General features: G+C 50.3%; 45 protein-coding genes and 2 pseudogenes (1 of these 47 running past the window's edge). 21 read left to right on the forward strand and 26 right to left on the reverse strand.

The window, feature by feature from the left end; translation table 11 throughout:
* The 3 genes from hemW to C2M34_RS01975 form a co-directional block, all read left to right on the forward strand.
* A protein-coding gene (gene hemW, locus C2M34_RS01965) for a radical SAM family heme chaperone HemW (RefSeq protein WP_105257935.1) crosses the window boundary here: on the forward strand, window positions 1-515 show its end. 622 nt of this gene lie to the left of the window's left edge; the window shows 515 of its 1,137 coding nt (coding positions 623-1,137); its start codon lies off the left edge, out of view; its stop codon occupies window positions 513-515.
* Window positions 516-538: 23 nt separating this feature from the next.
* Window positions 539-1,063, forward strand: a complete 525-nt coding sequence (locus C2M34_RS01970; RefSeq protein WP_105257936.1) for a DsrE family protein — start codon at window positions 539-541, stop codon at window positions 1,061-1,063.
* A gap of 99 nt (window positions 1,064-1,162) precedes the next feature.
* Window positions 1,163-3,004 carry a DUF885 domain-containing protein gene (locus C2M34_RS01975; protein WP_105257937.1) on the forward strand — a complete coding sequence of 614 codons (1,842 nt, stop codon included), beginning with the start codon at window positions 1,163-1,165 and terminating at the stop codon, window positions 3,002-3,004.
* Window positions 3,005-3,054: 50 nt separating this feature from the next.
* Here C2M34_RS01975 and C2M34_RS01980 read toward each other — a convergent pair whose 3' ends face one another.
* Entirely contained in the window at window positions 3,055-4,110 is a 1,056-nt protein-coding gene (locus C2M34_RS01980; RefSeq protein ID WP_105257938.1) for a PepSY-associated TM helix domain-containing protein, read from the reverse strand.
* A gap of 232 nt (window positions 4,111-4,342) precedes the next feature.
* A complete protein-coding gene (locus C2M34_RS01985) occupies window positions 4,343-4,894 on the reverse strand; it encodes a cytochrome P460 family protein (protein WP_105213281.1) in 552 nt (183 codons plus the stop codon).
* 357 nt (window positions 4,895-5,251) lie between these two features.
* Between C2M34_RS01985 and C2M34_RS01990 the strand changes: the two genes are divergently transcribed.
* A complete protein-coding gene (locus C2M34_RS01990) occupies window positions 5,252-5,602 on the forward strand; it encodes a hypothetical protein (RefSeq protein ID WP_105199600.1) in 351 nt (116 codons plus the stop codon).
* Window positions 5,603-5,764: 162 nt separating this feature from the next.
* A complete protein-coding gene (locus C2M34_RS01995) occupies window positions 5,765-6,004 on the forward strand; it encodes a hypothetical protein (RefSeq protein WP_105257939.1) in 240 nt (79 codons plus the stop codon).
* 407 nt (window positions 6,005-6,411) lie between these two features.
* Here C2M34_RS01995 and C2M34_RS02000 read toward each other — a convergent pair whose 3' ends face one another.
* A complete protein-coding gene (locus C2M34_RS02000; protein ID WP_105213283.1) occupies window positions 6,412-7,128 on the reverse strand; it encodes an SIMPL domain-containing protein in 717 nt (238 codons plus the stop codon).
* Window positions 7,129-7,196: 68 nt separating this feature from the next.
* Between C2M34_RS02000 and C2M34_RS02005 the strand changes: the two are divergent.
* Both C2M34_RS02005 and C2M34_RS02010 read left to right on the forward strand, forming a co-directional pair.
* Window positions 7,197-9,883, forward strand: a pseudogene (locus C2M34_RS02005) (bifunctional acetate--CoA ligase family protein/GNAT family N-acetyltransferase).
* Window positions 9,876-10,829, forward strand: coding sequence for an ion transporter (locus C2M34_RS02010; RefSeq protein ID WP_199775991.1), 954 nt, complete (start codon window positions 9,876-9,878; stop codon window positions 10,827-10,829). The pseudogene C2M34_RS02005 and the gene C2M34_RS02010 overlap by 8 nt, the downstream one beginning before the upstream one ends.
* Here C2M34_RS02010 and C2M34_RS02015 read toward each other — a convergent pair.
* The 3 genes and pseudogenes from C2M34_RS02015 to C2M34_RS02025 form a co-directional block, all read right to left on the reverse strand.
* The gene (locus tag C2M34_RS02015; RefSeq protein ID WP_158681378.1) at window positions 10,789-15,297 is read right to left on the reverse strand and encodes an EAL domain-containing protein; all 4,509 of its coding nucleotides are present in this window, start codon (window positions 15,295-15,297) and stop codon (window positions 10,789-10,791) included. The two genes, C2M34_RS02010 and C2M34_RS02015, sit on opposite strands and share 41 nt — an antisense overlap.
* Window positions 15,290-15,706 carry a GNAT family N-acetyltransferase gene (locus C2M34_RS02020; protein ID WP_158681379.1) on the reverse strand — a complete coding sequence of 139 codons (417 nt, stop codon included), beginning with the start codon at window positions 15,704-15,706 and terminating at the stop codon, window positions 15,290-15,292. Before C2M34_RS02020 ends, C2M34_RS02015 begins: the two co-directional genes overlap by 8 nt.
* Window positions 15,707-15,729: 23 nt before the next feature.
* Window positions 15,730-15,924: pseudogene (locus tag C2M34_RS02025) on the reverse strand (DUF3283 family protein); the annotation flags it as partial.
* A 228-nt stretch (window positions 15,925-16,152) separates the two neighbouring features.
* On the opposite strand from C2M34_RS02025, the gene C2M34_RS02030 reads away from it, so the two are divergent.
* Window positions 16,153-16,863 carry a substrate-binding periplasmic protein gene (locus C2M34_RS02030; RefSeq protein WP_105199593.1) on the forward strand — a complete coding sequence of 237 codons (711 nt, stop codon included), beginning with the start codon at window positions 16,153-16,155 and terminating at the stop codon, window positions 16,861-16,863.
* Here C2M34_RS02030 and C2M34_RS02035 read toward each other — a convergent pair.
* From C2M34_RS02035 to zntR, 4 genes are all read right to left on the reverse strand, one after another.
* Window positions 16,858-17,103, reverse strand: coding sequence for a DUF1289 domain-containing protein (locus C2M34_RS02035; protein WP_105199592.1), 246 nt, complete (start codon window positions 17,101-17,103; stop codon window positions 16,858-16,860). The genes C2M34_RS02030 and C2M34_RS02035 overlap by 6 nt on opposite strands.
* Window positions 17,104-17,169: 66 nt before the next feature.
* Window positions 17,170-18,288 (reverse strand): 1-acyl-sn-glycerol-3-phosphate acyltransferase, encoded by a 1,119-nt coding sequence (locus C2M34_RS02040; protein ID WP_105199591.1) that lies wholly within the window; start codon window positions 18,286-18,288, stop codon window positions 17,170-17,172.
* Window positions 18,289-18,387: 99 nt separating this feature from the next.
* On the reverse strand, window positions 18,388-19,563 hold the full coding sequence (locus C2M34_RS02045; RefSeq protein WP_105257943.1) for an SO_0444 family Cu/Zn efflux transporter: 1,176 nt from the start codon (window positions 19,561-19,563) through the stop codon (window positions 18,388-18,390).
* Complete coding sequence (zntR, locus tag C2M34_RS02050; RefSeq protein ID WP_105257944.1) at window positions 19,547-19,960, reverse strand: Zn(2+)-responsive transcriptional regulator; 414 nt, start codon at window positions 19,958-19,960, stop codon at window positions 19,547-19,549. Before zntR ends, C2M34_RS02045 begins: the two co-directional genes overlap by 17 nt.
* 136 nt (window positions 19,961-20,096) lie before the next feature.
* Between zntR and C2M34_RS02055 the strand changes: the two genes are divergently transcribed.
* Window positions 20,097-21,041 carry a D-2-hydroxyacid dehydrogenase gene (locus C2M34_RS02055; protein ID WP_105257945.1) on the forward strand — a complete coding sequence of 315 codons (945 nt, stop codon included), beginning with the start codon at window positions 20,097-20,099 and terminating at the stop codon, window positions 21,039-21,041.
* Window positions 21,042-21,177: 136 nt separating this feature from the next.
* The gene (locus C2M34_RS02060; RefSeq protein ID WP_105199587.1) at window positions 21,178-21,555 is read left to right on the forward strand and encodes a DUF3192 domain-containing protein; all 378 of its coding nucleotides are present in this window, start codon (window positions 21,178-21,180) and stop codon (window positions 21,553-21,555) included.
* Between the two features lie 41 nt (window positions 21,556-21,596).
* Here the strand turns inward: C2M34_RS02060 and C2M34_RS02065 are convergent, their stop codons facing one another.
* The 3 genes from C2M34_RS02065 to C2M34_RS15685 form a co-directional block, all read right to left on the reverse strand.
* Window positions 21,597-22,499 (reverse strand): diguanylate cyclase, encoded by a 903-nt coding sequence (locus tag C2M34_RS02065; protein WP_105199586.1) that lies wholly within the window; start codon window positions 22,497-22,499, stop codon window positions 21,597-21,599.
* A gap of 288 nt (window positions 22,500-22,787) precedes the next feature.
* Window positions 22,788-24,188: a PhoH family protein gene (locus C2M34_RS02070; protein ID WP_105199585.1), complete on the reverse strand. Its 1,401-nt coding sequence runs from the start codon at window positions 24,186-24,188 to the stop codon at window positions 22,788-22,790.
* A 113-nt stretch (window positions 24,189-24,301) separates the two neighbouring features.
* Entirely contained in the window at window positions 24,302-24,469 is a 168-nt protein-coding gene (locus tag C2M34_RS15685) for a hypothetical protein (RefSeq protein WP_158677920.1), read from the reverse strand.
* Between the two features lie 41 nt (window positions 24,470-24,510).
* On the opposite strand from C2M34_RS15685, the gene rapA reads away from it, so the two are divergent.
* Together rapA and rluA are read left to right on the forward strand one after the other, a co-directional pair.
* On the forward strand, window positions 24,511-27,402 hold the full coding sequence (gene rapA / locus C2M34_RS02075) for an RNA polymerase-associated protein RapA (RefSeq protein WP_105257946.1): 2,892 nt from the start codon (window positions 24,511-24,513) through the stop codon (window positions 27,400-27,402).
* A gap of 42 nt (window positions 27,403-27,444) precedes the next feature.
* The gene (rluA, locus tag C2M34_RS02080) at window positions 27,445-28,098 is read left to right on the forward strand and encodes a bifunctional tRNA pseudouridine(32) synthase/23S rRNA pseudouridine(746) synthase RluA (RefSeq protein WP_105199764.1); all 654 of its coding nucleotides are present in this window, start codon (window positions 27,445-27,447) and stop codon (window positions 28,096-28,098) included.
* 63 nt (window positions 28,099-28,161) lie between these two features.
* Here the strand turns inward: rluA and djlA are convergent, their stop codons facing one another.
* Window positions 28,162-28,998 (reverse strand): co-chaperone DjlA, encoded by an 837-nt coding sequence (djlA, locus tag C2M34_RS02085; protein WP_105199583.1) that lies wholly within the window; start codon window positions 28,996-28,998, stop codon window positions 28,162-28,164.
* A 207-nt stretch (window positions 28,999-29,205) separates the two neighbouring features.
* Here djlA and lptD point away from each other — a divergent pair, with 207 nt between their 5' ends.
* From lptD to C2M34_RS02125, 8 genes are all read left to right on the forward strand, one after another.
* Window positions 29,206-31,524, forward strand: coding sequence for an LPS assembly protein LptD (lptD, locus tag C2M34_RS02090; protein ID WP_234398754.1), 2,319 nt, complete (start codon window positions 29,206-29,208; stop codon window positions 31,522-31,524).
* A gap of 13 nt (window positions 31,525-31,537) precedes the next feature.
* Window positions 31,538-32,830: a peptidylprolyl isomerase SurA gene (gene surA, locus C2M34_RS02095; RefSeq protein WP_105257947.1), complete on the forward strand. Its 1,293-nt coding sequence runs from the start codon at window positions 31,538-31,540 to the stop codon at window positions 32,828-32,830.
* Window positions 32,831-32,835: 5 nt separating this feature from the next.
* A complete protein-coding gene (pdxA, locus tag C2M34_RS02100) occupies window positions 32,836-33,828 on the forward strand; it encodes a 4-hydroxythreonine-4-phosphate dehydrogenase PdxA (RefSeq protein ID WP_105199581.1) in 993 nt (330 codons plus the stop codon).
* Window positions 33,825-34,631 (forward strand): 16S rRNA (adenine(1518)-N(6)/adenine(1519)-N(6))-dimethyltransferase RsmA, encoded by an 807-nt coding sequence (rsmA, locus tag C2M34_RS02105; protein ID WP_105199580.1) that lies wholly within the window; start codon window positions 33,825-33,827, stop codon window positions 34,629-34,631. Before pdxA ends, rsmA begins: the two co-directional genes overlap by 4 nt.
* Complete coding sequence (apaG, locus tag C2M34_RS02110; RefSeq protein ID WP_105199579.1) at window positions 34,615-35,004, forward strand: Co2+/Mg2+ efflux protein ApaG; 390 nt, start codon at window positions 34,615-34,617, stop codon at window positions 35,002-35,004. Before rsmA ends, apaG begins: the two co-directional genes overlap by 17 nt.
* A 3-nt stretch (window positions 35,005-35,007) precedes the next feature.
* On the forward strand, window positions 35,008-35,817 hold the full coding sequence (locus tag C2M34_RS02115; RefSeq protein ID WP_105199578.1) for a symmetrical bis(5'-nucleosyl)-tetraphosphatase: 810 nt from the start codon (window positions 35,008-35,010) through the stop codon (window positions 35,815-35,817).
* A 107-nt stretch (window positions 35,818-35,924) separates the two neighbouring features.
* Entirely contained in the window at window positions 35,925-37,574 is a 1,650-nt protein-coding gene (locus C2M34_RS02120) for an amidohydrolase (RefSeq protein WP_105257948.1), read from the forward strand.
* Between the two features lie 337 nt (window positions 37,575-37,911).
* Window positions 37,912-38,562, forward strand: a complete 651-nt coding sequence (locus C2M34_RS02125) for a Crp/Fnr family transcriptional regulator (protein WP_105199576.1) — start codon at window positions 37,912-37,914, stop codon at window positions 38,560-38,562.
* Between the two features lie 117 nt (window positions 38,563-38,679).
* Here the strand turns inward: C2M34_RS02125 and C2M34_RS02130 are convergent, their stop codons facing one another.
* From C2M34_RS02130 to rplU, 8 genes are all read right to left on the reverse strand, one after another.
* Window positions 38,680-39,240 (reverse strand): phosphoribosyltransferase, encoded by a 561-nt coding sequence (locus tag C2M34_RS02130; RefSeq protein WP_105213299.1) that lies wholly within the window; start codon window positions 39,238-39,240, stop codon window positions 38,680-38,682.
* Window positions 39,241-39,359: 119 nt separating this feature from the next.
* Window positions 39,360-40,640, reverse strand: a complete 1,281-nt coding sequence (locus C2M34_RS02135) for a uracil-xanthine permease family protein (protein WP_105257949.1) — start codon at window positions 40,638-40,640, stop codon at window positions 39,360-39,362.
* Complete coding sequence (upp, locus tag C2M34_RS02140; protein WP_105199574.1) at window positions 40,609-41,238, reverse strand: uracil phosphoribosyltransferase; 630 nt, start codon at window positions 41,236-41,238, stop codon at window positions 40,609-40,611. Before upp ends, C2M34_RS02135 begins: the two co-directional genes overlap by 32 nt.
* Before the next feature lie 154 nt (window positions 41,239-41,392).
* Window positions 41,393-41,740, reverse strand: a complete 348-nt coding sequence (locus C2M34_RS02145; RefSeq protein WP_105213503.1) for a DUF3718 domain-containing protein — start codon at window positions 41,738-41,740, stop codon at window positions 41,393-41,395.
* Window positions 41,741-41,843: 103 nt separating this feature from the next.
* Window positions 41,844-42,335, reverse strand: a complete 492-nt coding sequence (gene folA / locus C2M34_RS02150; protein WP_442792777.1) for a type 3 dihydrofolate reductase — start codon at window positions 42,333-42,335, stop codon at window positions 41,844-41,846.
* A gap of 57 nt (window positions 42,336-42,392) precedes the next feature.
* Window positions 42,393-43,565 carry an Obg family GTPase CgtA gene (gene cgtA / locus C2M34_RS02155; RefSeq protein WP_105199573.1) on the reverse strand — a complete coding sequence of 391 codons (1,173 nt, stop codon included), beginning with the start codon at window positions 43,563-43,565 and terminating at the stop codon, window positions 42,393-42,395.
* Window positions 43,566-43,728: 163 nt separating this feature from the next.
* Window positions 43,729-43,986: a 50S ribosomal protein L27 gene (gene rpmA / locus C2M34_RS02160; RefSeq protein ID WP_105199572.1), complete on the reverse strand. Its 258-nt coding sequence runs from the start codon at window positions 43,984-43,986 to the stop codon at window positions 43,729-43,731.
* 17 nt (window positions 43,987-44,003) lie between these two features.
* Entirely contained in the window at window positions 44,004-44,315 is a 312-nt protein-coding gene (rplU, locus tag C2M34_RS02165) for a 50S ribosomal protein L21 (RefSeq protein ID WP_105199571.1), read from the reverse strand.
* Window positions 44,316-44,658: 343 nt separating this feature from the next.
* Between rplU and ispB the strand changes: the two genes are divergently transcribed.
* The gene (ispB, locus tag C2M34_RS02170) at window positions 44,659-45,630 is read left to right on the forward strand and encodes an octaprenyl diphosphate synthase (protein WP_105257950.1); all 972 of its coding nucleotides are present in this window, start codon (window positions 44,659-44,661) and stop codon (window positions 45,628-45,630) included.
* A gap of 75 nt (window positions 45,631-45,705) precedes the next feature.
* Here the strand turns inward: ispB and rpoH are convergent, their stop codons facing one another.
* From rpoH to ftsY, 4 genes are all read right to left on the reverse strand, one after another.
* Window positions 45,706-46,569: an RNA polymerase sigma factor RpoH gene (gene rpoH, locus C2M34_RS02175; protein ID WP_105199569.1), complete on the reverse strand. Its 864-nt coding sequence runs from the start codon at window positions 46,567-46,569 to the stop codon at window positions 45,706-45,708.
* A 294-nt stretch (window positions 46,570-46,863) separates the two neighbouring features.
* Entirely contained in the window at window positions 46,864-47,850 is a 987-nt protein-coding gene (gene ftsX, locus C2M34_RS02180) for a permease-like cell division protein FtsX (protein WP_105257951.1), read from the reverse strand.
* Entirely contained in the window at window positions 47,847-48,527 is a 681-nt protein-coding gene (ftsE, locus tag C2M34_RS02185; protein WP_105199567.1) for a cell division ATP-binding protein FtsE, read from the reverse strand. Before ftsE ends, ftsX begins: the two co-directional genes overlap by 4 nt.
* Window positions 48,528-48,569: 42 nt before the next feature.
* The coding region (gene ftsY / locus C2M34_RS02190; RefSeq protein WP_234398755.1) for a signal recognition particle-docking protein FtsY at window positions 48,570-49,993 on the reverse strand (1,424 nt) is incomplete at its 5' end.

The raw sequence follows: 49,993 nt of genomic DNA on the forward strand, positions 1-49,993 counted from the left end.
CGCCGACCCTGCCCGAAGACGACACCCTGTGGCAGATACAGGAGTTGGGCCAGGACCTGTTGCGCGAGGCTGGTTATCAGCAGTATGAAATATCTGGTTACGCAAAACCCGGCCATCAATGCCAACACAACTTGAATTATTGGCGGTTTGGCGATTATATAGGCATAGGTTGTGGCGCCCATGGCAAAATAACCACACCCGATGGCGACATAGTGCGCACCGAGAAGGTGAAGCACCCGCGCGGTTATATGGATCTTACCAAGCCCTATTTATATAAGCAGTGGTCCGTTACCGACGACGAGCGACCCTTTGAGTTTATGATGAACCGTTTGCGTTTAGCTGAGCCCTGCCCCCTTGCAGAGTTCCAACAATACACGGGGTTAGATCTGAGCCAGATTGAAACTCAGTTACAAGCGGCGCAGCAGCAAGGCTTGCTCAGTCGTGACAGCACCCATATTCGGGTGACCGAGCGCGGCCATAGGTATCTCAATGAGCTGCTGGAAATGTTCGTTTAATAACAATAACTAGGATTTGGACAATGAAATTAACAGGTTTGCTTTTAGCTATTTTTTTATTGAGCCCTTGGGCTTACGGTGAACAAGCAAACCCTGTTATTCAAGACTTTGGTTACTTTTATCAGGTACCAGAGCATGCCACCATAGCTGCGGATACCCGCTTTAAAATCGCCTTCGATGTGGCCCCTGCGGCCAAGGCCGGCGAGCAAAATAACCATATCAATTCCCTGGCGCGCTTTATTAATATGCATGTGGCGCACGGGGTTAAACCAGAAAATATTGAATTAGCCCTGGTTGTTCATGGTGGCGCCTCGGTCGATGTGCTGAGCAATAAATTCTATAAAGAGCGATTAGGGGTGGATAACAAAAATCAGGCCCTGATCAGACAATTACTGGATAACAACACCCAGGTCTATGTGTGCGGTCAGTCTGCAACCCATTATAAAATCAGTGCCGAGCAGTTGATCCCCGGTGTACAAATGGCGCTTTCCGCCATGACCGCCCATGCGCAACTGCAGCAGCAAGGCTACACATTAAATCCATTTTAAAACCGCTCCCATCGGAGCCTTAAAACAACAAGATTATTTTAACTTTCGCGGGGCATCTGCCTTCGCACAACAACAAGTGAAAGGATAGGTAAAATAACTATGCGCAAGCTAACACTTATCGCCGCAGCCATCAGCGCCACACTGCTGGCCGGTTGCCAAAACACACAAAACACCAGCACACCGGCCGCAACGCCAGCGCCGGTACAAGAGATTGCTCAAAGCGAAGTCGAAAAAGCCAACGCTTTTTTTGAAGAAGTCTTTAACCGCAACATCATGCGCAGCCCTACATTCCAAACTTATATGGGTATTAAAAAAGACTATGATAAGTGGGATGACGAAAGCGAAGAGCGCGCCCTAGAAGACCTGGCTCTGGCCAAGGCAGATCTGGAAATGCTGAAAACCATCGACCGCAGCAAGCTCGACGCCACTACACAGGTGAGCTACGACCTGATGCAGCAAAACCTTGAGGAAGGCATTAATGATTTCCAATGGCGCTACCACACCTACCCGGTAAACCAGATGTATGGTACCCACTCCATGGTGGCAGCGTTTTTAATTAATCAGCACAGCATTGCCAATGTAGAAGAAGCAAAGGCGTATATCGCCCGTTTAAACGGCGTGCCTAAGCTGTTTGCCCAGTTGGAAGAAAACCTGGAAACCCGTGCCAGCAAGGGTATTATTGCGCCTAAGTTCGTGTTCCCTCATGTGATTGAAGCGAGCCAAAACATCATTACCGGCGCGCCGTTTGGTGGCGAGCAGGACTCAACCCTGCTGGCCGACTTTAAACGCAAAATCGAAAAGCTAGAGATCGATACAGAGCAAAAGCAAGCCCTTATCGCCGAGGCCACCGAAGCCCTTAAGGTCTCGGTTAAGCCGGCCTACGCCAGCCTTATCGGTTACTTGCAGCAGCTTGAAAAGCGTGCCGATGAGCGCGACGGCGCCTGGAAGTTCCCTGACGGTAAAACCTTCTATAACACCATGCTTGAGCGCACCACCACCACCGACCTAACGGCGGATGAAATTCATGCCATCGGTCTTGCCGAGGTGCAGCGTATCCATGATGAAATGCGTGCGATCAAGGAAAAGGTGGGTTTCGAGGGCGATCTCAAAGCCTTTATGGAATTTATGAAAACCGACAAGCAGTTCTACTACCCAGATACCCAAGAAGGCCGCGATGCTTACTTGGCCGAAGCGGTACGCGTAATCGATGATATGAAGAGTCGTTTAGACGAGCTGTTTATCGTGAAGCCTAAGGCAGATTTAACCGTGAAGGCGGTAGAAGCTTTCCGTGAAAAGTCTGCGGGTAAAGCCTTCTATCAGCAGCCTGCGCCGGATGGCTCACGCCCGGGCGTTTACTATGCCAACCTGTACGATATGGAAGCCATGCCGACCTATCAATTGGAAGCCCTGGCGTATCACGAAGGGATCCCAGGTCACCATATGCAAATCGCCATTGCCCAAGAGCTTGAAGGCGTACCTAGTTTCCGTAAGTTTGGCCGCTTCACCGCCTACACCGAGGGCTGGGGACTGTACTCTGAGCTACTGCCAAAAGAAATGGGCCTATACCAAGACCCTTACTCGGACTTTGGTCGCCTGGCCATGGAACTATGGCGCGCCTGTCGCCTGGTTGTTGATACAGGTATCCACGCCAAACGTTGGACGCGTCAGCAAGGCATCGATTTCTACGTAAACAACACACCGAATGCCACCTCGGATGCGGTGAAAATGGTTGAGCGTCATATCGTAATGCCATCACAAGCCACAGCCTACAAGGTCGGCATGCTGAAGATCGTTGAGCTGCGTGAAGAAGCGAAAAAGGCTCTGGGTGACAAGTTTGATATTCGTCAATTCCACGACGTGGTATTGAAAAACGGCCCGGTACCGTTAAACCTGCTTGAAGAAATGGTGGACGAATGGGTTGCTAAGAAGCAAGCCGCCTAATCTTACTATTGAGATTGGAATGAAAAAACGCCGGTCAGTGACCGGCGTTTTTATTTTCGTCCTCGCCACATCACCAGCCCGGAAACCACAAAGAATACCGGCAATAGGCTCAGCAACAACCAGAGCACCTGCACTATGGGCCCGGCAAAATCACCGATATGAAACTTGTATTTAAAATTCCATACCTGAGTAGGCAGATTGGCGGCGGCGCCATCGAAACTATTAATCACTTGCGCGCTGTAAGGATTCACCCAGACCCAGGAATAGGCATGGCTTTCTCCGGGTTGTTTGAGGCGCAGCGCCAAAGGCTTTTCCGCGCTTTTGGGGAAATAAATGCGAAACAAGGCAGCCTCCGGAAACACGGCCAAACCCTTTTCAAACGCCTCTTGGAAGTGCGTTTGCGCCATGGGGGTAATGTCATCAACCTGAGGGCGGGATTCAACCTGCCCCGGCAGCACGGCGTTGACCACGGCCTGTGTCGGCGCCTTCCAGTTAAAGGCAATGCCGGAAAAGGCGATAAGTAGCAAGGGCAAGCAGGTATACACGCCGAGCACATGGTGCACCTGGCGGTTGATCACCCGGGCCTTGGCGCGTCGGTTTATCTTCAGACGTTTTAAGCGTTGCTTGGGCTTGGCCCAGAGATAAAAACCGACCAAGAGCACCAGCATAAAGCCCAGCGCCATGGTTGACACCCAGTTGCGCAGCGGCATTTTGCCCTCACCGTCGCGCCATAATAACCAGCGATGCAGACCCATGGTAAAGCCGTACAAGGTGTCGTAATAATCGTAGCTATGCAGTACCTCTCCCGTGCTTGGCTCCAGGCTCGCATAACTGCCATCGGCCAGCCTTGCCTGCCAGGCCCAGCGGCTATCTTCTTCTATACTGATAAACTCTATCTTTTGCCCGCTCTGCTCCTGTACTTTTTGATACAGGGTATCCAGATCCAAGGGCGCCTCAGATGTGGCGCGCTGCCACAGCTCAGGATTCACCGCCAGTTGGATATCCTTGGCATAGATCAAAAGCGCCCCGGTGAGTGACATCAGCACTAAAAAAACGCTGATCACCAGCGCCAGGGTCAAATGAATTTTTCGTGCTACGCGTTTCAAACTGCAATTCCATTGGCTAACAACCCGGTCATTTTAAATGATAATAGGTATCATTACCATAGGAGTTTATTCTGCCTCCGGCCCTGATGCGAAAACGAATAGGTTTGACCTTAAAAGCTAGTAAGGATTCGGCACAGAGGCTTGAGTTAGGGTGAAGACCAGATCAACAATGGCTTGTTCCGAAACCATAGCAATTTTCGGTTCAAGCCATTACTTGGGCGTTAGCACATAACTACTTTTTCAATACGGGATAGCCTTGGGTATACACCCAGTCAGTATCCTTGGCTGGCATATGACAACTTAAGCAGTCATTTTTGTAGTTGGTGGCTACATTTTTCGTCGGATTATCAGGTTTAAATAATGCCCACCCCCAACCGTCTCCCCACAAGGGGTTGTCCGCAAACCTGTTTTTACCGTCCTTGACCATCACAAACCATTGTTTGATCTGTCCACTCTCGTAACTGACGCCTTGGCCGGTCGTAAAATCACCGCTCTCGGCCACCCTTAACTCTTTAATAATCACCGCCCCGTCGGGAAACTCGCCGGTGTTGCGATAGTGCTCTAACGTGCCCTCGCTGGCATAAACGCCGTGAAAGCCGCTGGCATCACCGCTGGGTACCAACCAGGAGCCAAGGTGGGTGGTTGAGGTTCGAAAATCGGTCGCTAAGGTAATATTTCCTTCTTTATCAACAAATTCTTTAGGTAGATCCTTTGCTAAAGCGCCATAGGGCAGGCCTGCGATAAGCCCACTCAACAATATTATTTTCACTTGGTTAAGTTTCATATTGCTCTCCTATTGTTAATCTCTAAGGATAGTTAAAGGTTAAAATATAACCATGCAATATCATTCATACAGGCCTGTTTGAAAGCTTGCATTAGACCTTCTCGAAAAGCTTGCTTCAAAGGTTAGATCTGGTCGGTTCACCGACGTCAAGACAGAGGAAACACAAGGCTTTCGGCTAATCCTCGCCATCTTTAAAGTACGCTTATGAAAAAGTCTTAGCTGGCAAAAACTTGAACGATTTGTTATCAATATATGTGGAAACGAACGGGGAAAGGTGCATGCTGACTAATGCCGGCGTTGCCACTACCAAATTATGACAAGCTGTTTTTTACCTCACACTAGGATAGGGAAATTAAAATGAAAATTAACACGAGTTTGTTAGCGCTTTCTCTATTGGCTTCTGCCTCGGGCTTCGCTGCTGAGACTTACCAAGTCACTACTTCAGTCTATACAAATGGTGAATTGGTTGCTTCGCCTGTTGTGCTAGTGGAAGCGGACAAAGCGACTTCAATGACCATTGGCGAGAACTTTAGCTACAATTTGACGGTAAAGCCGAACCAAGATGAAACGGCAGATGTTATTACGGCACTTACCCTTGAGAATGACACCCTCACCCCATCGTTCACGGTTGCCTATGGCAAAGAAGCCAGTATAGAAATTGGCACTCAAAAACTGACAATCTTGGTGAGTAGAGTTGACAACCAATAGCCGTCACCAAAAACGCGCCGGCTGGGCGCCCAACCCAGGATAAGTGGCAACAATAGGTACTAAATTGGGGAATGGTCAACCTAAAACAGAAAGGTTTCTGGCCATTAGTGGTTCAAAAATTAACTAGGCACATTAATACTTTAAAAAACATGGAATAAAAATATGGAAATTATGGCATTTATCGGAATTGTAATATTTCTCATAGGTGGAATAGGTTTTCTAATAGCTGCGTTTAAAACCAATATCCTTTGGGGATTGGCGTGTCTATTTATCTCACCCGTTTCGATAATATATTTAATTTTGCACTGGTCAGAAGCTAAGAGCCCATTCTTTCTTCAGCTTGCTGGACTTGCAGTCGTTCTTTTTTCTGGCTCTATGGGAGCGGATATAGCGTTAAATTAGAACTTCCCCGTTAATTTACTCCAAGCTCACAGGTATCGAACCTCCCGTTTAGATTCGCGCTTTCGATCTCAGATTTTGTTGTGGAGTGTGTCATTAAGAGTGAGGCACGATGCCGAGCTAGATTTATCAGCACAGGGATGTGCTGTTAAATCGCCTCAATGACTAAACGAAACGTTTAACAAAACGCTGAGTTCGCAAGCATAAGCGAATCACGGGCGCCTTGGGGTTCCAAGGGGCGGTTGGCGCAAACCGCCCTTTGGTTGCCGTCGCCAACGCGACAAGATCATCAATTACCACCGCAGTCAGCTGACCGACACGATAGACCAGATCAAGCCGCTGTCGGCGCTAAGCACCGAACTACAACAATCAAAAAGAAAAGCGATTGTCCGCGCCCGAACTCAAAAATATTAGTCCACCAAATAATACTCAACCGTACTCACTACCCTCACCTTCTTCAGGTGCGGCGAGCTTGAATCTCGGTCGCTGATACTAAACTGTCCCTGACGCGCCGATTTAATTTTGCCGAGCGTCGAGTCCGAGTCGCGGGCAAATTTAACCGCCACTTCGCGGGCGTTGCGGGTGGCCTGCTCTATCATCTGCGGCTTAATATCGTTTAAGCCAGTAAACAGGTATTCAATACGGTTGGTGTAACGGTCACCGCCTATGGCGATACCTTGCTTAGCCAGTTCGCTGATCTGACTGCTGGCATGGCGTACCTTGTTAGGATCTTGGCTGTACACCGACATATTGGCGCTAACCAGGTAGCGTAGGCCGACCTGCTCGGGTCCGTATTGCTGCGCTTTTTTATCAACTACTGTGACCTGCCCCAGGGAGATTTCCTCGTCACTAAAACCGTGCAGCTTTAAAAATGCCACCACGGCGTTTTGTTTTTGCTCCACCGCACCGGTAACCTGCTCTAGTTGCTCACCGGCTTCGGTGAAAACTATGGGCCAAATGGCAGTGTCCGCCTGTACCTGCTGCTCGGCTAATCCCTTCACCACCACGGTGCGATCCATAGCCTTAAACTCTATGATGGCATTGCTGAGCAAGATGCCGATAGAGGCCAACCCCAAGGCTAGAAGAAAAGCAGGTAAAATATTGATGTGCGTTATACTTTTGTGCATTGATGCTTCCTTTTTGCAACAAGTATGAGACTATATTTCGGTATCCAGTGTACCAAAATGAGTAAGCTATGAGCGTAAAACGCATTAGTCAGTTCTTCAACCCTAAATCCATAGCTGTTGTCGGCGCCTCGAACAATCCCATGCGCCCGGGCTACATTGTGATGCGCAACCTGCTGCAAGGCGGCTTTAACGGTCCAATAATGCCGGTCACACCAAAATACGAGGCGGTACACGGGGTGCTGGCCTATGCCGATATTGCATCGCTGCCTCAACCACCCGATATTGCCATCATTTGTACCAATAAAGCCACCTTATTACCACTTATCAGCGATCTCGCCAAACAGGGCTGTCGTAATGTTATCGTGGTCGCGGCGGGCCTCAGTGACGAGCAAAAAACCGAATTACAACAACATTGTAAAGCTCAGCATGTGAATTTAATGGGGCCCAATTGTTTGGGTTTGATGATCCCCCATCTTGGCGTCAATGCCAGTTTTTCCCATACAGTGACCCGCCCCGGCAAGGTTGCCTTTATTTCACAATCGGCGGCGGTGTGCTCAACCATTTTGGACTGGGCACAACATAAGGATATTGGCTTTTCTTACTTTATTTCCGTGGGCGACTGCCTGGATATCGACTTTGGCGAACTACTGGACTTTCTCGGCCGCGACGCCCGCACCAAGGCTGTGCTCTTATACATAGATAATCTCAAAGATATTCGCGCTTCATTTCCGCAGCCCGAGCCGCCGCCTTTAGTAAACCCGTGATCGTGATTAAAACCGGACGCACCGATGCCGGTGCCCTGGCCGCATCTGCGCACACCGGCGGGGCCAGCGGCTGCGATGCGGTCTATGATGCCCTGATCCAGCGCGCCGGTATGCTTAGGGTAAATGATTTACGCGAGCTCTTTGCGGCGACGCAAACACTGGCGCTGCATCCAAAATTACTCAAGGTAGAACCCCTGTGCATACTTACCAATGGCGGCGGTCCGGCAGTAATGGCAGTCGACAGCCTGGTACAAAGCTCCGGTAAGCTCTGTGAGCTTAGCGAGGCCACCTTAGAGGCATTAAACAAGGTGATCCCCCAGGCGGACAGTACTCACAATCCGGTGGATATATTTGGTGACTCAGACCCAATGCGTTATCAGCAGGCGCTGAAGATTCTGCTCGAAGCCAAGGAAGTGGAAAACCTGCTGATTATTCACACCCCGTCGGCGTTAGCGCCAAGCGCCGATTATGCCCGTATTATAGTCGACACCTTGGCGCAAATAGACGCTCGCAAGCGCCCCTTTGTGATGACCAATTTTATGGGTGAAGACGCCGCCTATGAGGCCAGGCGCATTTGTGCCCAAGGTGGCATTCCCACCTATCGCACCCCAGAAGGTGCGGTTGGTGCCTATATGCATTTGATCAATTACCGCCGTAACCAAAAACACCTGACGCAAACCCCAGAGTCCATTGTTGATGAGCTGGATATTCAGGTCGAAGAAGCCCAGGCAGAGATCAGCGCCCATCTGGACCGCAACGTGCACTATCTCAGCACCCATCAGGCGGCGCCGCTGCTGGCTTATTACGGCATAGACACAGTGACTACCCACATTGCCACCACACCCAGTGAGGCTGCGGAAGTCGCCGCTGAATGCGGTTTCCCCGTGGTGCTTAAACTGATAAGCCCGGATATCGCCAGTAAATCCGAGGTCGGCGGTGTTGTGCTTAATCTCAGCGATGAGCATGAGGTCGAGCAAGCGGCGTTTGCCATTTTACTGCGCATTAATCAGGTCTACCCCGAGGCCCGTATCGACGGCTTTGCCATTCAGCCCATGGCGCCACGTGCCGGGGCCCATGAGCTGCGTATCGCCATCAAAACCGACCCACAATTTGGCCCGGTGATCTTACTTGGCGAGGCCGGCAGTGCCCTTGATTATTCCCAGGCTGCGGTGGCCCTGCCGCCGCTGAATATGAATCTGGCCAAGTACTTAATTGCCAATGCCCTGGATAAGGGCGTGCTTAAAGAGCGCACCTTGCCGGAGAAGGTCGACAAGTATCGCTTATGCGCCCTGCTCACCCGGGTTTCGCAGTTAATCGTCGATCAGCCGGATATCCACAGCCTGGAGCTGAACCCCTTGCTGGCCACCCAGAGTCAATTTTTAGTGCTCGATGCAAGCATAGGTATCAGCCGTTATAAGCGTCTTGCCCATCGTAAGCGCCTGGCCATTCGTCCCTATCCCAAGGAGCTGGAACGCTGGGTCACCCTAAAAGACGGCTCCGAGGCGCTGTTGCGTCCCATTCGTCCCGAGGATGAGCAGGCTCACCGCCGTTTCGACGAGTCACTTACTAAAGAAGACAGATACCGGCGCTTTTTTGGCGAAATGCCGCACTTTAGCCATGAGCAATTGGCCAAGATGACGCAGATCGACTATGACAGAGAAATGGCCTTTATCGTCACCCGTAAACAGCGCGGTGAAAATGTCACCTTAGGCGTGTCCCGGGTGCTAATGGACCCGGACAACCTGGTCGGGGAATTTGCCATAGTCGTTGGCTCACAAGCCCAAGGGCTGGGTTTGGGGCGCATTCTCCTTGGTGCCGCCGTAGACTATTGCCAGCAACAGGGCGTTGGTAGTATCGAGGGCATGACCCTGTGGGAGAACACGGGTATGATAGAGTTAGCGCGTAAGTTAGGGTTTACTATCAGTCGTGACTTTGAAGAAGGCACTATTCATATGCGCCGCGAACTCAATAAAAGAATAGAAGATGATTAAAAAAATAAGAACCACGCTGGCCGATGTGTTTGAAGCACGCGGCAAATCGAAGCGCTATGGTTATGCCTTCGATGCCTTTTTAATGACCTTAATTTTTGCCAATGTGCTCGCCATAGTGATGGAGTCTGTGCCCAGCATGGCACACGAACATACGCGCTTTTTTTTCTACTTTGAATTGATATCGGTACTTATTTTCACCGTTGAATACCTGGCTCGGGTGTGGGCCAGCGTCGATTTAAACCGTTTTGCCGACAGCTCACTAAGCCCAACAAAAAGGCGCCTGCGCTATCTCATATCGCCCATGGCGGTGATCGACCTAATCGCTATTTTGCCCTCATTATTAATGTTCCTGGTGCCTTTCGATCTGCGTTTCTTAAGGGTGCTGAGGTTATTGCGAATTTTCAAACTCACCCGTTATTCCCGCGCCATGCAGCTGATGCTGAACACCATACAGGAAGAGGCCAGCTCGTTACTGGCGGCATTCTTTATTATGACGGTGATCCTGATTATTGCCGCCAGCGGCATTTATTTGCTCGAACACGATGTGCAACCGGATAAATTCGGCTCCATTCCCGCCGCCATGTGGTGGGCTATTATCACTTTAACCACAGTGGGTTACGGCGATACCGTACCTGTCACCCTGATGGGGAAAATCTTCGGCGGCATTATTACCATCCTCAGTATGGGCATGGTTGCCATCCCTACCGGTATTCTGGCTTCAAGCTTTTCCGAGCAGTTGCGCAAGCGCCGTAGAGCCTACAGTGAAATGGTGCATCAGCTGATGGAAGACGGCATTATCTGCCATCCAGAGCGGGTAAAACTGAATGAATTGCGCCTTGAGCTCGGCTTAAGCGTGCAAGAAGCGGCGCACCTGGAAGAGCAAGTGCGCGATCAGCACCCCTTGCTTAAGCGCTTTTGTCCCCAGTGTGGCCATCATTTGGAATAATACAGGCCTTAGCGAGTAAATCGGCCACCCCATCACCATGACAGGGCTGCGCTAACGCGTCGCCCTGCATCAGGGTGCAACCCAGGTTTAACAACTGACGCTGCTGTTTATCATCGGCCACGCCCATGGCGAGCACCTCAATGTTCATGGCGGCGAAAATAGGCATATAACGGCTGACCTTGTTATAGGCTTTATAGTCCACACACAACAAGGCGCTGAGCTCGGCGCCCAACTTCACCTGTTGAAATAACTCGTCTCCCAGCTCGGGCACGCAAAATTCGTCCACCGTCTTAATATGCAAAGACAAACACATGCCTGATATCACCAGCTTTTGCAGCACTTGCCTGGCATCGGCGTCGAGGCGCTGCCAGTCATGCACCGAAATCTCTAATACCAAACAGCTAATGGGGAAATCATAGCTGTGCAGCAAGTGAACAATATCGCCCATGCTACCGGGTTGGCTGAATTCACGTCCCTTGATAGCTAAAGACAAGTGCAGCAGTGGTTGTTGTCTATGCCAGAGGCGACATTCAAGCACCGCCCGCTCTAAGGTTTGCAATAGGAGTTTTGACCACAACCGGGTTTGGCGTATATGAGGGTAATATTCCTGCGGTGCCAATAGCTGCTCATCATGTTGCCAGTAGGGCAAGACCTCAAAGCCTTGTAATTCGGCATCCTGCATGGCGTAAATGCCCTGATAGTGATTTATAAACTGGCACTGATCGGCGGCAATCATTAAGGCTTGCTCTGTGGCCAGACTACGCTGCACCTGAGCATTAATGTCTGGCTGGAAGAAGTGAAACTGGTTGCGACCGCTGCGTTTGGCCTGATACAGCGCCAATTCGGCGCCTTTAAGCAAAGCTTCGCCCTGCTGTCCATCTTCGGGGAAGAGCGCCACACCTATACTGGCGTTGGCGGCGCCGAGTGTGCCATGACAGGGGCGCATCAGCACCTCCTGTACCTTACGACACACCGCCAGCACCTGCTCCAGCGCATCTATATCTTCAAGTAACAGAGCAAATTGCTCAGCCTCGATGCGCCCTAAACTGTCTTGCGAGCGCACTGCCCTTTGCAGGCGATAAACCAGACTCAGCAGTTGCTGCTCAGCCGCTTGCTCCTCGAAACCAACCACAACCGGCAAGGGCACATTGATCAGCAGCAATGCACAGCCGCGGTTATCCCGTTGTGCTTGCTCCAGTGCGTGTTCAACCCTATCCATAAACAAGGGACGATTAGGAAAGCCGGTAAGGCTGTCGTAGTGCGCCTGCTGTTGTTGGGTCTCCAAGCTATGCTTGGCTTCACTGATATCTGTGAGCATCACTATATAGCTGGTGCTGTGCTGCTCGCTGTCGGCGACCGCACTCATCTTCAGCAGCACGGGAACCTGCTCACCGGTTTTAAGCACTACCTGCTCTTCGCATTGGTAATGCTCCCCCACACGTAAGCCTTTCAAAATACGCAGATAGTTAATGCGCACATTTTTCGACAGCCCCAGATTCAGACGTCGTGAGGATGGGCTACTGGTGGGGTAATCAAAATTTTCCCGCAACGCCTGATTGGTGGCAACGATGCGCAGCTTGGAGTCAAAAATAATTAGCCAGTCGCTGGCCTGCTCAAAGGCGGCACCAAACATGCGTGCATTTTCTTCTAACACCAGCTCCCGAGTCATATTGGTATAGGTGCCCGCTACCTGCACCGGATGGGTACCTTCCCATTGCATCACCTTGCCAAAGTCTTTATACCAACGCCATTGCCCACTGCTGTGGCGCAGGCGATAGACGCAGTTAAAGTAACCCTTGTCGGTGGATAAAAATTCCAGCCATTCGATACGGAATTTTTGTCTTTCATTCGGGTGAATCAACGCCAGATATTGATCCAGCTGACAATGCTCATAGCTATAGCCCAGCTCCTCACGCAACCGTGGTTGATAAATTTTGCTCTCATGCTGATGCCAGTCCCATACCCCGGAGTGACTGCCTTCGAGCGCCAATTTCAGGCGCGCCGCCGACTCTTTGCTTTGTTTATGCGCCGCCATCAGCATCTTTTGAATGCGATTGCGACGATACATCCACATGGCTATCAGGCTGGCGATAATAATCACATACAGGGTGATAAAACTAGGCGAGCTCCACGGCGGGTAGGCAACGCTAATACTCAAGCGTGCTGGCTCGGTCGACTCGCCGGTAAAGGGGTCCCGCGCCCACACCTGAAGCAGATGCTCCCCAGGGTTTAGCTTGGGGAAGACCACGCGATTATTATCCCGGGTAAAGCTTTTCTGGCTGCCATCGAGCTGATACTCGAAAATAACCCTGTCCTGATAATTAAAGGCCATGGCGCTGAAGGTGATCTCTAAGCCGACATCATCATGGTCAAGGTGAACCTGGGTTAAAGGCCCCATGGTTGGCAGCTCAAGCGCGCGGTACATCAGCTCTGCCGAGGTAAAATTAACCCCTTGCAGCAAGGCCCGTTGCGGTATATTGCGCTGCGGATAAAACAAGGTCGCGCCTTTAACCGAACCAAATGCCAGGCGACCGTCGTCACGACGACTGACCGAGCCCAGGTTAAATTCATTGGTGGCTAGGCCTTCCAGATTAGTGAACTGAAAAAAGTGCTCATTTTGTGGGTTAAAGCGCCATAAGCCCTTATGACTACTCATCCACACCATACCCATATCATCGAGCACCAGATCATACATAAGGTTACCCGGACCGCGGCGCTGTAAATCTATGTGTTTAATAAAATTAAAGTTGCTGGCGTTTAAGGCCACCAGACCATGATTGGAAAACGACAGCCACAGGATATTATTGTTATCCACCACATAACCATTAAGGTTGATGGCCAAACTGCCATGAGATTGCGGCACCCGATAAAGCATTTGCAGGGTTTGCGTTTGGGCATTGAAACGCAGCAGCTGACCGCCGGAGAAAAACAAGGGTTGCAGAGGGTTATCCGCTAACGGAGCGCTGAACCCCAAGGCCAAAAACGGATCATGCTTGTCCAGGTCACCACCCAAAGGATGCACCTGCTGTGATCCCAGATCAAAATAGAAGAACCCCTGATTCTGATTGACTCCGTATAACCGGCCATCCTGGGTCAAATACAGGCCATGTAAATAGCCCTCAAGGTAGGCCTGATCTTCTTGCTTCCTGGCCTGCAGCTTAGTTAACTCCTCGGTGTCCTGGTTATAGCTAAATAAACCACGGGTGGTATTCATCAGCAACTGCCGACGATAAGGGATCAGGGTGTAAATGCTAAAGACATTGTCGAGTTCATCGCTGAGGTAACTTTTAAACTTCACCTCACTTTGCATTGTCGCCAGGTTGACCTGGGTTAAACCGTTATGAGTGCCTAAATACAGGGTGTCGCCACTTTGTACCGAGCTCCAGATATTATGATGGGACAAACCATCACCACCGAGATTATCGGCTGTGATATTTTGAAACTCAAAGCGCTTGTTGGGAAGAAAAAAGGCGCCATCGCTTTTGGTGCCCAGCCACAGATCGCCCAGCTCTGTTTCCACTATTTTGATCACACTGGGGTCGGAAAGACTGTAAGGGCTGTCGCTCAGCCTTTGGTGCTTGCGCAAGCGGTTAGCCTGCCACTCATACTCAAACAAGCCCTTATCCGTGGCCAACATCAGCATCCCCCCGCCAAGGGGTTTTATTTGCCAGATATTCAACTCCGACAAAAGCGTCGTACTTTGAAATGGCCGCTGCGGCTGGGCAAACAGGGCATCTAAATCGCTGATATCGGTGACATACAAGCCCTTTACCGTGCCTATCAATAACTTGCTCTGCTCGACCAGGGCGAATGATTTTACATTGTCTCTGTGTATACCACTGCTGCCCGGCGGCAAATGTTGCAGCGGGCGCACCTGCTGGCTCTTGAGATCATAAACAAAGGCACCGTGCGTGGTGCCGATAAACACATAGTGCTGGTATTGAAAAAACACCCGCACCAGAGCGTTGTTTTCGCCGCTGCCCACCTTAAATAAGCTGGTAATGGCACCGCTTTGCGGGTCGAGCATGGCAACATCGCCGCCACGGCCAAGCAGCATCTTATTATCGTCGAGGGAATGCATGGAAAACACTGCGGTGGCAAAGTCGGGGTCTAATTCCTTCGGCGGTGCCACTACCCTTTCCAGCACCCCTTTGCCGTTATGATAACGATAAAGGCCATTAAGAATGGATGAAGTCCAAATTTGCCCTTGTTTATCCATATGCAGGGCATCGATCATGGCGTCGTCAAGCTCGCCCTTTTCATCGCTGATAATTTTTACTTGATAGCCGTCGTATTTATTTAAACCGCTTTCGGTGGCCAGCCACAGGTAGCCCTGGTGATCGATAAGCATATTACCGACATAGCTTTGCGACAGCCCCTCACTGGGCGACAAACGCTGCACCTTGGCGCTGACGCTCGCGGTGACGACCAAAAACAAGCTCAATAATACCAACCAGTAATTACGCATCTGCCACTCCCTGATAGCAATAGGCCAACACATCACGACCCTGATTACGATAACTTTGCAAGCGCGACGCCAGGTGTTCGGGCAAAGTAGCAACCGCGGCGAAACCCAGCTGTTCATAAAAGGGGCGCAGATGCTGATAGATAAAACTATAGATGGGACCAGGTAATTCGGCACAGACCTGACGTATTAAAGTGGCGGCCAAACCTTGACGACGATAATCTGCCTCTACAAACACGCCACATAAAAAATGTTGTTGTTCAAGAACACTGACTCTGGCTGCCGCCACTATGTCATTGTCGCAACGCACCACCCAAATTTGGTCTTGCTTATTGGCACGACCTCGGGCGCCGACCCTATCATAAAATTTGTTCACCAAGGGGGTGGCGAGGGCGGGTACGCGTTGCGCCACTGGGGGGTCATCGGCGATGCGCTCATCATCGCTAAGAAATGTTCAAACTGCTGCTTTAAGTAGCCTTGCTCCGAAATCGGACGCATATTGATGGCTTCATAAACCTTATCCCGGGCATTTTTGCCACGGATAATTTGATACGCCCAAAACGAGGCTTCATAGTCCAATTGAATTCGGTACTTCTCTTCTCGCGGAAGACGGCAAAGATTGACACTCATCGCTGCAACACTATTTAATAACTGACGGAGCCTATACTATAACAGATAGCACCCAGGGTGTATGGGGCGGCCGCTAAGCTAGGGCTAGTATTTCTACTCCAGGTTACCTAAAATAGAAAAAATCATCACATAAATTTAACAATGTGATTAATAAAATAATGATACTCACTGCTTCCTGATCCCGCTAATTTTTTCTTCAAGGTCGTAGTGTTACGCCAGCAGGTATTTATGCAAAACATCTTTGCCTTGGTGCTGCCGCGATTGCTGCTAGTGGCTCTATTTTGCGCCCTAGGCAATGCCCATGGGGCAAACAACAGCACTAAGATGACCTTTAACAGACCGATGGACACCGCCCAGGCGCGCTTTGTCATCGAACTGATGTCACAGGCTTATAGTCAGCTCGGCTATGAGCTGGAGATCATTGACTTCGATCACCCTCAGGCCTTGGCCGCTGCAGATGAGGGGGAGCTAGACGGTCAGCTAGGACGCATCGCCAATATAGAAACCCGCTATGAGAACCTGGTGCGGGTAAACTTCCCCTTGTTTAAGTTTGAGCTTTTTATGCTCACCCGTTGTCATTACTGCAGCCTACAGGAGCTCGCTCGGGTTGCCATCCGCAATGGTTACCCGGTCACCGAGCAATACCTGCATAGCAATAATTTCAATGGCCAAATTATTAAATTGGAAAGCGTGGCGGCGCAGCTGAACCTCTTGGCCCAGCGACAGGTTGAAGCCGTGGTGCTGCTTGATTTCCACCTCAAGCAAGGCTACCGAAATCGCGCCGAGCAACCCTTTACCCGCCATCATCTGCAAAACTACTACAGTTATCATTACCTGCATAAGCGCCATGAGGATAAAATTCCCAAGCTTTTAGCGGTATTGCAGGAGTTAGAGGCAAGTGGGGTGGTGGCGCAGCTGCGCAAAAAGCACGGCTTATAAGTCGAGCTCGCCCTGCTCCATGGATGGCGGTTGCTGGCCTTGTTCCTGTTGGCGCGCTAAGAAACGCTTATAACGCTGTTGACACAGCAAATTGACATGACGCTTTTGCTCATCGCTGAGCTGATTCCAATGAAACCGCTCTTCTCGCGACCGATAACAACCAAGACAATAGCCGCGACTATTGACCTGGCAGATCCCCTTACAGGGGCTATCGATGGAGAATATTTCAAGCTGTTGCATAGGCACTTCAAAGCATAAACCCTATTTCTAACGTTAATGCCTGAGGCGTCTAATTACCAGTGAAAGTTAGCCAAGGTTATCCATTTCTTCTTTGCGTAAAACCGGCTTGGCGTAAATGGCGGTAACCAGGTCGCGCAAATGCTCTGGGATGGCTTCCATACGCTGGGCAAAGGCCTTCACATCTTCGGATTCTGAGTCAACCACGGCATTGGCATGTTTGGCGGCAATGTAGTTGCCCGGGTGCAAATAGAAAGACTCGACAATCTGCTTATCTATGGTTTTCGCCAAATCTTCCGGGGTGCTGCAGTCGTTGCTAATGGGCTGACCAAAGGCCAGATGCACATGACCCTTATCGCTGGTAAAGCCCTCGACTATGCTTTCGATGTCTTCACCTGCCGACTTTACATACTCACCATGGTGCTTTTTATGATACAGCTCCTTGGCCTTCGACAGGGCGCAGGGTTCGTACTGATACGAGATAGAAACCGGCACGATTTTTAGCTCGCGCACATATTCGGCAAAATCTTTCTTTTGCTTGCGGCCATTAAGCTGCAGCATTTTCAACAGTGCCGGATCGGTTTGGTCGAAACCGTCTTTGGTGCGCCCTTCACGCTGGGCAATCCAAATGCTGTGCCCCTCGGTCAAGGAGTCGTAAATATAGGCCGACAGCTGAGTCAGCGCCTTAAGCATTTCTTTCGGTGCCTTGGCCGAACGCTTGACGATAAAGCTCTTGTTCAAGCGCATTAGTTCAGTGATATAAGGAATTTGCAGCAGGTTATCGCCAATGGCGATACGCACCGTATTCATATCGTGCTGGTGCAAGCCAAAGTTCACCAAGGCTGGATCAAGAACAATATCGCGGTGGTTGGAGATAAACAAATAGGCCTGATTTTTATCCAGCTTATCAAGGCCGGAGAAGGTCACCTTGGACGTGGTGTTATTTACTATCTGCTCAAGATAGTGCACCACTTCAAGCTGCACTTGCTGCACCGAGTTAACCTGTCCCCATTTACGCTGTAGCTGCTGGCGCACCAGAGGCCGCGAAATAAGACGTATTGATGCCAACCAAGCAGGCAAATTATGCTTAGCAATAAGGTCGACAAAGGCATTATCGGCCACCAGCCGAGCCACGGACGCCGCCACTTCATCATCGTTGTAAGGTCTTATATCTGCATACTTATCCACGGTGCTCACCTTTTAACTGCAGGCAAAAAAACGGCGCTCATTGTATCGCGCCCTTTATTTATTCGCTAAGTTTATCAACTCTTACCAGTGAGAGATAGCCTACCTACGGCTGAATTTTAGCCACAGCAAGCGCATTAGCAACAGCGCCAGAATAACCGCCGAGCCTTGCTCCAACCAAGGCGGTAACACCTCATGATGCTGGCCACCGAGCGGCGTGACATTAAATCCGAATTCACCAACCAGGTAATCGGTGAGCACGCCAAACAGCAAGGCCACACCTATTACCCCGGTTAGATAGGCAGCAACCGCGCGGCGCCCCAGCTCCTTGCCCACTACACCTAGGGTAGCAATATTGGTCGCTGGTCCCGCCAGCATAAAGACCAGTACAGCCCCGGGTGACACTCCGGCCAATAACAAGCCGGCGGCAATGGGGGTAGAGGCAGTGGCACAGATATACATGGGGATGCTGACAAGCACCATCACAGTCATGGCCAAAATACCACTGCCCCATTGGCTTAAATAGGAGGTAGGTACATAGGTTTGCACCACAGCCGCAAAAAACAGACCTATCATCAACCATAAGGCGGTATCGCTTAAAAGCTTGGTGGCACTAAAGTGCAGCGCTTGCTGTAACTTGCTAAGAGCGGATGGCTGAGCTTGCGGTGTTGACTGCGACGCCTTTTTATCGGTACTACAGCAACTGGATGTTGCCTGTATGACCTGAGTTTGTGGGGTGCAACAACCGCCGCTTTGCTTATCGAGCTGAACCTCGGAGGCACAACAACTCGATGGGCCCTCAACTGCAGGCACCTTATCATTAGAGCCGCAGCACGCACCTTGCTTGGGTGTAGAGCTTGCAGTGACGCTTGGCTCCAAACTGCCCTCGCGCCCCACCAGCAAACCGGCGGTAATGGCGCTGCAAACGGCGGCTATGGGTCTTATCACCGCCATAAAGGGACCCAATAAGGCATAGGAAACGGAGACGGAATCAATCCCGGTTTCCGGCGTCGACACTAAAAATGACGTTGTCGCACTTTTTGACGCGCCCGCTCGTCTTAAGCCGACCGCCGCCGGGATCACGCCGCAGGAGCACAAAGGCATGGGCGCGCCGATTAGCGCCGCCTTCACCGTGGTCCAGAGGCCTTCTTTACCCAGATGACGATTGAGAAAGTGCGTCGGCAAATACACATTGATGATTCCGGCAATCAACAACCCCAGCATCAGCCAAGGTGCCGACAACACAAACAACTGCCAAAAATTACTGATTAAGTCCATCTATGTCCTCCAGTGCGGTCAGAATCGAACAATGTTGCGCCGGGGCGCTACTGCCGCAGCATTGCTCGGCCAGTTGCGACAGCGAAGCATGAAAACGCTGTAACTCGGCGATCCGCTGAGCCACCAAATCACGCTTTTTCAGGGTCAGATCTTTCACTTCCTGACAGCTGTGCTCGGCCTTTTCAAAGTTTATCTTTAACAGCTCGGCAATTTCTTCCAGGCTAAAGCCGACATCCTTGGCACGACGAATAAAACGCAATTGTGCCATGTGCTTACCCCCATATTGACGATAGCCACTGGCGCTGCGCTGAGGCGCGCTCAATAGTCCTTGCTGCTCGTAATAACGCAGTGCATCCGTACTCATGTCCACCTGTTTGGCCAATTCACCTATACGCATCTGCACTCCTCCCCCTCAAACTCTTTGCTTAGCAGGCATTATAAACCTTAGAGTTAACACTAAGGTCAAGGATTAATTTTGCGCTAAACGTTAGTCCATGAAAGACTAGCGCCAATAGCCTATTTGGAGAGCACAAATGAACATCGTCATGTTAGACGCCGACACCTTAGGAGCAAACTCACTGGCACCAATTGCCGCCTTAGGAGAATTTCATCGCCACCCCCTGACATCAGCAGAAGATGTAGTGACGCGCTGCGCCGACGCCGAGGTAGTGATCACCAACAAGGTGCAACTTGGCGCCGAGCAGCTTAAGGCCTTGCCTAAGCTGAAACTTATCTGTGTTGCCGCCACCGGCACCAATAACATAGATATCACTGCCGCTAAGGAGCATGGCATTGCTGTGTGTAATGTTGCCGGCTATTCCACCGCCAGCGTAGTGCAGCATACCTTTACCCTGATCTCCTTACTGCTTAATAACCTGCATAGGTATATAGATGACTGTCGCCAAGGCGCCTGGCAACAAAGCGAGATGTTTTGCCGCCTTGATTATGAGATCGCCGAGCTGGCGGGTAAAAAACTTGCCATTATCGGCCATGGTGAGCTCGGCCAGGCCCTGGCCAAGGTAGCCCATGCCTTTGATATGCAGGTGCTTATTGCCGAACGTCGCGGCCAAGCCCCGCGCCCTGGGCGCATCGCTTTTGAACAAGCGCTGGCGCAGGCGGATATCGTCAGTATTCACTGCCCACTTAACGCCGAGACAGAGCAGTTAATAAATCGCGATACCCTGGCCTTAATGCAACCGACAGCCGTCTTAGTCAACACCGCCCGCGGCCCCATTATCAACGAAGCAGATCTGGCCACAGCCCTGGCCGATGGTACCCTAGGCGGCGCAGCCTTAGATGTGCTCAGTGAAGAGCCGGCCAACCCTGAAAATCCTTTGGTTCGCTATCAGGGTGACAACCTGCTGCTCACACCGCATATAGCCTGGGCATCAAAACAGGCCAGAGACAGGCTGATCCACCAGCTGGCCTTAAATATTCGCGCCTATGCCAATGGTGAAGTTCGCAATCGGGTTGGCTAAATTCGCCAACTCTTTTGAAATAACACCAACCCGCTTAAAAGAATAATGTGTAACCAATTGAAAAATATAAAGTAAAATTTTTGGCATTGAACTTGATTATTCAATGCCAACTAGATAACAAAAATTGGACAAAACAATGAAAAAAGCACTTCTTTGCGCCCTTGTCGCCCTGCCTCTACTTGGTGGTTGTATCGTTTCGGTGAATGACGGTGAAGCCGACGCCCATTGGTCATCAAGCGACTGGCAAAAACAACAGCGCCAAAATCGCGACTATATTGCCCACCTTGAGCTAGGGAACAGCGCTGCTGTGATCAAAGAAACCCTGGGCACACCGGATTTCAGTGAGTCCTTTGCTCATCAGGGTGAAGAGTATCAGGTGCTGTTTTATGCCACGCAAAGCGTTAAGTCCGATGGCAAAATCAGCAAAAATGAATGTACACCCTTGGTATTTAAGGCTGGTCGTTTGGTGAGTATTGGTGATAGCGCCTATCAGGCACTGGTCGGTAAACTATAAAGATAAAAAAGCCGCGTGGATTAAAGCCCACGCGGCTTTTTTTAGCCGTAGAAAGCGGCGCTATTACGCCCGTCTTGCTTGGCCTGATACATGCCCCTGTCGGCATTTTCAATCAAGGCCATTTCACAGTTGTCGTCGTTGTCGCCATTAAAGGTGGTGGCGCCAATGCTGATGGTGATGTGCTCAGCAATGGGCGAGTCTATATGGGGAATATTAAGCTCGCGGATCACCCTGCATAGCTTATTGGCCAAAGCCATGGCTGTGTCTTCTTCACTGCCGGGCAAAACCGCAACAAACTCTTCACCACCATAACGGGCGATAAAATCGCTGCCGCGTTGACAATTATTGACCAGGGCCGAAGCCACTTTTTTCAAACATTCATCACCCTGTTGATGACCGTAGCAGTCGTTGTAACGCTTAAAGTAATCGATATCTATCAATAGCACAGACAAAGGCAATCCGGCGCGCACACTGCGGCGCCATTCACGAGCAAAATGTTCGTCGAAATAACGACGATTGGGAATTTCCGTTAAGCCATCTATGCTCGCCAGCATTTCCAACAGATCATTTTTTTGTTTAATGGTCAGCTGATTCTTCACTCGGGCACGAACAATGGCGCTGCCAAAAGGCTTGCTAATATAGTCCATGGCGCCAAGCTCAAGGCCCTTGGCTTCATCGCCACTGGAGTCACTGGCGGAGATAATAATGACGGGAATGGGCTGAGTTTTATCATCATGTTTGAGCTGTTTTAGCGCCTCGTAACCATCCATGCCCGGGAGCATGATATCAAGTAAGATCAAATCGGCACTGTTGTCCTCAAGCCAAGCAAACATGGCCTCGGCATCATTGACACAATGCACCTGGTATTGAGGGGTGAGGGTTTTGGTTAAAATCGCTTGGTTTAATTCATCACCGTCGACAATGAGAATTTTTGCTGACTTCATGAGCCTTCCTGTTTGCTTCACCTTGCCCAGCAATCCGTCCCTTACAGGCCTGTCGCTGAGCTATATTTGTTATTTATTTAGCGCACCTTTGTTACCAGTTTAGACCCGGTTAGCGAGCTTTACTTGGTATTTTTACGGTAGTTTTTGTTACCAAGGTGGTTTTCTTTTACCTAATCTAGCATGCCACAGGTCATCAGGCATGGCTCTGCTCTGGAGCTAACCATACCTGAACAGCCGGCAAAAGCAATGCGTACAGCGCCTATAATAAACGCTGTACTGCATTGTTCGCTATAGATTTTCTTCCGCAAAGGAAGCTAAGCGACTACGCACCACGCCATTAAGGTTGATAGTAGCGCTGCCCTCAAAGTGTTTAAAGCGCTCTACTATATAGGTTAAGCCCGAGGTCAGCGGCGTTAAATAGCTGCTGTCGATTTGCGCCAGGTTACCAGAGCAAATCAGCTTAGTACCCGCACCACAGCGGGTGATAATGGTTTTGAGCTGAGAAGCCGTTAAGTTCTGACTTTCATCCAAGAGCACCACGGCATTTTGAATACTGCGTCCGCGCATAAAGTTGACCGACTTGAACTGGATATTGGCCTTTTCCATAATATAGTTACGGCTGGAAATAGGGTTTTCATCGCTCTTATGTAACACCTCCAAAGAATCTGTGATCGCCGCCAACCAAGGCGCCATCTTTTCTTCTTCGGTACCCGGTAGGAAACCGATAGACTCGGCAATTTCTGGAGTGTTTCGGGTGACAATCAGCTTATCGTACACACCTTTTTCTATGATCATTTCCAGTGCGCAGGCCAAGGCTAGAATGGTTTTACCGCAACCCGCCGGGCCGGTCAGCAGCACTAACTCAACGTCCGGGTCGAGCAAAGCATCCATGGCCATGCCCTGATAGATATTTTTCGGCTTTACGCCCCAGGCATTGCGCGACATCAGGCGCTCCACGCCGAGATCCTTTAAGGTGATATGGGTATCGTTGTATTCCACCACCCGGGCGGCAAAGTGACCGGTTTCGTCAAGCAGATATTCATTGGCAAACACATCCGGCACCAACTCGCGCGCGACATGATGCAGGGCATCACGTCCTTGCTGCTCGGTTTCACACTCGCCAACCTGCTGCCAAAAGTCTCCTTGCACTTTTTTATAACCCGAGGTTAAAAGTGCCACGTCATCAATCAGCTGGTCGGTGCGATAGTCCTCAACATAATGCAGCCCGGCGCCCTTAGCCTTTAAGCGCATATTGATGTCCTTGGTGACCAGCACCACCTTGGCATCGCTGTATTGTTTTTGCAGATACACGGCACAGTTGATAATGCGATGGTCGTTTTCATTGCCCGGCAAGCCGGAAATACTGTCAGCAAACAGGTGATCATTGACTATGATCAGCTTGCCGCGCGGCAGCTCCGACGAACGTTTATCTTCCGGCAATAACACCCCTTTAAGCATTTGCTCCGGAGTGGCATCACGTAACACTTCATCGAGGGCTCGAATGGCAACGCGGGCATCGCGACTGACATCCCGTTTACGGTCCTTAATATGGTCTAGCTCTTCGAGTACCGTCATCGGAATGACGACGTCGTGTTCTTGGAAACAGAGGAATGCAAGGGGGTCGTGAAGTAATACGTTGGTGTCGAGCACATACATTTTACTGCTTTTTACGAGGCGGTCTTTGTCCATAGCGCGTTCCTAATTTGTCTTTATTATATCTGCACCTTTACAGCTACACTAACAAGGTGGTTATGCCTTAAGGGCATACTTCAAGTTTAGTCTATGGTTATAAAAAGACGCTTTTATGACGGCAAAAAAGTACAGAAAAAGTGGTGTTTTACATTTGCAAAAAGCGCCTTCTTTTGCTGCTGTACATATTCTAAACAAGCACCAAAATATTTATCAGTTTTCAGGTGATAATCACCAAGTTGCGCGCTAATATAGCCGCCTTTTTTTGCTTGGGCCGCCATGGCCCCAGCCTAGATAACCCAAAGTCGAGATTGAGCACGTAATGAATTTTTCCTTAGGTCAACGTTGGATCAGTGATACCGAGTCGGATTTAGGATTAGGTACCGTAGTTGCATTGGAAGGACGCCAAGTTAACATCTTATTCCCCGCCAGCGGCGAAAGCCGAGTATATGCCCAGGCCGAAGCGCCGGTGACCCGAGTGCTATTTAATCCCGGCGATGTGATCCGCAGTGCCGATGAGTGGGAGCTCACGGTCAGCGAAGTGATAGAGCAAGATGGCCTGTATACCTATAAGGGCACGCGCCTTGATAATGAAGAGCCGACCGAGCTCAAGGAAACCTTTCTCGACCATTTTATTAAGTTCAATAAGCCGCAGGACCGCCTTTTTGCCGGCCAAATCGACCGTTTCGACCGTTATACCCTGCGTTACAACACCTGGCAGCACAGGTTTCACCGCGACCAATCGCCACTGAAGGGCCTTATCGGCCAGCGCGCCAGTCTGATTGAACACCAGTTGCACATTGCCCGCGAAGTCGGCCAGCGTTTCGCCCCGCGTGTTTTACTGAGCGATGAGGTGGGTCTGGGCAAAACCATAGAAGCGGGGATGATCTTACATCAGCAATTGCTAACCGGTCGTGCCGCCCGCGTGCTTATCGTGGTACCAGAAAACCTACAACACCAGTGGTTAGTGGAAATGCTGCGCCGCTTTAATCTGAAATTTGCCATTTTCGACGAAGAGCGCTGTGCCGAGGCCTTTGCCGACAGCGCCAATGTGTTTGAAACCGAGCAACTGGTACTGACCAGCCTGGAGTTTCTAACCAAGAAAAAACGCTGGTTCGAACAAGCCACCCTGGCCGACTGGGATCTGCTGGTGGTTGACGAAGCACACCACCTCAGCTGGTCGGTGGACAAGCCAAGTACAGAGTACCTGCGCATTGAAGAGCTTAGCCAGGACATCGCCGGTCTTATCTTGCTAACCGCGACCCCGGATCAACTTGGCCACCAAAGCCACTTTGCCCGTTTGAAATTACTCGACCCGGATCGTTTCTATGACTATGACGCCTTTGTTGAGCAGGAGCGCCATTATCAGGAGATAGCCGATGCCGCCAACAGCATTTTGCAGGAGCAGGCACTAAGTGCCGAGCAACAACAAGTACTTGTTAACCTGCTTGGCAGCCAAGGGGAAGCCCTGCTGGCACAATTTAGTGCCGGTGACACCCAGGCCAAGGAACATATACTAGAGCAGCTGCTGGACAGACACGGTACCGGACGCATCTTGTTCCGCAACAGCCGCAGTGGCATCAGTGGTTACCCGCAGCGCCTTCTGCACAGCTATCCCATGGCCATGCCGAGCCAATATAAAACGGCCATGAATGTAATGGGCAGCCTTGGCAATGGTGGCCCCATCGAGCTTAGCGCCATTCGCGCTCTGTTCCCGGAAAAAATCTTCCAGGAATTCGAAGGCGAAAATGCCAGCTGGACTCAGTTTGACCCGCGCGTGCAATGGCTCATAGACACCCTCAACAGCAACAAGCCTCAAAAGATGCTGGTGATCTGTGCCAAGGCAGAAACCGCACTCAGCCTGGAGCAGGCTTTGCGCGAGCGCGAAGGCATTAAAGCGGCGGTGTTCCATGAAGGCATGAGCATTATCGAGCGCGACCGCGCGGCGGCCTTCTTCGCCGATATCGAAGACAGTGCTCAGGTGTTGATCTGCTCTGAGATCGGCTCAGAGGGACGTAACTTCCAGTTTGCCCATCATTTGGCACTGTTCGACCTGCCGCTAAACCCGGACTTGCTGGAGCAGCGTATCGGTCGTCTGGATCGTATCGGCCAAACCCAGGACATTAAAATTCATGTGCCCTACTTTGAAAACAGCGCCCAGCACACCCTGCTGCGCTGGTATCACGAAGGCTTAAACGCCTTTGAGCACACCTCCACCACAGGCCATATGCTTAACCAGGAATTTGGTGATGAGTTACTTCAATTGCTTGCTCATAACAGCTATCAGGACGAGGTTCTGGGCGAGCTGGTTGGACGCGTCAGTTCGCGCTACGGTGAGTTAAAGACACAAATGGAGTCCGGTCGCGATCGCCTGTTGGAGCTGCATTCCAGCGGCCAGGGTAAGTCCGAGCACCTGGTAGAAGATATCAAGGTGGTTGATGACAGTTTTGAACTACCGACCTATATGATCAACCTGTTCGATACCTGGGGCGTGAACCAGGAAGACAGGGGCGAAAACAGCATAGTGCTGAAACCCTCGGAGCATATGCTGGGCGCCAACTTCCCAAGTCTCAGGGATGAAGGCATGAGCATCACCTTTGACCGGGATACCGCTTTGGCGCAGGAAGATCTGCACTTTATCAGCTGGGATCACCCCATGGTCGAAGGCGCAATGGAAATGATCTGTGACGATGATTTCGGTACCGCGTCTGTGGCCCTGTTGAAAAACAAGAAACTGCCGGCGGGCACCTATTTTGTCGAGCTGATTTATATTGCCGAAGCCATGGCTCCTAAATCACTGCAATTGGGGCGCTACCTGCCACCGACTCCGGTGCGTGTACTGCTTGATAAAGGCGGTAATAACCTGGCGGAAAATGTCGCCTTTGATGCCTTTAACCAACAGCTTAATGCGGTTGGCCGCCAAACCGCCTCGAAACTGGTGAATGCCCTGCAAAGCGCCATTCATCCGCTTATTGAGCAAGGTAATACCTTGGCGCAAACGCAAATGGAGCAATTGCGTGAGACGGCGAAAACCGCCATGCATCAGGCCGTTGATAGCGAACTGGAGCGCCTAACCAGCCTCAAGGAGATCAACCCCAATATCCGTGATGAAGAGCTGAAACATTTTCAGCGCAGCCGCGCCGAAATGGACGACTACATAGATAAAGCCAAGGTGAAACTCGACGCCATTCGCTTAATCGTTGTCAGCCACTAGGCATTTCATTAAAATGACCGGCCTTACGCTATGAGGCCGGTCATGCTTTTAAACTACAATCCCCCACGTTTTCCCTATCTGCAGATCATCTATCAAGATGACGACCTGCTGATCCTTGATAAGCCCAGCGGCCTGCTGACGGTGCCGGGAAAAGACCCAAAACATGCCGATAGCCTAATTCGTCGCGCCAATATCGTATTTCCAACCGCTAAAATCGTACATAGATTGGATATGGCCACTTCGGGCGTGATCTGTCTGGCACTGAACAAAGAAGCGCACCGCAATCTCAGCATGCAGTTTCAGGACAGACAAACCGCTAAGGAATATATCGCCATAGTCGATGGCCATCTTAAGGATGCTACGGGCTCAGTGGACCTGCCGCTGATCTGCGATTGGCCGAATCGTCCCAAGCAAATGGTAGATATGGAAAAGGGCAAGCCGTCGCTGACCCATTATGAGGTGCTTGAACATGGCGATAACAATACCCGAGTGCGTCTGACCCCGATCACAGGTCGCAGCCACCAGCTGAGGGTACATATGCTGTCCCTGGGTCATGTGATCTTGGGCGACCGTCTCTATGCCTACCCTGAAGCCAAAGACCGTGCACCGCGTTTGCAATTACATGCCCACTGGCTGACCCTAAATCATCCCAGCAGCGGCGAAAGCATGACCTTTACCGCGCCCTGCCCGTTTTAACGAGCCACCAATATAATTTAACCCTTACTGCCTGAGTGCTGAAGCTCGGGGATAGGCGGTTTATTAAGCCGCCTTTTTGAGGTATTCGTAGGCCGCCTGAATATCCTGACTCTTCTTTTGTGCCAAGCGCATCATATGCTCAGGGAGACCTTGAGAGACCAGCTTATCCGGATGGTGCTGTGCCATCAGCTTGCGATAGGCCTTTTTGACCGTGGAGGGATCGGCGCCTTCTTCCAAGCCCAAGATATGCAGCGCCTGAGCGCGGCTCATGCCACTACTGGCGCCGCCGGAAGCGCGCTGCTGCTGATGTTGCTGATGAAATTTTTGCTGTTGCTGGCGAAACGCAAATTCGGCCTGATAGCGTTTAAGGATAAAACTAAAATGGGTTTTGCTAACGCCAAGCCCCTTAGCGACCTGCTCGAGTAAGGTTTTTTCCTGTGCCGCCAGGTGGCCATCGCTAAAGGCCATTTGAATCTGAATCTCTAAAAACAATTGGATGAGATCGAAACGCCCGGCAAAGTGCTCACGAAACTCACGCAAGGTAGCGTTCATGGCAAAACCATCCGCTTTACCAGTGTTAAAGGCCAATTGGGCTTCGCGTTTGTCCTCACCGGTCAGGCCCATTTCTTCCATAAAAGCGGTGGCGGCACGAATATGCAATTCATTTACTCGACCATTGGATTTGGCAATATGCCCCATCACCGCAAAGCAACTGGAGAAAAACAACGCCTGGCGCTCAGACACTTCGTCGTTATTAAAGAAACCACGCAAGCCGCCGGCATTATCGAAATTCTGTTTCAGGCTTTTGTCGAACAGGTGGCCGATAAACAGACCCAAAAATAAGCCAAAAAAACGGCCAAACATAAAGCCAAAAAAGGCACCGAGCACCTTACCCCACATTAGCGCTAACCCTTGTTATTTGAAAATGCCCCCACATAGTGACGAAAAATCATCGAACTAACAAGCACAAGGGCGTATCTATTAAGCTGAATATAAGCCAGAAAAATGACGTATTTGTGGGTACTTGGCAGATGTAATTAGCCAAAAATTGCTTTATTATGTCATGCTTATTTCTAGTACTTTTGGCAACTAAGCTAAGGTGAGTCAATGAATAAATTATGGGGCATGATAGCAATAGCCCTATATGGAACCCAAGCCAGCGTCGCACTAGCAGCTGTGGAACAGGCGACGGATGCCAAGGTACCCGCTCCCGAAGGTGAAGCCTTTATCGCGCCAGCACCAGAGCCTGGGGAAATACCCCATTGTTTTGCTGCGGTTCGTCCAGCGCCCTGGCAGGCGCCCGATTTACCCTTTGGGGTAATTGAAATCGTTGCCGATGATGTCGAATTAATAGGCCAGGCCAGCGCCCAGTTTGATGGCGACGTAGATATCAGCAGTAGCACCATGACCCTTAACGCCCGCTCGGCGTTAATTGATAAGCAGCAGGGTCTGCTCAATGCGCAAGGGCCACTCACCTATCGCGATGGTGTCGCCATTATTACCAGTCGTGGCTTAAATGCCAGCCTGGATGACTCTAATATCAAGTTGTTGGCAGCCGACTACCAGTTGACCGAACAACAAGGCCGTGGTGGCGCCGAACAATTAGAGGTTTCGCAAGAAGCGCTGACCCTAAGCAATGCCAGCTTCACCACCTGCCCGGTGGATGATGAAACCTGGTCAATCAATGCCGATAAAATTATTTTGTCGCAGCAAAAGGGCTGGGGTGAAACCCATGGGGCGACGCTAAAAATCTACAATACCCCGGTCTTGTATTTACCCTATTTCACCTTCCCCATTAATGATCAGCGCAAAACCGGCTTTCTAGCGCCGCGATTATCGAGCTCGAATCGTTATGGTGTGGAAACCATTACCCCTTATTACATTAACCTGGCGCCGAATTACGACCTGACTTTGACGCCCCGTTATATGTCGAAAAAGGGTTTGCAGCTGCAATCGGAATTTCGTTATCTCACCGAGACCAGCCAGGGCATGCTTGGTCTGGAATATCTGGACTCGGATAAAACCGAGCGCGAGCTGGGTAATCGCTATATCTATCATTGGCAGCAGCAAAGCTACTTTAACGACCAGTGGCGTGCCGGAGTTGATATCACTAACGTCAGTGACGATAACTATCTCACAGACTTAGGCTCCAACTACGCCAGCAAAACAGATACTCACCTGGCGCGTTCCGGTATTCTGACTCATTTGGGAGAGCGCTGGCGCACCGATATCCAGATTCAGGATTATGAAGTACTGGGCGATCACTTAGAGTCTTATACCGCCCTGCCGCGCATTGGCTTTAGCCAGACTCAGGCCTATCAGTTGGGTTGGTTTGACGCCAGTATCAATGGCGAGATCAGCCATTTCCGCAACAGCACCCGAATAATAGACGAGGCAACACGTCTGCATATAGAGCCCAAACTGAGCTTTAGCGAAGACCGTTATGCCTGGTCCTTCTTGTCTGAATTCAGCCTCTTGCATACCTATTATGATCAGCAAGGGGACTTGGCCGGCACCGACTTTGAGGAAACCGTGCATCGCACCTTGCCCAAGGTGCGCCTGTATAGCCAGCTGAATTTTGAACGCGACACCAGCTTGTTCGTTGATAACGGCATTCAGACATTAGAGCCGCAAATTCAGTATCTCTATACTCCGAACAAGGATCAGAACAATATCGGCCTGTTCGACACCACCAAGCTGCAGGATGACTTTTTCGGCCTGTTCCGCGACCGTCGCTTTTCCGGCGTTGACCGCATTGCGGCTGCGAACCAGATCACCTTAGGTGCCACTACCCGAGTGTTCGATGGTAAAAATGAAGAGGTGTTTAACTTAAGCGCCGGTCAAATCTTCTATTTGTCGGACTCCGCCAAACCCACGGCTCAGGATTTTGCCGATGACACCAGCTACGACTCCCTGTTTGCCAGTGAAGCCATGTGGCACTGGCATCGCCGTTGGTATCTATCCGGTGGCATCCAATACGACATTGATGGCAGTCAAATGATTCAATCGCATCTGACCTTAGACTATAAGGGTGACGACAATGAACTGATGCAATTGAACCATCGCTATGCAAACGATGTCTCAGGGAATACAATTGAGCAAGTCGGCATGTTTACCAGTGTGCCCATCGACGATAATTGGCAATTCGTTGCCAGCTACCACCGCGATCTCGACGCCGGACGTAGCATCGAGGTATACACTGGAGTACAGTACGAGTCCTGTTGTTGGGCGGTGCAGGTTACCGGACACAGACAAATCGAAACAGACTTGAATCAAAGTATTAACCAAGAGCAAGCGGTCTTCGACTCGGGGATCGGCATCAAATTTGTCCTTAAGGGACTCGGAGGCAAAAGCAGTTATGATGCGCAAGAAATACTTAAAGAAGGCATTTTTGGCTACCGTCGCCCCTACTTCCTTACTAAATAAAGCAATAACAACTATGAATTTTAGAAGTTTTTTAGCAACCAGTATTCTCGCCCTCGGCCTCAGTCAAGGTGCTATTGCCAAACCACAGCTGATCGATCAGGTGGTCGGCACAGTCAATGAAGGGGTCATTTTACAAAGTGAAGTTGACGCCATTATCAACCGTGTTAAAAGCCAGGCTAAAACCAGTGGCCAGGAGCTGCCAAGCGACGATGCGCTGCGCGTACAAGCCATTGAACGTTTGATTGACCAAACTCTGCTGCTGCAACTTGGCGAGCGCATGGGTATGGAAATTTCCGACGGTCAGCTTGATCAAACCCTAGCCAATATGGCTCGCGAGCAAGGCGGCACCATAGCCGATATGCGCGCTTCTATCGAAGCCTCAGGAGAGAGCTTCCAACAGTTCCGTGAAGATATGCGTAAAGAAATCACCACGCAACAGGTGATGCGTGCCAATGTTGACCGCCGTATTTATATCAGCTTGCAAGAAATTGACAACTTGTTGAAAATCATGGATCAACAAGGCGGTAATGCGGAAGAGTATGACATCGGCCATATCCTGATCGACATTCCCAGCGGCGCCACCGCCGAAGACATTGCCAGCGCCCAGGAGCGTGCTACCAAGGTTATCGATATGCTTAACGATGGCCAGGAATTCAAGCGCATCGCCATCGCCTCATCAAGCGGCTCAAAAGCCCTTGAAGGTGGTCAGTTGGGTTGGATGGGCACCAACGAAATGCCATCACTGTTTGCAGAAGCGGTGAAGGGCAAGAAGAAAGACGATATCATAGGTCCACTGCGCAGTGGTGCCGGTTTCCACATCATCAAGGTACAAGACGTACGCGGCCGCCAGGTTGTGGAAACCGTTGAGGTTCGCTCGCGTCACATCCTCTTAAAGCCATCTATCATCCTGAGCGAAGAAAAAGCCCGCTCTATGCTGGCCGGTTTTGTTGAAGACCTGCGCGCCGGTGAGGCTGACTTTGCTGCACTAGCCAAAGAATACTCGGAAGATCCAGGCTCAGCACTTAAGGGCGGTGAGTACGACTGGACCGATCCAACCACCTATGTTCCGGCCTTCCGCGACACCCTGATGGCATTGGATAAGAACGAAATCAGTGAACCATTCCGCTCTACTTTCGGCTGGCATATAGTGCAACTGCTAGATAAGCGCGTTGCCGATAAAACCGACCTGGCCAAGAAAAACCGCGCCCAACAATTGCTGTACAACCGCAAATTCAAAGAAGAAAGCTTTGCTTTCCAACAGGAAATTCGCGAACAAGCACATATTGATATTTTCGTAGAGGAATAAGGGCCATGACATTGCGTATCGCTATCACCCCAGGTGAACCGGCCGGCGTGGGTCCTGACTTACTGATTGCCTTAGTGCAACAGGAGTGGGACGCGCAATTGGTTGCCATTGCCGATGCGCAATTGCTACAACAGCGGGCCGCTACCCTGGGCCTGCCGCTGACCCTGATCCCCTTTGACGAACAGGCACAGGCGCAGCCAACCGCCGCCGGCACTCTGTTTTATCATCAGGTGGACTTACCGGTGGAAGCCATCCCTGGTCAGTTGGATGAGCAAAATGGCGAGTATGTGCTCGACACCCTGCGCATTGCCTGTGAAAAAAATATGGATGGCACCTTCGATGCCGTGGTCACAGGCCCGGTGCATAAGGGCATTATCAATAAGGCTGGCATTTCCTTTAGCGGTCATACCGAATACTTCGCCCAGCAATCCAACACCCCGGATGTGGTGATGATGCTGGCCACCGAAGGTCTACGAGTGGCCTTAGTGACCACACATATTCCCCTGGCCTATGTGTCCAAAGCCATTACCCCAGAGCGTCTGGCCAAGGTCATTGGCATTTTAGATCACGATTTGCGCACCAAGTTCGCCATCGAACAGCCGCGTATTTTAGTTTGTGGTTTAAACCCGCACGCCGGTGAAGGCGGACATTTGGGGCGCGAAGAAATCGAGGTCATGACCCCTACCCTTGAGGCCCTTAATAACCAAGGCATGCACCTGATTGGCCCACTGCCCGCAGATACCCTGTTTCAGGATAAATATCTCAATGAAGCGGATGCAGTACTGGCTATGTATCACGATCAGGGGCTACCTGTGTTAAAATATAAGGGTTTTGGAAATTCAGTAAATATCACCCTTGGCCTTCCCTTTATTCGGACCTCCGTCGATCATGGTACAGCCCTTGATCTGGCGGCCAGCGGCCAAGCAGATGCCGGCAGTTTCCGCGTCGCCTTGAGCGAAGCAATAAAACTGGCGAGCAAAAAAGCGCAGAGACAATGACAGATAAAGTACACTTAGGGCACCGAGCGAGAAAACGCTTCGGGCAAAACTTCCTCAATGATGACACCATTATTGATAAAATCGTAACCGCTATCGACCCACGTGTGGGCGATAATCTGGTGGAGATAGGCCCTGGTCTGGGCGCGATCACCGAGCCGGTCACCGAGCTGACCGACCACCTTACGGTAGTTGAACTTGATAAAGACCTGGCCGAGCGCCTTATTCATCACCCCTTTATGGCACCGAAATTGACAGTGCATCAGGGTGATGCAATGAAGTTCGATTTTTCGAGCTTGCTTAAAGGTGACAAGAAGCTCAAGATTTTCGGCAACCTGCCATACAATGTATCTACCCCTTTGTTATTCCACTTATTTGAATACGTGGATGACGTTGAACACATGCACTTTATGCTGCAAAAAGAAGTAGTTAACCGCATGGTTGCATCACCGGGCAGCAAAGCATTTGGTCGCTTAAGTGTTATGACTCAATACTACTGCCATGCGATTCCAGTGATTGAGGTGCCACCAACCTGCTTCAAGCCAGCTCCTAAAGTTGACTCTGCGGTAGTAAGACTGGTGCCAAAAAATCCAGAACAACGCACCGCAAAAAGCACCAAGTTGCTTAATACCGTGTGTTTGGAAGCCTTTAATCAGCGTCGTAAAACCTTACGCAACAGCCTGGCTAACCTGCTTGATGCCGAGCAGCTAGAAGCCTTGGGCGTAGACCCGACTGTGCGCGCGGAAAGTTTAACGCTACAGCAGTTTATCGATATCGCGAATTGGCTATATGACAACCAGCAGTAACTCAGAGTCGGCCATTAAAGTCATGGTGGAGACCTTCTATGTCGAGGGTCAATCCGAGCCTGAGCATGACAAATATGTGTTTGCCTACAATATCACCATCAAAAACCACAGCCTGAGCAGCGCCCAGCTGCTTAGTCGCTACTGGCTGATCACCGATGCCAATGGCAAGGAAGTTGAGGTCGAAGGCGATGGCGTAGTCGGCGAGCAACCGACCATAGGCCCGGGCGAAAGCTATAGCTACACCAGCGGCGCCGTATTAGACACGCCGGTGGGCACCATGCAGGGCTATTATGTGATGCGCAGTGAGTTCGGCAACGAATTCCAGGCGCCTATCGATGTGTTCCGTCTTAGTTGCCCGAATATTCTGCACTAAGCCATGGCTCAGTATGCAGTTGGCGACATCCAGGGTTGCTATCAGGAATTAGATGCGCTGCTTAAGCGCATCGACTTCAACCCCAGTAAAGATCACCTCTATTGCGTTGGCGATATAGTCGCTCGGGGCCCGGACTCCCTCGCCTGTCTGCGACGCCTGCACACTATGGAGCATGCCGTTAGCATTACCTTGGGTAATCACGACCTGCACCTGCTTGCCACCCTAGCCTTGGGAAAAGAAGCCAACCCAAAGGATAAGCTTGCAGCCCTGTTAACGGCACCGGATTGTCCTCAGCTGCTTGCCTTCTTACAGCGCCAACCTTTGGCCATCTGGCTGGAAAAGCGCCGTATGCTGATAAGCCATGCTGGCCTGTCGCCGCAGTGGTCGCTGAGCCAGGCGCTGCAACAAGCCCGTGTTGCCGAGCAATGCTACCAAGGTGAAGACGCCGCCTACTATTTTGCGCGCATGTATCAAAATGCACCAAGCCAATGGCATGAGGCACAAAGCAAGGTGGAGAAGTTTATCTACACCATCAATGCCTTTACCCGCATGCGTTTCGTTGACAAGCAAGGCGCGCTGAATCTCAGCGACAAGGGTGCACCGAATCAAAATGGCTCGCTTATTCCTTGGTTTAACCACCCTAATCGCGGCCAGGAGGACTTTGATATTGTCTTTGGTCACTGGGCGGCGCTCGAAGGCCATACCGGTATAGACCATATTCACGCCTTGGACACTGGCTGTGTCTGGGGTGGCAGCATGACGGCTATGAATCTGAAAACTAAAAACAAAGTATCTATCCCCGCCCACCTTTGAAACACAGCCTGTCAGGCTCTGTGCTACTTTTTTCCACACATCGCCTTTGTTGTCGCATTGGATATTTATTTGCTACAGTCATTTCTCTGCCAAGGAGGAAAATATCCATGAAAAACAAGCTTATTGCGTTAATGATGACGCTGGCGCCCCTAAGTACTCTGGCCAGCACTACAGTGCTGTACAACGCCAAGGGTTATACCCCAACTCAGGATGGTGAGCTCACCCGCTTTAGTACCCTGGTAATTGAAGATGGACGTGTACTTAATCACGGCGATCAGCAGCTCGCCAAAAGCTATCCCGATGCCAAGCGCATAGACGCCCAAGGCAAGGTGCTGCTGCCTGGGTTAATCGATGCCCATGGCCATGTTATTGGCCTAGGCCAAAACCTGATGCGCTTGGATTTACGCGATACCCAGTCGGTGGAACACATTGGTGAGAAGCTAAAAGCCTTTGCGGCGCAATCAAAGCAAGAGTGGATTATCGGCCGTGGCTGGAACCAGGAGAACTGGCCAACAAAACGCTTTGCCACGGCGGCAGACTTGGATAAATATGTCAGTGACCGCCCTGTGGTACTGACGCGCATCGACGGTCATGCCATCTGGGTTAATACCAAGGCCATGGAGCTTGCGGGCTTTAAGGGCTCGGAGCAAAATCCGGAAGGCGGCGAAATCATTCGTAACAGCCAGGGACAAGCAACCGGGGTGTTTATTGATAAGGCGGAAAACCTGATCAATGCCCATATTCCCAAGGCCGATTTCCAGGCTCTCTCCACCGCCCTGGATAAGGCTGGTGCACATTTACTCAGCCTGGGTATTACCAGCACCCATGACGCCGGCATAAGCAAAGACACCTGGCAGCTTTATCACCAGCGCGCCGAACAAAAGAACCTGCCGCTGCGCATCTATGCCATGCTCAGTGCCGCCGACCCTCAGCTGTTAAGCATGCTTAAGGCCGGCAAAATCGACGATGCCAACGACATGCTCTCCATTCGCAGTGTTAAGGTCTACGCCGATGGCGCTTTAGGCTCCCGCGGTGCCGCCCTGCTTGATGAATATGCCGATCGCAAGGGGCATCACGGCCTGATGCTGGAAAGCCAGGCGCAGTTAGAAGAAATCTTTAAAACCTGTTTTACCCATGGTTTTGCGGCGCACACCCATGCCATAGGCGATCGCGCCAACCGCGATGTGCTCAATGCCTATGAAAACGTGTTTAAAAGCACTGGCGGCAAATTACTACGCAATCGCATCGAGCATGCGCAAATCGTTGCGCCAAGCGACATCCCTCGCTTTAAGGAGCTGGCAATCATTCCCTCCATGCAGCCAGTACATGCCACCTCGGATATGCATATGGCCGAATTGCGCCTAAACGAGCAGCAACTAAGTGGCGCCTATGCCTGGCAAACGTTTTTAGCCCAGGGCTCTAAGGTCGCCGCTGGTTCGGATTTCCCGGTGGAGCTGGCAAACCCCTTCCATGGTCTGTACAGCGCTATTACCCGCCAGGATCATAACGGCCAACCGCAAGAAGGCTGGCGCCCACAGGAACTATTAACCCGAGAGCAGGCACTGCGCGCTTTTACCTTGGATGCAGCCTATAGTGCCCAACAGGAATTTAAACTGGGTAGTTTGGAAAAAGGTAAATGGGCCGACTTTATACTGATCGACACAGATATTATGACCGCCCCGGTGCAGGACATTTGGCAGACTCAGGTATTAGAAACCTGGCTTGGCGGTGAACAGCGATACAGCCGACAAGATTAAAGCAACAGGGTTTTAAACATCGCTGATAGTGGAAGAAGTGACAAGTAGCCTAGAGGCAAATTAGCCTAAATATTCTCACGCCATTTGTCCTCTTCTTCGCTTTACGTTAGCATTAGAAATCGCTGTGAGAGCAAGGATTCGCATGCACCACAGGGCGATTACAGAGGATAAAAAGGTCAATTTGCACACGGGTAATAAACCGACAGTTAACACGGGAACCGTTATGCTAAGGAACAACCCGATTTAAACGTGCAAATTGACATAAAAGTAGCTAGACCTTAATGCTAGCGTCATACGGTTGTAACAAAAAGGACAATTGTCCCAGCAGGCTTTAAGAATGTTTCAGTATCATTTTTCGACGGATCTCGTTGAGCAACTTCTAAATTATGCCGGTACTTATTACCAGCAGGAGAAAAAAGAAGTCTTACTGCATCAGGACCAACCGCTACAAAAGCTAGTCTTGGTGCGCAGTGGTACTGTGTCTTTTAGTTATGATGTGGGCAATGGCCGCCGCTTGTTGCTAGGCCAGCTTGATTGTAACAACACCTTGATCGGCGAAATCGAAGCCTTGAATAACCAGCCCTGCATTTATACCGTTACCTGCTTTAGCGATGTCAGTTACAACCTGATTGAACTAAAGCACTGGCGCCAGGTGCTTTTGGCCAACCCGCAACTCAGCCTTTATACGGCGCAAACCATTGCCGCCAAATTTCAGGAAAACCAAAAGGTTAACCTGGATAAGCTGTTGCTGCCCCTAAGTTATAATATCGCCAAGGATTGCCTGATGCGGGCTCAGAATACCAATCCCACGCTGCTGCGTGCCTACCCGACGGTGAGCGCCGAGGCGGAGCGTTTCGCCACCACAGAGCGTGCCTATCGCCGGGTGGTAACCGAGCTGGTCGATAAGGGCCTGATAGTACGTTCAAAGGAAGGCTTACAGGCCATCGATATTCCGGCTCTCTCGGCCTTTGTCGATAGCTTTATCTAATACCAATTCACTTAAATAGCTAATCATTCTAGCGGGCTAAATATCATGCTCACATACTTAACAGAATTGGTATAAGCATAAAAAAGCAGCCTAGGCTGCTTTTTATTTCACTGTCTATTACACAAACAGGTCTTTAATGTTGGCAAGGTCGGATTTACCTTCTTGCAACTCTTCTGGCGTCAATCCCGACAACTCGTGCGGGAACACCAACCACTCGTCCGAGTCATGGATGTAATAATCCGGCTTCATCGGCACCTTGGTATTCTTCGGCTTGTAATAAGGACAAGCAACGCGAATATCTTGAGGCAGGTTTAAACGCATGAGTTCAGCCAGCTTTTCTTTTAGCGCATAGATGCTGCGGCCCGAGTCGAATACATCATCAACGATCAACAAGGAGTTATCGGCATTGGCATTTTCGATAATGTAATGCAAACCGTGTACCTTGATCTCTTTCGACTGCTTGCCGATACCATAGTATGACGATGTACGTACTGAGATATGATCTGTGTCTATGCCCTTGTAGTCATAGTACTCTTGCACGGCGATACCTATAGGTGCGCCGCCACGCCAAATACCAATGATGAAATCGGGTCGAAAGCCATCTTCATAGACTTGTGCTGCAACGCGGAACGAATCTTCCAGCAACTGTTGCGCGGTAATATAACGCTTATCTGACATAGGAGTGCCCCTAATAATTAAATGGCGATAGTGCCAGCATATTGCACTCTGCCGCCATGATCTTGAAAGACTAAAGGCGGCAGATTCTAACGTATTTATGGAACAAATGCTCTAGGGGATTACCCTTGGCCTTCATTTTGTTCCGTATCTGGCTGATGCTCGGGTAACAACAGATTAAGCACTATGCCAAAGATGGCACAGAGGCTTACCCCTTGCAGGGCAAATTCGTTGCCGCCGATCTGCATGCCGCCGATACCAAAAACCAAGATCAAGGCGATGATCACCAGGTTGCGTGGTGCGCTCACATCCAAATCCGCCTTCATCAGGGTTTTTAAACCTACCACGGCAATGGAGCCGAACAGCAAGATCATAATGCCGCCCATTACGGGCACGGGAATGCTCTGTAAACCGGCGCCCATCTTGCCGATAAAAGCCAATACCACGGCGATTATAGCGGTCCAGGTCATCACCCTTGGATTAAAGTTTTTCGTCAGCATCACAGCACCTGTCACTTCCGAATAGGTGGTATTCGGTGGTCCACCAACACTGGCCGCCAAGGTGGTGGCTACGCCATCACCCATTAAGGTGCGATGTAAACCAGGCTTTTTCAAAAAGTCCTTACCGGTGACATTGCTGATCGCCATCATGTCACCAATATGCTCAATGGCCGGCGCCACGGCGACCGGGATCATAAAAGCAATAGCCTGCCACTTGAATTCCGGTGCGCTAAACGCAGGTGCTGCAAGCCAGCTGGCTTGTTGTACCGCGCTAAAGTCGACCACGCCAAATGCCAGGGCACACAGATACCCGGTCAAAACCCCAGCCAAAATAGGCACCAAACGCCAAATACCACCGCCGAATACGGAAACGACCAAGGTAGCAACGAGCGCCGACATGGAGATCCACACCGCATCATAGTAGGCAACCAGCTGTGCCGTGCCATCGCCGCTTTTACCCATGGCCATATTTACCGCCACAGGCGCCAAGGCCAGACCTATCACCATGATCACAGGACCCACCACCACAGGCGGCAACACCTTATGCAGCATATCCGTGCCTTTTAAGCGCACCATCAAGGCCAACAGCATATAAGCGCCACCGGCGGCCATCAGCGCGCCCATGGTAGCCGCACTGCCATAGAGCTGATTACAGGCAATAATAGGAGCGATAAAAGCAAAGGATGAAGCCAGGAACACAGGTACCTGGCCACGGGTGATCCATTGAAATGCCAAGGTGCCAAGGCCAGCGGTAAAGAGCGCAACATTGGCATCCAGCCCGGTTAACAAGGGCACTAAAACCAGGGCTCCAAAGGCGACAAACAGCATTTGCGCGCCGGTTAGCATGGTTTTAGGAGATAGAAATGCGCCATTAAACGGTACCGAAGATCTTATCGCCGGCATCGCCCAATCCTGGCACTATGTATCCTTTTTCATTTAGGTGGCTATCCAGTGACGCGGTGTAAATATCCACATCCGGATGCGCTGCCAAGGTTTTGTCTATGCCTTCCGGCGCGGCTACCAATACGATCACCTTGATCTGGGTACAACCCGCTTTTTTTAGCATATCCAGGGTCGCTATCATAGAACCACCGGTGGCCAGCATAGGATCGATAACCAGGCTTAAACGCTCATCAATATTACCTACCAGCTTTTCAAAGTAAGGAACTGGCTCCAGGGTTTCTTCGTTACGCTCAAGGCCAACAACGCTGACCTTGGCGCCCGGGATCAAGTGCATAACACCGTCAAGCATCCCTAGGCCGGCACGTAAAATTGGCACTACGGTAATCTTCTTCCCTTTAATACTTTTTACGGTTAGCTCATTTCCCTGCCAACCTGTGATTGTGGTATCCGCCAGCTCAAGTGTTTTCGTTGCTTCATAGGTAAGTAGCGTACCTACTTCCGAAGCCAGCTCGCGAAAGCTCTTGGTGCTGATGCCTTGCTGACGCATTAAACCAAGTTTGTGTTGTACTAAAGGGTGATCAATTACGTGAATTGCCATAGAAAGACCTAGTTGGAAAAATTTGCGCTATTTTAACCAGTATAGGGCCTGAACTGAATTAGATTTAAAATCAAAAACAAAAAAACCACGATAATAATCGTGGTTTTTGAGCTTTTTAGCGATTTTTACATCACTAACACGAAGGCAATGGGTGTTATAGACCTGCGTGTTCTTTTAGCACGGCGATAAGTGGCGAGTCACCATAGCCATTGCTTGTTGCCCAGTTAAGATCGGCACCATCTTCAAGTACGCTTTTAGGCAAGCTCTTGATAATGTATTCACCCGTATCTACTGCCTGACTGGCCACCGCATGGCGCACCAGGTTATTGCCGCCACATTGCACGCGTTCACTGATATCGCGCAGCTTAACACGCGCACTGAGCAAGGTTTTACGCAGGCGATGTTTATCATTGGCGGCTATGTATTCACAGATGCTCACGGCGAGACTATCGTTGGCACTAACGGGCGCACTATAGAATAACGGAGTGGCCAATATAACCATTGCGATAGCCCCAGATAAAAGTTTAATTTGCTGCATTATTAACACTTTTCTATCACAAATAAGACAAATAGTTTACCAATCGAGACCTGTTTTAGCAAACGGCTCACTCTGCTTTACGCAGTGTGACAAACTCGTAATCGTGTGGATTCGCCTCATCCTTAACATGTTGCTCGCGGGCGATACAGCGCCAAGGGCCCACAGCTTCGTAGTCCGGAAAGCAGGTGTCGCCGGCCACATCCAAATCAATAAAGGTTAAATACAGGGTATGGCACAGTGGTAAACATTGGCTGTAGATATTACCGCCGCCGATAATCATCACCTCTTCAACCCCTTCTACCAGGCTTAGCGCCTGTTCAACCGAAGTTGCCGTTTCGGCGCCGGCAAATTGATAGTCGCCATTGCGGCTGATCACTATATTTCGGCGTCCGGGCAGGGCTCGACCGATGGACTCCAGGGTTTTGCGGCCCATAATCACGGGTTTGCCTAGAGTCACTTGTTTAAAATGCTTTAAATCGGCGGGTAAATGCCAGGGCATGTCATTGTCTTTGCCTATCACCCTATTATGGGCCATCGCCGCTATCATGGAGATTTTCACTGCTGATTCCTTTACTTCACTCATAAAAAAGGGCGCAAGCGCCCTTTAGGTAATCAATTAACGTTCGTAGATAACTTCGACATCATAGTCGTCGTCATCCCAATCGTCCCAATCATCATCGTCATTGTCGTTCACTTTATTTTTGGTTGCATGACGGTGATAAGTGTCCCACTTAAACTCGACTTCTTCTGTCTCTTGTTGCTGCTGCTCGAACTTATCTTTCGGCATAGACTCAAGCAACTGCATGATATCCTGACACAGTTCCTGCGTATTCAGTTTACTCGCGGCACTGATTTTATAGATATCCTGCTCAACACCCATCTCTTCGGCGATACGGGCGCAAGTTTCTTCAACTTCATCTTCCGGTAGCAGATCGATTTTATTGAAGACCAACCAACGTGGTTTATCGGCCAGTTTAGGGCTGTACTGATGCAGTTCATTGATAATGGCAAAGGCATTATCAACCGGATCAGAACCATCGATCGGCAGCACATCGATAACATGTAACAACACACGACAACGCTCTAGGTGCTTTAAGAAGCGAATACCCAAGCCGGCACCATCGGATGCACCTTCGATAAGACCCGGGATATCGGCAATTACAAATGATTGACCCGAAGCCGGACGCACCACACCCAGGTTTGGCACCAAGGTGGTAAACGGATAATCGGCAACCTTAGGTTTAGCCGCCGATACGCTGCGAATAAAGGTCGACTTACCGGCGTTGGGTAGGCCTAACAAGCCCACATCGGCAAGCAGCATAAGCTCCAGCTTAAGGTTACGCACCTCTCCCGGTGTGCCTAAGGTCTTCTGACGAGGCGCACGGTTGGTACTGGACTTAAAGCGGGTATTACCTAAGCCGTGGAAACCGCCCTTAGCAACGATCAACTTCTGCCCATGCTTGGTTAGATCGCCCAGAGATTCTTCGGTATCAACGTCGGTTACTCGGGTACCAACTGGCACCTTTAAGATTAGATCTGTGCCCTTCTTACCGGTACAGTTACGGCTTTGGCCATTGGTACCGCGTTCGGCGCGATGGAAGCGCTCGAATTGGTAGTCGATCAGGGTATTGAGGTTCTCATCGGCCTCAAGGTAGACACTGCCGCCGTCACCGCCATCGCCGCCATCCGGGCCGCCATCGGGTACGTATTTTTCGCGGCGAAAGGAGACTACGCCACTGCCGCCGTCGCCAGCTTCTGCGCGGATTTCGACTTCATCAACAAATTTCATGATTTTTCACTTAGCGGATCTGCGATTGAATGTTTCTATTATATCAATTGCTTTTGATTAATGCTCATTAACAATAGGCTTAGATAAGAGAACCTGGCCTTATTTGCAATTGAAAACAAAAAACCCCGCAAGAGCGGGGTTTTTCAGTAAGTCTGTAAGCTGATTATTCAGCTACGATGCTCACGTATTTACGGCCTAGTGGACCTTTTTGTTCAAACTGAACTTTACCATTTGCAGTTGCAAATAGAGTGTGGTCTTTACCCATGCCTACGTTTGAGCCAGCGTGGAACTTAGTACCACGTTGACGAACAATGATGTTACCCGCTAGTACAGATTCACCACCGAAACGCTTAACACCTAGGCGTTTGCTTTCTGAATCACGACCGTTACGAGTACTACCAGCTGCCTTCTTATGTGCCATCTTTCTGTACCTCTAAATTAAGCGCTAATGCCAGTGATTTTAACTTCAGTGAACCACTGACGGTGGCCCATCTGCTTACGAGAATGCTTACGACGTCTAAATTTAACAATCTTCACTTTCTCGCCACGACCGTGAGAAACAACCTCAGCTGTAACTTTACCACCGTTTACGAACGGGGTACCGATCTCGATTTTCTCACCATTAGCAACTAAAAGTACTGTGTCAAATTCAACTGCTGCACCAGTTTCAACGTCTAGCTTCTCTAGACGAATCGTTTGACCTTCAGTCACACGGTGCTGTTTACCACCACTTTGGAAAACCGCGTACATAATTAACTCCGTCTGTGCGCCCTCAAATCGACGCAACTAAATATTCTTCAATAGGGCGCGAAGTCTACGCTAAAACACCCTTCTTGACAAGCGTCTTTTTCAATAAATTATTTGAAAAAATGGCGCCGATGAGGACATGAAAAAAATTTTCCCTATTCTATCTTTTTTTACTCGCTTGCCAAGCGTATTAGGCACTTTTTAAGCAATTAATTTGCCTTTATTGATTTTTTTGCTACTGGGCCAAGAAAAACTTCCCTTTATGGGGAAAGTGTCGAGCTGAAGCTAAAATTAATGTACAATTCTCGGCGCATTTCCCCGGACAAACGATGTGGCACGGAGTTAAATGGATATAAAGGCTATCCAGACGCTTATCGCTGACGATATGAACAGCGTCAACCAGTTAATATATGCGCAGATGCAATCAGATGTTGCTCTGGTCAATCAACTTGGCCTCTATATAGTCAACAGCGGTGGCAAGCGAGTCAGACCTATGCTGGCTTTGTTGGCAGCACGCGCACTGGGCTATCAGGGTGATAAACACATCACCTTAGCAACCATAGTGGAGTTTATTCACACCGCAACCCTATTGCATGACGACGTGGTCGACGAATCGGCGCTACGCCGCGGCGAACCGACGGCCAATGCCGAGTTTGGCAATGCCGCCAGCGTCTTAGTGGGCGACTTTATCTATACCCGCTCCTTCCAGTTGATGGTTGGCCTAGGTCAAATTCGGATCATGGATATCCTCGCCGATGCCACCAATGTCATCGCCGAAGGGGAAGTACTGCAGTTGATGAACTGCAACGATCCAGATACCACAGAAAAGAGCTATATGCAGGTGATCTACTCAAAAACAGCCAAGCTGTTCGAGGCTGCGACTCAGTTAGCCGCGGTGATCACAGAGCAAGACTCTCAGGTTGAAGAAGCCATGCGCCTGTATGGTATGCACCTGGGCACGGCTTTCCAATTAGTAGACGATGTGCTGGATTACAGCGCCGATGCCGAAACTCTAGGTAAAAACATAGGTGACGACCTTGCCGAAGGTAAGCCGACACTCCCGCTTATCTATGCCATGTCCAAAGCCGAGCCAGCTCAGGTTGAGCAAATTCGTACCGCCATAGAGCAAGGCAACGGTCTGGAGTACCTTGACGACATTCTTACCACCCTGGCACAAACTCAGGCCCTGGAATTCACCATGGAGCGCGCCCAGCAAGAAGCGGATAAGGCCATTGCCGCACTCGAGTTTTTACCCGCCAGCGCCTTTAAAGACGCCCTGGTGGCACTCGCTAATATCGCGGTTAAACGGGATCACTAAATATAAATAGCGGTGAACAGAACGCACAAAAAAGGCCAGCATTTGCTGGCCTTTTCCGTTACTGTCTTGAGCACATTATGCCATGGCATTTTGTAGCTTCTTCATCGCGCTTTTCTCAAGCTGACGAACACGCTCTGCAGAAACCTGATACTTTTCAGCCAGCTCTTGCAAAGTCGCCTTTTCATCCGCTAACCAACGCGACGACACTATATCCTGTGAACGCTCATCCAGAGTTTTCAACGCTGAGAAGAGTCGTGTATGTGACTGCTCTTGCCACTGCTCCTGCTCCACCGACTCGGCTAAATCTGAGCTGTTGTCGGTCAGGTACTGAACCGGCGAGTAGGTTTGGCCAACGCTGTTATCGTCTTCATCGTTGGTCAAGTCAAAGCCCATATCCTGGCCGCTCATACGCGACTCCATCTCACGGACTTCTTTTTCACTCACGCCCAGCTCATTAGCAACCGTGGTCACTTCTTCTTGGTTGAACCAACCAAGACGTTTTTTATTCTTACGCAGGTTAAAGAACAATTTGCGCTGTGCTTTAGTGGTAGCCACCTTAACGATACGCCAGTTCTTTAATACATATTCGTGAATTTCGGCCTTAATCCAATGCACGGCAAATGATACCAAGCGTACGCCAACCGTTGGGTCGAAACGTTTTACCGCCTTCATCAGGCCAATATTGCCTTCTTGAATCAGATCCGCCTGCGGCAAACCGTAGCCACTGTAACTTTTAGCAATATGAGCCACAAAACGCAGATGCGACATGATCAACTGCTTAGCAGCACTTAGGTCACCCTCATCCTGAAGCCTGGTTGCCAAACGGCGTTCTTCCTCGGCCTCGAGCATGGGAATGGTGCTAACAGCCTGCAAATATCCTTCGATGCTCGCGCTTTGTTGGCTTACCGGTAATGCAAGTGCATTTAAATTTGTGCTCATTATTCACCTCGGATGATAAATCTTCATCTAAATTTAGCACTCTTTTAGCGAGAGTGCTAAAGCATTGTAACCTTTGACTGCGCGCTTATCAAGAAGTTCTCAAAGATCATAAATCACAAGATAACCAACTGTTTTTATTGATAAAAACCGATAATTTAGCGACTTTGAAATATGACAATTTGATAACAACTTAAGTTCTAACGAGAAAAATCTAGCGTGCTGGCAGTGAACATTGAGTGAACTTTAGCAGTCGTTAGCCGGCTTAACAACCATGGCTAACGACTACAGGAGTGATTAAACCTTATCCGGTTCGATTTCTTTAATATAGCGGCGTACCGACAGATAAGAGCCGCTAAAGCCAAGGACCACGGCCAGGCCAATAAGGGTAATAAACTCATCGGCGCTGAGTCCTTGCAATATAAAGCTGGATTGATAGATGCCGGTCACCTGCGCCACCGCCGACTCCAACCACCACATCATTAACAGGTTACAGATCAGCGCCACAAAACCACCTATGACCCCATACCAGATACCGGTCCATAAAAAGGGTGCCTGGATAAAGCCATTCGTTGCACCGACCAGCTTCATTACCTGAATTTCGCTGCGTTTGTCCATAATAGACAGGCGAATGGTGTTGCCTATGATCAAGATCACCGAGGTCAGCAATAATATGGCTATGGTGATCACGCTTTCCTTGAGCAGATTTAAAATGGAATTGAGTCTTTCCAACCACTCTATATCCAGCTTACCAAAGTCGACCTCGCGCTCCTGCTGCAACTTATTTAGCAGAGCTTTTGCCGCCTGCGGCTGGCGATGTCGTTCTGTGGGGGTAACCAGGACCACATCGGGAAGCGGATTGGCATCGAGATAATCCAGGGCATTGGCAAAACCCGATACCTGTTTAAACTCATCCAGAGCCTGGGTCTTGCTGATATAGCGTACTTCTTCCACTTCACTGAATAACGCCAGGCGCTTTACCAGGGTTTGCACCTGTTGCGCCGACATATCCTGCTTTACAAACAAGGATATTTCCGCGGCATTCTCAAAGCCACTGCTAACTTTTTGCACATTTTTTACCACCAGGTATAAGGTGGAGGGCAAGGTCAGACTTAGACCCAGCACCAAGATGGTCATCATGGATGCCGCCGGTGTCCGCCACATTTCACCCAGGCTCTGTACGCCCTGGCGAATAGTATTAAAGAGGCCAAAATACCAACGGGTAAAAAAGGAATGACCCTTGCGCTGATACTCGGTTTTGCGACCTTTAAACAATAAACTCATAATGCCGCCTCCGGCGCTAAGGGATCGTTCAGCAGGCGACCGTTTTTCAACGTTAGGCTGCGGTACTTCATACGCGCGATAAGACCGAGATCATGGGTGGCTATCAGCACCGAGGTGCCATGCTTATTAAAGTCTTCAAAGAGTTTAAGGATTTCCATGGAGAGTTCCGGATCCAGGTTACCGGTCGGCTCATCGGCCAGCAAGATAGGCGGTGAATTCACTATTGCACGGGCAATACCCACTCGCTGCTGCTCACCACCTGATAAGGTCAGAGGGTTACAACGGGCCTTATCCCCTAACCCTACTTTTTCCAGTGCCGCCGACACCCGCTTTTCAATTTGTTTGCGATGCGCACCTTCAATCACCAATGGCAAGGCGACGTTATCAAACACTGAATATCTGTCTAATAAACGGTGATTCTGGAAAATAATGCCGATATCCCGGCGCACATAAGGGACTTGGCTTTGCTTAATGGCACCAAGATCAACGCCGTTAATGGCCACACTGCCCACTGAGGGGCGTTCCATCAGGCTGATCAGCTTTAACAAGGTGCTTTTGCCGGCACCACTGTGACCGGTTAAAAAGGCAAGCTCTCCCTTCTTTATATGAAAGCTTACCTTCTCAAGGGCTAAGTGGCCGCCGGGATAGGTTTTACTCACATCTTGGAATTTTATCATTATTATTATGTCCCAATTTGTACTAGCAGCGATCGCTAGCTGTTATTGCTCACCGCTAAAGAGTGCCTCAATAAAGTCATTGCTGTTAAAGGTACGAAGGTCGTCAATGCCCTCGCCCACACCTATATAACGAATCGGTGTTTTAAACTGATCGGCAATAGCGAAGATCACCCCACCCTTGGCGGTGCCGTCAAGCTTGGTCAGCGTAATACCGGTTAGGCCTACCGCCTGGTCAAATAGCTTCACCTGACTGATGGCATTTTGGCCCGTACCCGCATCTATGGTCAACATCACTTCATGAGGTGCATCGGCATCGATTTTCTTCATTACACGAGCAATTTTTTCCAGCTCTTGCATCAGGTTATCTTTATTCTGCAAGCGTCCGGCGGTATCGGCGATAAGCACATCAATATTACGGGCCTTAGCGGCCTGGAAGGCATCGAAGACCACAGAGGCACTGTCGGCTCCCGTGTGCTGGGCAATCACTGGAATTTCATTGCGCTCACCCCACACCTGCAACTGCTCAACGGCGGCGGCACGGAAGGTATCACCGGCGGCCAGCATCACGGATTTACCCTGCTGCTGATACTGTTTTGCCAGCTTGCCTATGGTGGTAGTTTTACCCACGCCATTGACACCCACCATAAGGATCACAAAGGGGCCGTCTTTCTTATCTAGATCTAGAGGTTGTTCGGCGCTGGCCAGCATATCGGCCATTTCCTGCTTCAATAATTCATACAGGGCGTCACCGTCTTTAAGCTGTTTACGGTCAGCGGCATCGGTCAGGTTATCAATCAGTTTAACCGTGGTATCCACACCCACATCCGCAGTAAGCAGCTGGGTTTCCAGCTCTTCAAACAGCTCGTCATCGATTTTCTTACCGGCGAATAAGGACGCAAAGCCAGAGCCGATATTCGACTTGGTTTTTAATAGGCCTTTTTTCAGACGAGAGAAAAAGCCCGTCTTTTTCGGCTCTTCAGCCTCTTGCTCTGCGGCTTCTTTTTCCGCTTGCTCTTTGGCAAGGCGTTCTTGTTCTTCTTGCTCTTTAGCTAGTTGGGCTTCCTCTGCTAAGCGGACTTCCTCTTCACGCTCTTGGGCTAAACGAGCCTCTTCTGCTAATCGTTCCTGCTCGGCTAGCTGCTCGGCTAGCTGCTCGGCTTGTGCGCGGGCAGCTTCTTCCGCAGCGAGACGTTCCTGTTCTGCTTGCTCTTGAGCCGCTTGCTCAGCAGCCAGACGCTCCTGCTCTGCTTTCTCTTGAGCCGCTTGCTCGGCAGCCAGACGCTCCAGCTCTGCTTGCTCTTGAGCCGCTTGCTCGGCAGCCAGACGCTCCTGCTCTGCTTGCTCTTGAGCCGCTTGTTCGGCAGCCAGACGTTCTTGCTCTGCTTGCTCTTGAGCCGCTTGTTCGGCAGCCAGACGCTCCTGCTCTGCTTGCTCTTGAGCCGCTTGTTCGGCAGCCAGACGTTCTT

The organism is Pseudoalteromonas sp. T1lg88 (assembly GCF_002964765.1).
Classification (GTDB): Bacteria; Pseudomonadota; Gammaproteobacteria; order Enterobacterales; family Alteromonadaceae; genus Pseudoalteromonas.

Excerpts from the sequence above, each read along its gene's own strand:
- C2M34_RS01970 (WP_105257936.1), top strand. The coding sequence starts at position 539 with ATGAAATTAACAGGTTTGCTTTTAGCTATTTTTTTATTGAGCCCTTGG.
- C2M34_RS01975 (WP_105257937.1), top strand. The coding sequence starts at position 1,163 with ATGCGCAAGCTAACACTTATCGCCGCAGCCATCAGCGCCACACTGCTG.
- C2M34_RS01985 (WP_105213281.1), bottom strand. The coding sequence starts at position 4,894 with ATGAAACTTAACCAAGTGAAAATAATATTGTTGAGTGGGCTTATCGCA.
- C2M34_RS01990 (WP_105199600.1), top strand. The coding sequence starts at position 5,252 with ATGAAAATTAACACGAGTTTGTTAGCGCTTTCTCTATTGGCTTCTGCC.
- C2M34_RS01995 (WP_105257939.1), top strand. The coding sequence starts at position 5,765 with ATGGAAATTATGGCATTTATCGGAATTGTAATATTTCTCATAGGTGGA.
- C2M34_RS02000 (WP_105213283.1), bottom strand. The coding sequence starts at position 7,128 with ATGCACAAAAGTATAACGCACATCAATATTTTACCTGCTTTTCTTCTA.
- C2M34_RS02010 (WP_199775991.1), top strand. The coding sequence starts at position 9,876 with ATGATTAAAAAAATAAGAACCACGCTGGCCGATGTGTTTGAAGCACGC.
- C2M34_RS02015 (WP_158681378.1), bottom strand. The coding sequence starts at position 15,297 with ATGCGTAATTACTGGTTGGTATTATTGAGCTTGTTTTTGGTCGTCACC.
- C2M34_RS02030 (WP_105199593.1), top strand. The coding sequence starts at position 16,153 with ATGCAAAACATCTTTGCCTTGGTGCTGCCGCGATTGCTGCTAGTGGCT.
- C2M34_RS02035 (WP_105199592.1), bottom strand. The coding sequence starts at position 17,103 with ATGCAACAGCTTGAAATATTCTCCATCGATAGCCCCTGTAAGGGGATC.
- C2M34_RS02045 (WP_105257943.1), bottom strand. The coding sequence starts at position 19,563 with ATGGACTTAATCAGTAATTTTTGGCAGTTGTTTGTGTTGTCGGCACCT.
- zntR (WP_105257944.1), bottom strand. The coding sequence starts at position 19,960 with ATGCGTATAGGTGAATTGGCCAAACAGGTGGACATGAGTACGGATGCA.
- C2M34_RS02055 (WP_105257945.1), top strand. The coding sequence starts at position 20,097 with ATGAACATCGTCATGTTAGACGCCGACACCTTAGGAGCAAACTCACTG.
- C2M34_RS02060 (WP_105199587.1), top strand. The coding sequence starts at position 21,178 with ATGAAAAAAGCACTTCTTTGCGCCCTTGTCGCCCTGCCTCTACTTGGT.
- C2M34_RS02065 (WP_105199586.1), bottom strand. The coding sequence starts at position 22,499 with ATGAAGTCAGCAAAAATTCTCATTGTCGACGGTGATGAATTAAACCAA.
- C2M34_RS02070 (WP_105199585.1), bottom strand. The coding sequence starts at position 24,188 with ATGGACAAAGACCGCCTCGTAAAAAGCAGTAAAATGTATGTGCTCGAC.
- C2M34_RS15685 (WP_158677920.1), bottom strand. The coding sequence starts at position 24,469 with ATGGCGGCCCAAGCAAAAAAAGGCGGCTATATTAGCGCGCAACTTGGT.
- rapA (WP_105257946.1), top strand. The coding sequence starts at position 24,511 with ATGAATTTTTCCTTAGGTCAACGTTGGATCAGTGATACCGAGTCGGAT.
- rluA (WP_105199764.1), top strand. The coding sequence starts at position 27,445 with ATGCTTTTAAACTACAATCCCCCACGTTTTCCCTATCTGCAGATCATC.
- djlA (WP_105199583.1), bottom strand. The coding sequence starts at position 28,998 with ATGTGGGGTAAGGTGCTCGGTGCCTTTTTTGGCTTTATGTTTGGCCGT.
- lptD (WP_234398754.1), top strand. The coding sequence starts at position 29,206 with ATGAATAAATTATGGGGCATGATAGCAATAGCCCTATATGGAACCCAA.
- surA (WP_105257947.1), top strand. The coding sequence starts at position 31,538 with ATGAATTTTAGAAGTTTTTTAGCAACCAGTATTCTCGCCCTCGGCCTC.
- pdxA (WP_105199581.1), top strand. The coding sequence starts at position 32,836 with ATGACATTGCGTATCGCTATCACCCCAGGTGAACCGGCCGGCGTGGGT.
- rsmA (WP_105199580.1), top strand. The coding sequence starts at position 33,825 with ATGACAGATAAAGTACACTTAGGGCACCGAGCGAGAAAACGCTTCGGG.
- apaG (WP_105199579.1), top strand. The coding sequence starts at position 34,615 with ATGACAACCAGCAGTAACTCAGAGTCGGCCATTAAAGTCATGGTGGAG.
- C2M34_RS02115 (WP_105199578.1), top strand. The coding sequence starts at position 35,008 with ATGGCTCAGTATGCAGTTGGCGACATCCAGGGTTGCTATCAGGAATTA.
- C2M34_RS02120 (WP_105257948.1), top strand. The coding sequence starts at position 35,925 with ATGAAAAACAAGCTTATTGCGTTAATGATGACGCTGGCGCCCCTAAGT.
- C2M34_RS02125 (WP_105199576.1), top strand. The coding sequence starts at position 37,912 with ATGTTTCAGTATCATTTTTCGACGGATCTCGTTGAGCAACTTCTAAAT.
- C2M34_RS02130 (WP_105213299.1), bottom strand. The coding sequence starts at position 39,240 with ATGTCAGATAAGCGTTATATTACCGCGCAACAGTTGCTGGAAGATTCG.
- C2M34_RS02135 (WP_105257949.1), bottom strand. The coding sequence starts at position 40,640 with ATGCCGGCGATAAGATCTTCGGTACCGTTTAATGGCGCATTTCTATCT.
- upp (WP_105199574.1), bottom strand. The coding sequence starts at position 41,238 with ATGGCAATTCACGTAATTGATCACCCTTTAGTACAACACAAACTTGGT.
- C2M34_RS02145 (WP_105213503.1), bottom strand. The coding sequence starts at position 41,740 with ATGGTTATATTGGCCACTCCGTTATTCTATAGTGCGCCCGTTAGTGCC.
- cgtA (WP_105199573.1), bottom strand. The coding sequence starts at position 43,565 with ATGAAATTTGTTGATGAAGTCGAAATCCGCGCAGAAGCTGGCGACGGC.
- rpmA (WP_105199572.1), bottom strand. The coding sequence starts at position 43,986 with ATGGCACATAAGAAGGCAGCTGGTAGTACTCGTAACGGTCGTGATTCA.
- rplU (WP_105199571.1), bottom strand. The coding sequence starts at position 44,315 with ATGTACGCGGTTTTCCAAAGTGGTGGTAAACAGCACCGTGTGACTGAA.
- ispB (WP_105257950.1), top strand. The coding sequence starts at position 44,659 with ATGGATATAAAGGCTATCCAGACGCTTATCGCTGACGATATGAACAGC.
- rpoH (WP_105199569.1), bottom strand. The coding sequence starts at position 46,569 with ATGAGCACAAATTTAAATGCACTTGCATTACCGGTAAGCCAACAAAGC.
- ftsX (WP_105257951.1), bottom strand. The coding sequence starts at position 47,850 with ATGAGTTTATTGTTTAAAGGTCGCAAAACCGAGTATCAGCGCAAGGGT.
- ftsE (WP_105199567.1), bottom strand. The coding sequence starts at position 48,527 with ATGATAAAATTCCAAGATGTGAGTAAAACCTATCCCGGCGGCCACTTA.